Here is a 57671-nt window from a genome sequence, read left to right on the forward strand (position 1 = left end):
TTGTATATTCATTAAATAAATTGTAGCCGAAAAAACTCATTGCAAAAATAAAAACGGCTGCTGCAAAAATTGTGTAAATAACGATAAATCGATTTTTCATACTATATATTATAACTTACAATACTGTCTAAAGCAAGTTTAAGTAATTCACTGTAATTAAGAGTTGAAAAGTTTCCATTGTTTCTAAGCCAGGCAATATAAGGTAAAAGGAGAGGTTCTTTTTCTTCTAATGATGATGAATTAAACTTTTTCATAAAAGATTTAGGGGAAAGTGTTTTATTTGGATTTAAAAGATTTACATTTACTTTAGATGAAGTTTCGAGATAGTAAATATCATCTTTCTTTGAAAAAGTAACATTCTTACCTGCCAGATATTTTTCAAGAGAAACTCTATAGGCCTCAAGAATATCAGTTGTTTTTATATTTGCTGAGAGTTCTTTTAATTCAGTACGGAACATAAGCTTAGAAAAAGTCTGTTCTGTTTCAGTCAGTCTTGAAGAATTTTGATTATAAAGAGTATCCAGATAAGTACCTGAAGCATAAGCTCTTCCATTCTGATAAGAAAAATCAGCTCCGAGAATTATTATTTTATTAAATCCTGCTTGAAGTGCAAAATCTAAGGCTGTAATTGTTACTGTACCAGCACCTGAAAAGAGTTGAGGGAGAGGGGAGCCCGAACTTAAATTTATTGCAGATGATAATGGATGTCCCGAACAAAAGAAAAATAATTTATGCCCCGTCTCATAAAGATACCTTGCCGCAGACGCATTTGCACAAAGGTCAAAAGCATAAACAGTCTCATCATTTTTATTTTCAGCATTACTTATAAAATGATTATAAGACACCGCCTGGCCATCTATGGAAACAATAACTTCCGGCGAGATTCCTTTCTTTTTAAGAGTTTGGGCTGCTGTATCTGTTGAAAAAATAAAATATTTATCTCTTTTAGATTTATCCGTAAGTATTTCAATCGTGCGATTAAGGGAAGGTCCAGCTGCAACTACAACTGCTGTTTTATTTTTTATACAGTCTGCGGTAAATAGTGAAGATGGTGTATTTAATTTTTCAGCAAGAATACTATTGTTAATAATATTTGAGTTCCAGATTTTACCAAAATGAGCCTGAACAGAATAATCTGCAGAAATAATTCCAAGAGATTTTTTTAGAACCTGATTTATTTCATTTATATGTGCTGAGTTTTCATTTATCCAGGCTTTCTGTTCAATAATTTTTAGATTTCCATCTCTGGCTGGTAAATAGTTTTGTGAAAGAATCTGTTCTATATTCTCAAGACATGCAAAAATTATCTGCGGATTTTTATTGAGTGAAGTTATTTTTTCGCTGCTCTTTAGAAAATCAAAATCCTCGCTAGAAAGTTCAAAAGCAATTATTTTTGAAGACGGAAATTTCTGTGAAAGTAAACTTATAAAAATTCCACTTCCAGTACCAAGAACTAAAAAGATATTTGCCTGTTCTGTAATTGTATTTAAAAGGTTTTCGGAATCTCGTTCCGGATTATAACGTGATTCCATTGTTCTTCCGCTTTGAAAGACCGGGATTAGAGTACCATTTTTTGCTGGTTCAAAACTTTTATATATACTCATGAAAAGATTCTCTCAATGCGTTTTTGTAATTTTTGCCATTCAGTTTCAATTCTGTTTTCAATTTCTTTATTCAAAGGATCATGAATTGCCTGAACAAAATCAAGAGGGAAAAGCTGTTTCTTCCATTGGATATTTTTTTCAGAATCATATAAAAGTTTCAGACATTCGGATTTATCAAACTGAAAATCAGATTTTGGGAATTTAATTTCAGATGTTTCTGAATGCTTAGAAATTAAATCGATGAAATCTTTTGCTGTAATATCTTTTATCCAGCCAAGAGAATTTCTGCAATATTCTTTTTCCATAAGACGGAAAATCTTTCTTTCCTCTGTCTTAAGCGGATTATTGATAAACCAGTTTTTATAAATATCCAAACTACCGTTAGTTAATTCAGATTTTCCTAAACGAGTTTGTTTTGTACTGATTCTATTATCTTTGTATGAAGAATTTTTTTCGAGTTCATTAGGCTGAGTATGCTGAAATCCTTTTTGAGCTGACATATCGAGACCGCAAAGATAAATATTATTTGTACAATATTTATAGGCAAAGAGAAGGGCAGTGCCGCTTACAGTTCCATTTCGAGATGCCTGTATTGTCTGTATATTTTGAGTTTTTAATAATGCAGAGGAAATACCATCTCCATAATCGAGAGGCATAACTGTAAGTTTTCTCAAAAGCTTTTTAGGACAATATGCTTCAGATGGTATAGCAACTGGAATATCATTTTTATAGAGAGCTTTTAAATGTTCTCCGGCCCAATAACCGCCATCAGTTGTCATGCATAAATCTGGAGTAATTCCGTTCTTTATACAAACAGAAATTGCTGAAGATAAACAGATTATAAAAAACTTATCCTGATAATCTTTAATAATATTAATAAAAGGAATAAGACTTGGACCAGAAGAAATTATAAGGGCCGGCTTATTTATTGTGTTTTCAAAACTGATTGTCTTTGAGCAGTATTTCAAAAAATTACAGCTGTTATATAACCATTTTTTTTCAAAATATTGTCTGGTTATCAATAAGGTTTTTGCTCGGAGCATTGACTGTCTTATTGCATTCCATACAATCTTATCTGTTTCGTTGAAAAGCTGAGATGATGCCGGCCAGCTGATAAAATGAGTTGTCAGTAACTGTTCTTCTGTAAAGTTATTTTCTAAATATGTTTCAAAATCAGGATGTTCATAATAATTTATTACAAAATCAAATTTACTGTTGTATTTAGAAAAATCATTTATATATCGGATTACTCCAGTTTTTATTTCCGGAAATTTCTGTTTTAGAAAATCAGCGCAATAGGAGAGTGCGGGTTCTGTAATTATAATTGTTGTCGGAGTAAAAGGAAGTGAAAGATTATCAACAAATCGCTGAGCTTCTTTTACAGGTGCATAATTTGAGTGAAGAAAGTGCCCTTCTACAGAAGCTGTAATTTCTCCATTTTTTGCTTTTTGAATTGTTACCTTCAAAATTATTCCGCCTGTAAATAATCTTTTATTGCGTCGCAGGAAGTTGCTTTTCCTGAAAAAGAAATCTGAACTTCAGAGGCATAAGAATCAAAGACTTCCTGAAGATTCAATTTTATATGCTGAGTTATGAGTTCTACGGAATAAGCTTTATCTGTAATTATTACAGTTTTGATGCTATGATCAGAGTCTTTTATTGTTGTGTCTGAATTATTATATAAGCATGCAAATCTGTTATAAACTTCATTTATTATTGCTTTATTAAAACTTTCAAAATTGTGTTTTGTATTTGTACTCTGTGAATTATAAAATGCTTTTACTGCTTTTTCGATATCAATTTTATACAATAAAACGACAGTGTTTTCTTTTAATAATGGATTGATATTATTGTATTCATTTGTATGTTCTGAATTTGAGATTTTATTAAAATCCTGTGCAGCCTTATCTGAAAGTATTCCTTCGCATAAAAGGATTTGGTTTGAACTATTTTTATAGACAGAAAGCTCCTGAAGCTTTTCTTTAAGGTTAATTGAAAAAAGTTGTAAAAGAGGATTTTTGTCTGTTCCAGTAAAAGTATAGATTTTGTTAGAATTGCTGCAGATTCCATTCCAGAAATCAACAGTTGAATCAGCGCAAATTATAGATTCACAATCAAAACCAATACTATTATTTACGCAGTAATAACTGTTTTTTTGTTCGAGTAAAGTACATAATTTGATTGAATGTTTATTTATAAAATCAGAAAAAGCCAGCCCCTGAGTTGTTACTGGTGTATCCAGGGTACTGGCTCGTGAAAGAAGTCCCATATCAAGAAAGTCCTAATTCATTGAACAGTTTCTTATAAGTTACAAATTCATCTGATTTAGCAAATTCAACAATCTTTTCTTCAGGAAGGTTTTCAAGCAGCTGATCCATGTAAAGAAGAACTGACTTGATATCCTGTTTAAGGTCTGCATTTGCAATTGAATCTGAAACTCCGTCAGCGTTCTGCTTATCAAGGTAAGCAAGGTTGCTTTCTGAAAGATTGTTATCAAGATTATCAACTTCTGCAAATGAAGGAACTGAACTAACTTCTTCTTCTACAGGTTCATCACTCAAAAGCTTGTCTACTGTTGGAATGTCATCATCAATAACTTCTGTTTCATCAACTGCTTCTTCAACAGGTGTTTCTACTGTTTCTTCGATGACTGGTTCGTCAATTACAGGTTCTTCGGCAATTGTTTCCTCAACAGCTGATTCTTCCTCAATAACCGGTTCATCATCAATTACTGTTTCTTCTTCAATAACAGGTTCTTCTGTAATTTCTTCAGAAACTGTTTCTTCTTCAACCGGCTCTTCGATTGTGTCAGGAAGTTCAGAAGGGAGCTCTGAAGGAAGGTCTAATGTATCTTCTTCAATTGATTCTTCTGCAATAAACTCTGTTGCAGTTTCATCTTCTTCTGTAGTTTCTTTTACTGAATCCATAAAGTCTGATGAAGTTGATTCAACAAGAAGGTCGTCTTCCTTAGGAATTGAAATCTCATCTGGAAGTTCTTCATTTTCATAAAGTTCATCATTTCCGTCTGGAATAAACTCATCAATCTTTGGTTCTTCAAGTTTTTCATCTGAGAAGTCAAAGTCATCTGTCTGATTATCATCAAATGTGATGTCATCAAGTGATGTATCTGTTTCATCTGAAATAGCATTTTCAATTTCTGAATCTACAGAATCTGTAATTTCAGTTGGTTCTACTTCAGAAGAAATAATTGATTCTTCAATAACTGTATCATCAGCTTCAACTGGAACTTCTTCAATATCAAAGCTTTCTTCTGTTTCTGCAGCTTCTACAGAATCTGTATCAATATCAACTGAAGTTTCTTCGATTACCGGCTCTTCAGAAATTGTATCGTCTACTACAGGTTCTTCGATTGCAGGTTCTTCAACAACTGTTTCTTCAGCAGGAGCTTCTTCTTCTGATTCAGTTACAGCTTCAACAGTATCTCCAAACTCTGCTGTATTCATGATGTTATCAAGTTCATCGAATGAAAGGGCAATTGTGTCATCACCATCGTCTTCGCTGAAGAATCCACCTTTATCTTCTTCTGCAGTTTCTGGATTTACATCATCATTTGAAAGGGCAGCGACAGCAGCACCGGCTGCAATACCTGCGGCTCCGGCAGCAACAACTGCGGCTGGATTAACTGTATTTTCCTGAGTTTTGATTTCTGCAAGATTTGATTTGAGCTTATTCATTTCGTCTTTAAGACTTGAAAGCTCTGAAACAATCTGCTGTAAGAGTGAATTATCAACTGAAGTTGTATTTGCATTTTCAGCTGGCTTTTCTTCAACTGATTCAGCGATTTCTTCAGTTTCCTCAGTAGTATCAGATTTAATTTCATTTACAACAGGAGCAGTTGCTGTATTTTCATCACCAACAGAAAGATCATAATCTACAATCTTATCTTTATTCTTTGATTCTTCTACGTCCTGAACAATTGGAGTTTCTTCTGCATCTGCATCAATTCCAAAGTCAGAAAGATCGATATCTTCTGTACTGATATTTTCTGAAGAAGAACTTACTGATGGGGTAGTGGTTTCTTCAGCTGTAAAACTTGAACCAAAATCATCAAGTGAAACTTCTTCTGTTTCTACTTCTTCAGAATTATCTGTTTCATCGTCAATATCATCATCAATAATATCAAGAGATACATTGTCTTCTGTTTCTACTGTATCTGCAGAATCATCAAAACTGATATCCATATCAAGTGGAGCTTCGTCAACGATTGGATCTGCTTCTTTTACTTCTGCTGGAGCTGATTCAAATGAATCTCCGTCCATAAAGTCATCGAGAGACAATTCTTCAGTGTTAGAAGAAACGGCTGCAGGTTCTGCACCTGGTTCATAACCGTTATTTCCGGCTGCTACTGATTCATCGGAGAAGCCACCGTCCATAAAGTCATCAAGTGAGATTTCTTCGTCATCACCAAAAGAAACTTCTTCAGTTTCTGAAGTTGTATCATCTGTTTCAAAGTTTACTTCTTCAGGAACGGCTTCGCTTTCATCAACAGCAAGAGAATCATCAATATCAAAACTTACATCTTCTGTTTTAACCTCTGATTCTCCAAGATCAAAGTTCAAATCATCATCTGAAGTCTCTGCTGTTTCTTCAGTTTCAGTAATTTCTGTGTCAAAACTTAAATCATCAGTTGAATCTGTAAATTCTGTATCAAAACTAACTTCTTCACCAGCATCTTCTGCAGCATCTGTTACTTCTTCTGAAACTTCTTCAGTTGTTTCTGGAATGTCAAAATCGCCTAAATCAAGGTCATCAGTTTCGGCTGGAGCATCAACCTGTTCAACTTCAAAACCATCTGTTATATTAGCAAGCTCATCTGTGCTGAGTGTTGTATCGTCTTCACTTCCAAAATCATCAAGAGGATTAGAATCAACTCCTTCCGGTTCATCCTTAAACATGTCGGAAAAGTCGGAGTCATCAAAATCTGGTAAATCCAAGCCAACATCATCAAGATTCAGTTCGTCCGATGTGTCTGCTGGGGTCTCGGTATTTTCGCTGCCACCTGTTGAATTCTTTACCCAAACACCGTAGCTCTCAAGTTCATTTGTATTGTCATCAGATTTACTCATATAGCTCCTCTCAAACGGATAGTAATATACTTTTTATTTATCGGCAGGATGAGTCGAAAAAAACAGTTATATTTACTATATTCTTTTTTTTATTATAACACATATTTTCATTTCAGAAAATGAAAATTTTTGCCGATTATTAAATTATCTATGAATCGTGCAAAGTATTTGGCAGCTATATTTTTCGGTACCTTCGTTTATGTTCTTCTATCCATGACTTTTGGACAGAATAGTCTTCATTGTTATAATAAGATGGAGGAGCAGAAGAGGCTTATAAGCCGCCAGACTTCTGATATTCAGAATATTAACAGTGAGCTTTCTCTTGAGCTTGCGGCCCTTCAGAATGACCGTGCTGTAATTGCGTCTTATGCTCATAAGCTTGATTACGTGAGTGAAGGGGAGAAATTAGTAAAAATTACAGGTCTTAGACCGGCTCAGACAACTTTGTACGATACAGGTACTGTTTTGCGCCATGAAGAACCGGATTTTATTTCTGAAAGAATCTGTAAAATTGCTGGTCTTGCTTTTGCGCTGCTTTTTGCATTGGTTTTCTTTTTATACGATGTAAGCTGTGGAAATATTGTATTAGGAAAAAATAAGAAACCGATAGTTACCGGTATTCCTGTTTATGATATTCCCCAAATCTAATTAAATTATCTCAAACAACTAATTAAGTTTAGTCCAAACAACAGGAATTGTACCTTCTTTGTAATCGTCTCCATCCGGAAGAAGTGTGTTTTTTATTCCCTTAAGAGTATTAGTATCTGTTAAAGTGAGTGTCCATTTTATCGGGGCTGCAGAAACAGCAGCTGAAAGAGCTGCTGTTCGTTTTAGATCCGGATAGAATGAGGCGTTTGAATTACCTTTTTGAATTACGGTTACTGTTCTGTTTGATTCTGAACCCGAAAGTTCAACAGTAATATTCATTGAAGCGCCGTTATTAAAAATTACAAAGCCACGGCCACCACGCATTATTACAATTTTATTGATGCTGTCTTCCCCGCTCCAGGTACCGGAAAGTTCTTCTGTAGAAGCGATTTTAGCTGATTTCGGAGTGCTTGTTTCCTGAATAGAGGTACTTATACCTGTTGCAACGTTGTCGTTTTCAATTAACTGTTTGATAGTATCTTTTAATACATCTTTTGGTTCCATCAATAATTTATAGAAGGAATCATATATTTTGCGTTTTGAATGTTCTTCGTTTTTAGTTTTGTCTACTACATAGTAAGTAGTAATCCATTTATCTGCATTAGTATCTTTTGTGATTAAGGTGAAAAATGAAAGTTTGCCTTCTGTAAATTCGGATGCGTCAGGACGTTCTGAAAGGTTTGGAGTAGTTCTTTTATCTGAAACGGAAAAATTATTTATTTCAGAAAGCTGGGTAAAATAGAGGTCACTTGTCATTTTTGACATATTTGCATCTATTTCTGTAGAGACGATGCCATAATAGTCAATATTATAACTTTGAGCAGAAAGAACTGCTGTGAAAATGAGAAGAATTGCTGATAAAATTGATTTTTTTGAAACAATTCTTGTGTTCTTCAAATCAACCCCTTAGCTTTCCTGCAAATTCCCGCTGGATGTCTCTCTGAACATCGCGGTCTTTAATTGCTGCACGCTTATCATACTGCTTTTTACCTTTACAAACTCCCAGTGTAACTTTTACACGGCCGTCTTTAAGATAAAAATCCAAAGGGATAAGTGTACAGCCCTTTTCTTCAACACGGCGGGTAAGCCTTTTGATTTCCTCTGCATGGAGCAGAAGCTTTTTAGGCCTGTCCGGATCGTGATTAAATATAGAAGAGAAAGAATATTCAGAAATATGGAAGTTCTTTACCCATACCTCGCCATTTGTAATTTCCGCAAAGGCGTCAGGAAATGAGATATTTCCATTCTTTACAGATTTGACCTCTGTACCTTCCAGTACAATTCCGCATTCGTAAGTATCTTCAATGAAGTAGTCAAATCGTGCTTTTCTGTTTTCTGCAATAATCTTTCTGTCGGACATAATGATATATTATAAAGTATAGTCTTATGCCTTTCAAGTTACCAGAATTCTAAGCGTAACTGAATAAAATTCTGCTTGTTCTATATTATGATGCGTTTATACTTACGCACCTTAAATTAAAAACATAGTGAAGGGTATTCAGTTACTCAAAAAAAAACTGTGTTGTAATAAACTATACTTTATGATATTTTTTTATAAATAAGGAACAACATGAACCGCAATATAGAAGTTTTTTCATATCAGCTTAAAAAAGAACGTCAGAAACGTGCAATTTCAGTAATTCTTTTCTTTATCTGTCTTTATATATTTGTAAATCTTGCAATTACATATCTTGTTTATCCTGTAAATCAGAATTCATGTTCTATGATACCCGATGTTCCTGAGAACTCTGTTGTAATGGTTTCTCCATTGCTGAATACCTATGAACGTGGGGATATCGTACTCTTAAAGCCACGTAATTCTGTAGATGTTAACTTTTTTAAACGTCAGGCAGATATTTTTGTACGATTTTTCACAGCACAGAAGATTTCAATAATCGAAAAAACTGAACTCCCTGCATCTAAAGCACATTTGCGCCGTGTTGTTGGAATGCCTGGTGATACTATTTATATGAGAGATTATGTTCTCTATATCAAACCGGCTGGACAAAAGCATTTTCTTACAGAATTTGAAATTGTAGACAAACCCTATAATGTTACTTTCTTTGTTCCACCTTCAGACTGGGATACAGAAATTGGTATAAAAGGCTCTTTTGATGAATTTACACTGGGATATAACGAATACTTTGTACTTGCAGATAACAGGAAATCTTCTGACGATTCACGTCTCTGGGGAGCTGTAAATAAAGAAGATGTAAGTGCAAAAGTATTTATGTGTTATTTTCCGTTTAAGAGTTTCCGTTTATTCTGATAGCTTTTGATGATGGAAAGTTCCCTTTATATACATATTCCGTTTTGTATTTCAAAATGCGCCTATTGTGATTTTTTCAGTAAGCCATATGAAGCAGTTCCTGATTCTTATATAGATGCATTGTGTAATGAAATCGACTTCCGTATTTCAGAGAATAATATAAAAAAGCTTAAAACAATTTATATAGGTGGCGGAACTCCAAGCCTTCTGACTGAAAATCAGCTTAAAAAAATCTTTTCAAAAATAAAATCTTCAGTAGAACTTGCTTTTGATGTTGAAATTACTATTGAAGTTAATCCGGATGATGTAACTGAAACTCTGCTGCGAGCTCTTTTTGACTGTGGAGTTACACGTATTTCCTGCGGAATACAGAGCATGAATGATTCTGTGCTCAAAAAAGCCTGCCGGCGTGCTGATGTTCAGACAAATAAAAACGCAATGGAAATTATAAGTCAGAATTGGAAGGGTGAAGTTTCATATGATCTGATTTCGGGGCTTCCCGGAGAGTCTGAAGAGAGCCTTATTGCAGGGCTGAATGAACTTTGTTTGTATAAACCAGATCATATATCTTTGTATTCCCTTACCATCGAAGAAAATACGCCGTTTGGAAAACAACTTGCTGCTGGTAACCTGGATTATGATTTTGATTATGCAGATAAGTTATGGCTAGCTGGCAGAGACTTCCTCGAAGCACACGGCTATAAATGGTACGAGGTTTCAAATTTCTGCCTCCCTGGAAAAGAATGTCGTCATAATCTTGTTTACTGGAATCATGGAAATTATATCGGTTGTGGAAGTGGTGCCTGTGGTACAGTCTATAAACCGGATGGCTCAGGCTTCAGATGGACTAATAATTCTGATATAGATGAATATATAAAAGTACAGAATGGACAGCCTCCACAGAGTTCTGAAAATATTGAACTTGAGACTTCTCAATTTGAGTTTTTTATGATGGGGCTCAGAAAAACAATTGGTATATCAGAAAAAGAGTATAAAGAGATTTTTGCCTGTGGTTTACCTGAGAAATTTCTTTTACTTTTTAATGCATGGAAAGAAAAAGGTCTATGCACACTTACTCAAGACGGCCGTTATGCTATGAGCAGGGAAGGAATGCTTTTTTTGAACCGTTTTCTTGAAGATCTTTTTTAATCAGGTATACTCTTAGTAAGGGATAACAATTGTAAAACATGTTCCTTTCTTTTTCTGAGATGTAACAGAAATTTCCCAGCCATGGGTATCCATAATGCTCTTTACTACAGAAAGTCCTATGCCCATTCCTTCTTCCTTGCGGGAGTTTGTTCCCCGGTAAAAGGTTTCAAAAATATGATCAACGTCTTTTTTATCAATTCCTACACCAGAATCTTTTATCTGTAAGATGATTGATTTTGCTTTTTCAGTTTCATTTGTATAGGCAATAATCTCAATTAAATCATTATCTTTTGTATATCTGATAGCATTGCTGAACAGGTTTTCAAAAGAACGGTGCACCAGCTGGTTATTAAAAGGTATTCGGATATCTTTTGGTAACTGAATATCTGTACTTACATTACGTTTAAAAACTTTACCTGTGATTTCAACATATTTAGCAAAGTCTATAATCAGTTTTGTAATTGAGTTGGTTACAAGATTTTCTTTAATTTCTGTATTATTAAGCTTCATGAAGTTGATAAGGGTTTCAATCATACCTTCTAGCTGAGATGCTTTGTGTTCAATAAGGTCCATGGATCTTTTGATTTCTGCGTCTTCTGTAATTACATCATCTAAAATTGCTTCGGAATAACCTTTTATTACAGCAACAGGAGTTCTAAGATCATGACTGATACCTGTAATAAAGCGGTTTTTGCTAGTCTGCATTTCCAGTAATTCGCAGCGCATTTTTTCAAGGCTATGCATAATGCATGTAAATTCATTTTCCTTGCTGGAATTATTTTCTGTAGTAATAGGTTTGTCGAGTTTTCCTTCGGCAAGTTGTGTGCTGGAATGTTCTATCTTATTAAGTCCTTCAAAAATTGCCCTTGTTATAAAAAGAATTGTAATAAGACTAGAAAATGTAATAATGATAATAGCAAAAAGAATTTTAAGATAAGTACGGGTTTTCTTTTCATTGTTAATTCTTTTAAGTGAAAGTCTTGTAATTAAAAAGGTTTGTGAATCTATTGTTGGTAGTCGTGTAAACTGGTAAAAGTATTTATCTGAGGTTTGAGAGGCATATTCAAGAAGTTCCTCTCTGGACATATAAGTTCCTGCTTTAATATCTGGAATTGTTGAATAAATAATTTTTCTGTCAGTTGTACGGCATAAAACTGCTTCAACTTCCTGAGGCAGCATTTTTAATGAATTTGTAAGGTTAGCTAATTCCTTATCAGTCAGAAGAGGGAAGTCTTCTTTTTGGGGTGGAACTGTACCTTCAAGAAGATATCTGTTTGGAGAGTGAACGTAAGTATGAATAATAATAAAAACAGAGCAAAGAATAGGAACTGAAACAACTAAAAATGATAGAATCAAAAATTGTTTTCGTATCTTCATAAGGTTTTACTAACAGTTTTTAGTCATATATTCATCCGAAAAAATGTATCCGTTACCAAAATCTGTTTTAATGTATTTACAGTCCGAAGGATTGTCTTCGATTTTCTTGCGGAGACGCTGAATGTAAACGGCGACCGCTGTAATATCACCGTATTCAACTTTCCAGACATTCTGGTAGATTTTTTCAGGGGCAATTACCTGGCCTGCATTCTTTACAAGGAATTCAAGAACTTCATATTCTTTTGTCGAAAGAGAGATTTTCTGACCATTCTTTTTAAGTACGCAGCTTCCAAGTAATAGTGAATATGGGCCAAAGTTTATTGTTGCTTCCATTTTTTCAAGGAAGAAACTCTGACGGCGAAGGTTTGCTTTTATACGTGCAATCAGTACACCAGGAGAGAATGGTTTTGTAACAAAGTCATCTGCTCCATAGCCAAGGCCTTTTATGATGTCTTCATCTGTATCACGCGCTGAAAGAATCATTACAGAAGGCATGTCTTTACTGAATTGTTTCTGTAATTCTTCAAGAAATTCAAATCCGCTCATTCCAGGAAGGTTTAGGTCAAGAATGATGAGGTTTGGTTTATGTCCCTCCTTGAGTTCCTGTAATGCTGCTTCAGCGTTTAAAAAAGGTTTTGATTCAATTTGTTCTTTTGTCAGATAGAGCTGAATGAGTTTAGAAATAGATTCTTCATCTTCAATAATGTATATACAGGGTGTAGTTGCCATATATAATAATTCCTTAGTATAAATATAATAATATATCGTATGATGCATTTTGTCATACATTCTTATTTATATAATGAAAAATTATAAAAAAGTGGAAAAAATATCTAAAAAACTATCAAAAAAAGCCATATTTTTTGCATATAATGAAAATAATAATTGAAATATGAAAAAAAAAGATTATAATTAAAGTATATAATTATAAACATATGATTGATGTAATGCGGTTAGATGGGAAAAAATATTGGGTGAATCCGCACATGATTGAAAGTATGGAATCTACTCCTGACCTGACACTTACTATGTTGTCAGGGCGTAAAATCATTGTCAAAAATTCCCCCGATGAAATTATAGAAAAAATCATTAACTACCGAAGAAATATCGGAGTTGAGAGACAAGAGGTCTTGTAATGGATATAGCATCTTTACTGGGTATTGTCGGCGGTGCTGCCATGATCGTCATGTCAGTATTGACATCTGGTGGTACATTAGGCGGAATTATCGACATCCCGTCTGTTTTCATGACAATCGGTGGTTCTTACTTCGCCATGTTTATTGCGGCTCCTTTAAAGAAAGCCCTTGGTATGTTCAAAATTATGGGTAAGGCATTTAAGGTTCCGGATTTTGGTGAAAAGAATATTGTAATAAATATGCAGGCACTTTCTGAAAAAGCCCGCCGTGAAGGTATTCTTGCACTTGAAGATGGTCTTGATGATCTTGAAGATCCGTTTATGAAAATGGGACTTCGTCTCGTAGTTGATGGTACAGACGGTAACATTATTCGTGCAATCATGGAAAATGAAATGACTCAGGTTGAAAACCGCCATATGGAATGGATTGGCCTTATCAATGCCTGGGCTGGATTCGCACCGGGTTTCGGTATGATGGGTACCGTACTTGGTCTTATTGGTATGTTGAACAACCTCGAAGATAAATCTTCCCTCGGTCCTAACATGGCCGTTGCGTTGATTACAACACTTTACGGATCTATGATGGCCAACTGGTTGATCACTCCGTTCTCAACCAAACTTGCAAACCAGAATGCTGTTGAAATGCGTTCTAAAGAAATGATTATTGAAGGTGTACTTGCCATTCAGGCCGGTGAAAACCCGCGTATTATGGCACAGAAGCTTCTTACTTATCTTGATCCTGTAACAAGAAAAGCAATCGAAGCTGATGTTTTGAAAGACTAAGGATTATTAAATCGGGGATTAAATAGAAAAAATGGGAAAGAAAGCCAAACAGCCTGAAAAACCGTCGACCGCGTGGTTGGGTACTTATGGTGATATGATTACCCTCATGCTCTGCTTCTTCGTTATGCTTTATAACCCTTCGGAAGTAGATGTCACCCAGATGGCTACAATTACACAAAGTCTCCAGATGCAGGAAACCGATACAACATCGGGTGGTCTTTCTTTGTCTGCCGGTCAGCTTTCAGATCTTGGAAATAACATCAACTCGCTTCCTTCTCTCGAAAAAGGTAAGTCGCTTGGTATGGCAAAAAAGAAGGCTGTAAGTCTTTTTGCGCCTGATGTTAAATCAAATAAAATCACAATTACAAGTGATGAGCGTGGACTTATTATTACACTTCTTTCAGATAATTTTTTTGAAGAGGGAAGTGCTGATTTGAATATAAATGATACACGCGAAACCCTTCTTCGTCTTGCGGATTTTTTCCGTTCTGATGAACTGAAAGGAAGAAGATTCCGTATAGAAGGGCATACAGATAATACTCCGGTAGCAGAAAATTCAAAATTTCCTAGTAATTGGGAACTTTCTGCTGCAAGAGCTATTAATGTTCTGCATTATTTAGCCGATTATGGAGTAAGGGAAAATGATTTTTCTGTGGCCGGTTATTCCGACACCAGACCAAAGTTTTCTAACGATACGGCAGAGGGTCGTGCGTATAACAGACGCGTGGATATTATTATCCTAGACGAAGGACACTTTTAGTGGTAAATTATTTAATGTTATTGATTTGCTGGAGGGGAAATGGCAGACGATGATGAAATCAACCTCGATGAGGGTGGTGCAGGTTCAGCTCCTGAAAAAAAGCGTGGTATTGGCGGATTACTTTCCGGCCTTCTTAAATGGATTATTATTGGACTCGCTGCAATCATTGTTATTGTTGTAGTAGTTGTTGTAACTGTAAAGATTACAAGTAAAAACTCTACACAGGTTACTGCAATTCCGACATCAGAAGAATATGTTTCTGGCCAGCGTGAAATTTACGACTGGTATACATCTTTAGGAATAATCCAGACAACAACATGTGATGATCCTCCTGCAACTGTACGTGTAGACGTTGCTTTAGCCTATAAAAAGGATGATAAGGCTACTTCTACAGAAATTACACAGCGTACTGTAGAGCTTAAGGCTTTCCTGCGCCGCTATTTTAGTGGTAAAACTGCTGCAGAGCTTCGCAATACAAATAATGAAGATGCATTGGAAAACGAAATTAAAAACGGAATCAATGATAAGATTCTGAGCAGTTCACGAATTCGTGATGTTGTTTTCCAGCAGAAAGATGTAATAGAGCAAAATTAAATAAAGGTGGAGTTTCATGAACGAAGTTCTGTCACAGGACGAAATTGACCAGCTTCTTACAGCAATCAGCTCGGGTGATACCGAAGCAGATGACTTTAAGCCGGTCAATAGTGCCCGCAAAATAAAGATATATGACTTCAAGCGTCCTGATAAATTTTCAAAGGAACAGCTGCGTACGGTCTCAAACATGCATGAGACCTTTGCTCGTTTAACAACAACTTCGCTTTCTGCTCAGCTTCGTTCTCTTGTTCATGTACACGTTGCTTCAGTAGATCAGCTTACATACGAGGAATTTATTCGTTCTATTCCAACTCCTACAACTCTTGCTGTAATCAACATGGATCCACTTAAGGGTAATGCCGTTTTGGAAATTGACCCGGCAATTACCTTCTGTATGATTGACCGTCTATTTGGTGGACGTGGTGCTACAACAGGAAATAAAAACCGTGACCTTACAGATATCGAACAGGAAGTAATGGAAACGGTTATTGTCCGCATTCTTGCAAATATCCGTGAAGCATGGACACAGGTAATTGACCTTCGTCCACGTTTTGCTCAGATAGAAACTAACCCTCAGTTTGCTCAGATTGTACCTCCAACAGAAATGGTTGTGCTTGTTACTCTGGAAACTAAGGTTGGTGATGAGGAAGGAATGATGAACTTCTGTATTCCTTACCTCGTTCTTGAACCGATTATTTCAAAGCTGTCATCTCAGTTCTGGTTCTCTTCTGTAAGAAAGAGTTCTACTACACAGTACCTGGGAACTATTAAGCAGCAGCTTACTACTGTCGATATGGATGTAGTAGCAGAAATCGGTACAATCAATTTGTCTATTAGAGATGTACTTTCATTGCGTTGTGGTGATGTTGTACGTCTTTCAAGCGTAAAAGTTGGAGATCCTCTGACTCTTAGCGTAGGAAATAAGAAAAAGTTTTACTGTCAGCCAGGTGTTGTCGGTAAAAAAATGGCAGTTCAAATTACAGGAAAGATTGAAAACATTGAGTCAGACGAGTTTGAAGAGCTTTCTGTAGAAGGAGAAGATACTTATGAGTGATGGTGCTATCTCACAGGATGAAATTGATGCTTTGCTTTCAGGTGTTGCAATTGACGGATTGAATTCATCTGGACATGTAGGTAATGGTCCTACATATCATTTTGATATACCGACTCTTCAATCAATGGCTGATGCGCTTAAGCCTAAGCTGGAAGAAAATATCAATAAAACAACAAGCGTAACCTTTACTACAGAAAATCCTGTAGTTGAGCAGACTAACCGTGACCACGTGTTGTCAAAGCTGCCAGAGGTTGTAATCGGAATCAATGCAGACTATAACGCAGGTGTAAAAGGAAGCCATCTTTATCTTATGGCTCCAGAATTTGCACTTAAGATTTTCCAGCTTGTAAGTTCAGAAGAAGCAACAGAAGTTGATGATATGGTTCTTTCTGTTGTTTCTGAATTTATTGCAACTCATATCAGTGCAGAAATCCAGGAAGTAGAGAGCAAAGGAAATGCTTCTGGACTTGGTTATGGAACTCCAGAAACTCTTAATGAGTCAAAGGCTATGATCATGTTCCCTCAGGGTGACTTTGTTCTTGCAAGCTATCCGCTTACTTATGATGGAAATGCATATACTCTCTGGGAATGTATTGGTGGAGATGCTGCTGAAGGTCTTACAAAGGCTCTCGGTGGTGGAACAGATGATTCTGCAAGTCTTACTCCAATTGATCTCGGTGGAATGAATGCTGCTGCAGGCGGTCAGGCTATGGGCGGTGCTCCAATGGGCGGAATGCAGCAGATGGGCGGTGCAATGCCTAATATGGGAATGGGCATGGGAATGCAGCAGCCTATGGGCGGAATGCCAAATATGGGTATGGGTAACGGAATGGCCATGGGTGGTATGGGAATGGGAATGCCACAGAACATGGGTGTAAATATGGGAATGAATGTTCCTAACGTTCAACAGTTACAGTATCCAAATCTCCAGACAGGTCTTAATGCTGGTGAACAGGGCAATATCAGTCTTATCATGGACGTATTCATGGAAATGACTGTAGAGCTCGGTCGTACAAAGAAAACCATTAAAGATATTCTTGGAATGGGTGAAGGTACAATTATCGAGCTTGATAAACTTGCCGGTGAGCCTGTAGATATTCTTGTAAACCATAAGAAGATTGCAAAGGGAGAAGTTGTAGTCATCGATGAAAACTTCGGTGTTCGTGTAACTGAAATCCTTTCTCCTATGGAACGAGTATCAGAATTGAACTAAACAATATTACCAATTTTTAAAAGGGTGGGTTTAATAATTGGAAAAAACAAAAAAACTATTTGCGGCTGTAATTGTATTTATGGCCGCAGTTTTTGCATTATATTCTCAAACAACTGCAAATAATCAGACATCTAATCAAATCTCAGAAGAAACAATCATAATTTCAGATGATGCTGTTTCTGAAAATTCTACAACAGCACAAACATACAAAGGACCTTCAACAGTCGGTATGTTTGTAAGAATGATTGTAGTTCTTATTATTGTTGTCGGTTTAATTTATGGAGTTTTCTGGTTTATCAAAAAGAAAACTAATATTGTTAAGACTGATGATGAATACTTGCGAAGGGCAGCTTACATAAATATTGCCCCGGGAAAATCTGTTGAAGTAATCACTCTTATTGATAAAGCTTATCTGATTGGTGTTACAGAAGATAATATTACATTGCTCGGTGAGATTCATGATGAAGAATTGATTAAAGCAATGAATCTTACAGCAGATAAGAAAAATAATACAAAAAAGCCTGCAAGTTTTTCTGATGTTCTTGATATGTTCCTGATTAAAAAAGGCGGACAGAAAAATGTTTTTACAGATACTGAACAGCAGGTAGATAATCTGTTTAGTAATACCGGAAAAACCGGAATAGATGAGGAAAGTTAAAATGAAATCAAAAAAATCACTTAAAATAATTTTCCTCAGTTTTGCCCTGTTTATTTTTACACGGGGTAGTTTGCTTTATGCTCAGAACAATAATTTTCCTCAAGGTTCTACACAGGGAACAACACAGATGAATCCTAATGTACGGAATTCAGTTGTGCCAAATATTGCTGTACAGATTACTGAACCGCAGACAGGAAAAGAAGTTGCCTTTTCTATAAGACTCCTGCTTCTTCTTACAATTCTGACTCTTGCACCAAGTATCTTAATACTTGTAACCTGCTTCCTGCGTTTTTCTATCGTACTGGACTTTATAAAGCGTGCTTTGTCATTACAGCAGGTTCCGCCAACATCTGTACTTAACGGTATTGCATTTTTTATGACAATCTTTGTGATGTGGCCAACGTTCACAAAAGTTTATGATAATGCTTATAAGCCGCTTTCAAATAGTGAAATTACAATAGAGCAGGCATATCACGAAGCAGAAGCACCGCTCAGAATGTTTATGTACGAACAGATGGCCGGTGATACAAGCTATATCAAAATGTTTATGAACATGGCTAAACTTGAAAAGCCAAATACACTTGCTGATGTTCCTACTCATATTCTGGTGCCGGCTTATATTCTTCATGAACTTACAGTTGCATTTAAGATTGGTGTAATTTTGTATATACCATTTATCATTATAGATATGGTCGTCGCGAGTATCCTCATGGCGATGGGTATGATGATGCTTCCGCCTGTACAGATTTCCATGCCGTTCAAACTGATTCTGTTTGTTCTTGTAGACGGCTGGGGACTTTTGACACAGCAGTTGTTTAATTCTGTAATACACTAAACTAAAGAAAAGGGAGGTCTGAAAAATGTCAATTGGTGTTATCATTTCACTTATGCGTGGTGCAGTAACTGAAGTAATTTCTCTTGTTGCACCTGTTTTAGGACTCGCCCTTTTAGTTGGACTTATTGTAGCTATCTTTCAGGCAACAACTTCCATTCAGGAACAGACACTTACTTTTCTTCCAAAGTTGATTGTTATTCTTCTCGTAATAGCATTATTGGGTGGAACAATGTTTACATCTCTTGGTGAATATACAATAAGGTTGTTCAGTCGAATTCCGGATTTTGCAAAATAGGTAAGTTATGCTGGATAGTATTTTACTTAAAGCTCCAGTCTATCTCATAGTTTTTGTAAGGTGCTTTGCTTTAATTTTGACACTTCCTATGTTCTCCATGCGTTCTGCTTCAAGAGTTGCTAAAGTTGCAATTGCAGGTTATATGGCATTTTTTATTTATGGTGGAATAGATGCTTCTCTTTATCAGCCGTACATTGGAGATGACGGTGCTTTTTCAATGATTTATGTTCTTTTACTGATTGGTGAAGCTCTCATTGGAATCATAATGGGATTTTTTATTTCCATAATTTTTGCTGCTTTCAGTTCTGCAGGACAGTTTCTCGCTTTTCAGATGGGACTTTCTGCAGCCAGTTCATATGATGCCTTGTCACAGGTTGAAAACCCTTTGATGGGACAGTTTTTTAATCTCGTTGCAATGCTTGTATTTATGCAGACTCACTGGTTTCAGAAATTATTTTTAGGCGGACTTGTTTCAAGCTTCTCTTCATTGAGCGCTTTGAGTATAGCAACTTCAAATGAAAAACTTGCCCGCTTTATGATTTCCGGACTTACAGAACTTTTTTCTGATGCTCTTGTAATTGCATTGCCTGTCATGGGAACTCTGTTTTTAATTACTGTTTGTACAGGGCTTCTTACAAAGGCCGCACCTCAGATGAACCTTTTGTCTGAAGGTTTTCCTATTATGATTTTAGTGGCATTTACAATTATTGCTATTGCAATGCCTAGTATAATAGATTTCTTTGTACGTTCATTTAATAAAGGTTTTGCAGATTTAGAGAATTTGTTTACAACAATTTCGGGAGGTGTGTAGTCTATGGCAGCAGAAGATGAAGGCCGTACCGAACAACCTTCCGAATACAAACTTGAAAAAGCCCGCAAAGAAGGACGTGTAGCAAAAAGCCAGGAAATTAGTGGTGCACTGGTTTTACTGCTTTGTGTCGTTACAATCATTTTTCTTTCAAAATGGCTTTTTAATGAAATCGTAACAATATTCAAATTTTATTTTACACAATGCTCCACATATGATGTAAAAAATCCGACTTTTTTACCGGCGTTTTTTAATGTGTTTATAAAGTGTGTACTTCCTGTCGGTCTTATAAGTGCCGTATCGGCAGTAATGGCAAATATTGTACAAACCAGAGGTTTTATATTTTCGCTTAAACCGATAGAGCCAAAGTTTTCTAAAATTGTACCAAAGATTGGTGAATATCTTAAGAAAACAATCTTTTCAATGAAAGGACTTTTTAATGTTGCAAAGTCATTTCTGAAAGTTGGTATAATCATCTTTGTTGCATATTTATATATCAAAAAAGATCTGTTCGTTCTGATTGATATAATTGATAATGGTGATGTTGCTGGTGCGCTTGGACAGGTTGCAAGAATGGCTGCTCAGATTCTAATCACCGTTGCCGTATTATTTTTGATTCTTTCAATTCCAGATTACTTTGTACAGCGTCATGACTTCATGGAAGAAATGAAAATGACAAAGCAGGAAGTAAAGGAAGAATATAAAGAAATGGAAGGAGATCCTGAAGTTAAGAGTAAACTTCAGCAGATGCAGCGACAATTGCTTTCGCAGAATATACGTAAAGCAGTTAGTGAATCAGACGTTGTAATTGCAAACCCGACACACTTTGCAGTTGCATTAAAATTTGATCAGACAGTTGCAAATTCTCCAATGGTTAATGCAAAAGGTGAGGATGAAAACGCGCTTACAATCCGCCGTATTGCAGAACAGAACTCGGTTCCAGTTGTAGAAAATCGTCCTTTGGCACGAGAATTGTATACAAATCTGGAAGTTGGTGATATAATACCTGAAGAATATTTTAAAATTCTTGCAACAATTTATGCACATTTAGATAAGTATAAGAATTATAAATAGTAGATTGCTTGGGTGGGGACTTAATGGCAAACGAAAGTAGAGGGACAATTCTCAAATTTATATCCGGTAATATTGTACCGGTTGCAGTTGTTTTAGCTGTATTCCTCTTATTTGTTCCAATTCCAAAAATGATAATTGACCTCAGTATGATTTTAAATCTTATGCTGGCAATTGTTATTCTTCTTGTTGTCGTAAGAACACCTCGTCCTTCAGACTTTCAGACATTCCCTCGGGTAATTCTTTTTCAAACTCTGTTCAGTTTGGGAATAAATATTTCTTCTACAAGACTTATCCTTACTGGTAAAATGCAGGGAGGAACCCTTGCAAATCAGAGTGACATGGTAAAGTCTTTTGCCAGAATTGTTGCTGGAAACAATCTTGTAGTTGGATTTGTAATCTTTATCATTCTGATTGTTGTACAGATTCTTGTAGTTACTAAAGGTGCCGGACGCGTTTCAGAAGTTGCAGCCCGATTCTCTTTGGACTCAATGAATCAGAAACTTTTTGATATTGATAACCGTTTCAACCAGGGGGCTATCACAGAAGAGCAGGCCGAAGAACTTAAAGCTTCTGTTAGACGTGATATAGACTTCTATTCAAACATGGACGGTTCTTCTAAGTTCGTAAGTGGAAATGTTAAGGCCGGAGTATTCATCACAGTAATAAATCTGATTGGTGGATTCCTTGTCGGAATGATAATGAACCGTATGCCGTTGACAGATGCTTTGAATACTTATTCAACACTGACAATTGGTGATGGTCTTACTTCACAGCTTCCTTCATTGATTATTTCTTTTGCAACAGGTTTACTTGTTACTGGTACTAAGTCAGATGAGTCTCTGGATCAGCAGCTCAAAACAGAGTTCACCGGAGACGGACATATTTACGAAATTGTTGGTGCAGTTCTCATCGTTGCAGGTATTGCATTACGAGGTGGAACTCAGATGCTTCTTCTTCCTGTCGGAGCACTTTCAATTTTCATCGGTTACAGAATGACTCGTGATAAACAGAGACAGGAACTCGCACAGAAACAGGAAAAAGCACAGAAGGATTCAAAACAGACTGCATCAAAAGAAGAGCCTATTGTTATGCTTGATCCGCTTTCGCTCGAACTTGGTTATGCACTTATTCCTCTTGTTGATCAGGAAAAAGGTGCTGAACTTCTTGAACGAATTTCGCGTATTCGTGTAGAAGCGCGTCATGACATAGGTCTCGATATTCCTAAAATTCATATTCAGGATAACATGACACTTGAGCCAAACGATTACAGCTTTAAGATTGCCGGTATTGAAGCCGGACATTCTTCTGTACGCGTTGGTTATGTAATGTGTCTTGATACAGGTTCAGTTACTGAACCACTTGATGGAGAAAAGACAAAGGATCCGGCATTCGGTATGGATGCAATCTGGCTTCCGGAAGATAGAAGAGGCGAAGCAGAAAGTGCAGGTTATGTAATTGTTGACCCACCGACAATTATTTCTACACATATAACAGAGATTATCAGAAATCATGCTGCAGAGCTTCTTGACCGTCAGGCAGTTTCAGTTATTCTGGATACAGTTAAGAAGAATAATCCAGTTCTTGTTTCTGAAGTTCTGGACACTGCAAAGATTCCGTACGGCATAATAGAAAAAGTTCTGCAGAATCTTCTTGAAGAAAAAGTTTCTATCAGAAATTATGTGCGTATTCTTGAAACAATGGCAAACTATGCACAGGTTACACAGAATAATATCTGGGATTTAACACAGAAAGTTCGTGAAGCCTTAGGTTTGCAGATTTGTATGCAGTATGCAGATGACAATAAAAAACTGCATGTAATGAGACTGTCACAGGAACTGTCTGAGTTGATTGCTGAACATGCATATTATCCTTCTGATGGTTCTAAACCTTATGTTGCGCTGGATCCTGTAGATCGAAGGCGCTGGGTACAGGCAGTAAGTGATTCACTTGCAAAAGTAAGTCAGCTTGGATATCAGCCAATAATTATTTCTGTTGCTGCTGTCCGTCAGCTTGTGCGTTCTTCCCTTGAAAAAGAAATGCCTGGAATTGCAGTAATATCAGATATGGAAGTATATGCAGCTGGTACCGGAGTTTCTCTGGAAATTATTGATGAAATTGCTGATGACGAAAACGTGTAAAAAAGGAAAGAGATAGAAATGGCATATGAAGATGAAATTGAACAGAAAATAACCGGAAGTACCTTTGAGGAATGTAAGGAAAAACTGTTTAATTTATATGGTAAAAATTTCAGAATTACAAACAAGGTTGTAGATTTTAGACCTGGCGGATTTTTTTATCTGAAGAAAAAGCCAGTTACAATTGTAAGTTATGTAGTTCCTCATCAGAAATCTTTTAATGAATCTTATTCAGAAGAGGAACAGCTTGCCCGTAACCGCGAGGCAATTTTGCAGCAGGCAGGAAACGTAACAAATGTAATGGTTACCAGAACACTCGAAGAATTCAAAAATGACATCACAAGCCAGCTTAAGCAGATGCAGCAGATGTCAGCCGCTTCTCAAGATAAGCATGAATCGATAAAGAAAATTGAAGAAATGCTTGAGCAGAATGAATTCTCTCTTTCTTATATCAACATGATAGAAGAAAAAATCAGAAATGATTTCTCTCTTGAACAGCTTGATAATTTTGAACTCGTAGAAAGACGTGTCGTAGACTGGATTGGAGAATCAATTACAATTGCAAAAGAAACAGCTTTCCGTCCGCCACATGTATTTATAATTGTAGGACCAACTGGAGTTGGAAAAACAACAACTCTTGTAAAACTTGCTGCTCAGTTTGTAAAAGCCTTTGCCGCAGAACACAACGGACAGAGACCTGCAATCTGTTTTATTACAACAGATACAATGAGAGTTGGTGCTATGGAACAGCTTGAACGCTGGGGTAAACATATGGATTCCCACGTTTATAAAGCTGAGCACACAGAAGACTTAAAAACTCTTTATGATGATAACCGTGCAAATATGGATGCAATCTTTATTGATACTTCAGGATTCAGTCCGAATGATGCAACTCATATTGCACAGATGAAAATGTTGCTTGAAGTACCTGGAATGAATCCTGATATCTATCTTGCTTTAATGGCAGGAACAAAAACAAGGGATCTTCAGAATATAATGCAGAACTACGAACCGTTCGGATATAAATCTGTAATCGTTACAAAGTGTGATGAATCTGAACAGTTTGGAAATGTTATCAGTGTAATGTATGATAAGCATAAAGCTGTTTCATATATAACTCACGGGCAGGTTGCCTCAAGAGATATTACAAAAGCGAATGTTGTTGATTTTCTGACAAAACTTGAAAATTTCAAGATTGATAGAATACATATAGAAGATAAGTTTGGAGGACAGGCATAAATATGGAAGAACAGGCAGAAGGTTTAAGTGAATTATTTAATGATGGTAACTCAAATGCTTCAGATTCTGGAAAAGGCAGTGCTGCAAAAAGAGATCATAATACCCGAATAATTGCCATCACCAGTGGAAAGGGCGGAGTTGGAAAAACAAACTTTGCCGTTAATATGGCAATTGCCTATGCTCAGCTGGGTAAAAAGGTAATCCTTATTGATGGTGACCTTGGAATGGCAAACGTAAATGTTCTTCTGAACATAGTGCCTCAGTATAATCTTATGCATGTCATCAATAAAAAGAAGACAATGAAAGAGATTATCATGGATACTGAGTTCGGTATTAAGTTTATTGCCGGAGCCAACGGATTCTCAAAAATTGCTAACCTTAGTGTTGAAGAACTCGAGTACTTTGCAAATCAGTTTGCAACCCTTGGAAATGCAGATATCATCATCATAGATACAGGTGCGGGAATTGCAAATAACGTTCTTCAGTTTGTTGCTGCTGCTGATGAGGTTTTTGTAGTAACAACTCCGGAACCTACTGCAATTACAGATGCTTATGGAATCATCAAAATCATAACTACAGAAATTGTTGACCGTACTGTAAATATCAAGCTTATTGTAAACCGTGTTCACTCACCGGACGAAGGTAAACGTATTTCAGAACGAATCATTACAATCGTAGGTCAGTTCCTTGGTTATAAGATTGAGTATCTTGGCTGTATTCCTGAAGATCCTCTTGTACAGGCTTCGGTAATCAGACAAAAGCCATTTATTGTTGTAAATCCTACATCAAAACCGGCTGTATACTTAAAACATATTGTTGGACGAATTGAAAAAACTGAGCCGGAATTTAATGAGGGAGTTTCAAGCTTCCTTAAGAAGTTCCTTAGTAAAAAACGCTAATTTAAAAACGTTCAAAAATCGCTGTTAAAAAATTGGCAGCAATTTTTGACATATACACTCTAGTGGTGTATAATATTTATGGGTAATTGTAATTGGGAGGAAAAATGCGAGGCGCAAAATATATCGGACTGTTTGCAGGGTGCGGATTTATTTTGTCCTTCGTATCTGGTCTTTTTTCCCATTCTTCGATTTTATCCGTTTTATTAAAAGCACTGATTTTTGCCGTAATCTTCGGCCTGCTTGGATTGGGAATTTCCTTTATATATAGTAAGTTCCTTTCAGATGGTACAGATGGTGATTATCAGAGTGACTATTCTGCTGGTTCTTCATCAGTTCCTGTAGGCGGCTCTGCCTTGGGAAATAACGTTGATATAACGATTCAGGATGAAGAGTTAGCACCGAGTGAGAGCGATAATCATTTTGTTGTCGGTGATAATCATCAGATGCTTAATGATTCAGATGTTCGAAACTCAAACAGTGGGGATGCTGAAGATCAGAATTCTGCACAGGGGTTTGTTCCATTAAGGAATTTTGAAACTGTAAAGAATTTTTCAGGCAAAGAAGCTGTCATTCCGGCAGAAGCTGTTGCCGTTACAACTTCAGAAGAACCTGCGGCAGGCAGTGCTCCTGTTGAAAACTCGAGTCCTGCTCCTTCTTCAAACAGAAATAGTAATGAAGAGGGTGGAATAGATACCTTGCCAGATATGGAAAACTTTGTGTTTTCTGAAAGCTCCGGTTCTGCATCAGATGAAGATTCAGACTCTGATTCAGAATTTGTATCTTTGGGGTCATCAAAAAAAAATAGTGGTCCCGCAGAAGTTCAGGATGCAGCGCTTATGGCAAAGGCAATCAGCTCCGTGCTATCAGATGAAAATTCATAAAAAGAGGAAGAGTATAAATGCCAATTAATGATGAAAAAGAAGAAGATGATCTTTGGGAAGAATTCAAAAAGACCAAATCACCAGCTCTCAGAGACAAATTTATACGGCAGTATATGCCTCTTGTAAAATATGTTGCAGGTAAAGTTGCAGTTGGACTTCCTGCTTCGGTAGAGTTTGATGATCTTGTTGGTTACGGACAGTTCGGCCTTCTTGATGCAATAAATAAATATGATCCTGCTAAGGGAGTAAAGTTTAAGACTTACGCAGTTACACGTATCCGTGGTGCAATCTTTGATGAACTCCGTCAGATAGACTGGGTTCCTCGTTCAGTGCGTCAGAAGTCACGCGAAATTGAAGATGCTATTGTTTCTCTTGAATCTCGTCTTGGTCGTACAGCAACTGATTCTGAAATTGCCGGCTCTCTCAATATGAGTGAGGACGAATATCACAGAACAGTAATGAAGGTTTCTGGTACAAGTGTACTTTCGCTTAATGATGTATGGTATGCCGGAGACGACAATGACAATATGTCAATCGGAAACAATATTGAATCTCCTTCAAGCCTTAATCCGGATGTAATTGCTGAGCGTGAAGAAATCAAAAAGGTAATCGCACAGGCTATCAGTGAATTGCCGGAAAAAGAAAAAATGGTAATTGTATTGTACTACCATGAAGACCTTACCTTTAAAGAAATTGGTGAAGTTCTTGAAGTAAGTGAATCTCGAATTTCTCAGCTCCATACAAAAGCTAACTTAAGACTTCGTGCAAAACTTACAAACCTCAGAAAAGGAATTATTTAGGGATAAATTTAAAAATGGTAACGCTGGCTAAACTTCGTGAAGATATGAATACGCTTCTTCAGGTAGATAAAAATCTGCATTTCGTTGAAGTTAATGCAGATACTATCGATGAAGCACTTGCTGATGCAGTTGTCCAGCTGGATACCAAACTTTCCAATTTACATTACGAAGTTGTAGAAAAAGGCAGTGACGGTATTTTAGGTCTTGGAAAAAAGCCATGGAAAATTATGGTTTACCAGGATCCAGAAACCGTTAAAAAGCAGACACGTCTTGCTTCTGAAGGTCTGTTTGATCTTGATGAAGAAGGAGAAGAAGCAAAGGTTATTAATCGCGACGGGCTTTATTATATCCGTCATTTCAAATCAGATATCATGCTTAAAGTTCTTCTTCCTGTTGGAGAAGGACTTCCAATTGAACTCAAAGATGTTCTTGATGAAATCAAACGTCCAGACACAATCAGTTTTGATGAAGAGCTTGTAAAAAAGAGCGTTAAAAACGGAACTGATAATGATTACGTAATTGTCGGTGCATTTAAACATGTTCCTGCCGGTGACGTTGTAATTGGTGTTGAAGTTACTAAAGATGAAATGAAAGGCTCTATTGTTGTTTCACCTCCTTCAATGAGTGGAAGTGAAGCTTCATTTGATATGATTAAGAGAGCCATCCTTCAGCAGGGTGTTGTAGAAGCTTGTATTGAAGAAGACAAAATCCGCGAGTTCGTTGACAATCCTGTTTATAATAATCCTTATGAAGTCGCCGCTGCAATTGAACCTGTTGATGGTCATGACGCATACATTTCCTATAACTTTGAAACTGACCCTAAAAAACTTAAGGCTCAGGTTGATGAAGAAGGAAAGGTTGACTACAAGAAGCTTAACAATATTCAGAATGTTATTGCAGATCAGCCGCTTGCACAGAAGATTCCTGCAGAAAGAGGTAAGGGCGGTAAGACATTGTTCGGCCGCTACCTCGAAGCAAAGAATGGAAAAGATATTCAGATTCAGCTTGGCGCCAATGTTAAACTTGACCGCGACGGCGTAACAATTAAAGCCGAGATTGATGGTGAAGTTATGCTTGTAAACGGAAAGGTAACCGTAGAGCCTGTTAAATACCTCGACGCAGTTAATGTTAAAACCGGTGATGTTAAATTTGTCGGAACTGTTGTCATCAAAGGAAACGTACAGGAAGGCTACAAGGTTGAAGCTACCAATATTGAAGTTGGCGGAATCGTCGACAAATCTCGTCTTGAAGCTACTGGAAATATTATTGTCCGTCAGGGTGTATTTGGAAAAGGCGAAGGTTATATCAAAGCCGGTAAATCACTCTGGGCTAAGTTTATCAATGATACAACCGTTGAAGTTGAAGAGAATGTTATCGTAAATGACTCTATCGTAAACTCAAGCGTAACTGCCATGAAGAATATCGTACTTCGCGGAAAGAAGGCACAGATTATTGGTGGACATCTTATGGCTACCGAGGAAATCTGTGCGCGAAAGGTTGGTTCTCCTGGTGGTGGTACAGAAACAATTCTCGAAGTTGGTGTTGATCCACGCGCTAAAAAGCGTCTTGAAGAACTGCAGAATATGCAGGCTAAGGCTACAAAGGAATACGAAAACTGCGACCTCGATATACAGACTCTCGAACAGCAGAAGAAGCTTCGTAAAAAGCTTCCACAGGAAAAAGAAGAAAAACTCAAGACTCTCAAAGAACGCTGTGAACAGATAAGCGAAGAGCTTGAGAAGATGACAGATGAAATCAACAAGATTCAGGAACACCTTCGCGACCTTAAGGCTGTTGGAAAAGTTAAGGTTGAGGGCGATGTTTATGCCGGAGTTAAGATTTATATCCGTGATGTTCTTGATGAAGTTAAAATTGATACAAAGGGAGTTACCTTCTATTATGATAAGGCCTTCAGTAAACGAGGACCTTATGAGCCGCCATCATTAGCAGAGGAGCAGCCGGATGGGTATTCAGCCGATTGACCTTCAGACAATGTACACACAACTTTCTAATGTCTCAAAAACAATGGCGGGTGCACAGCAGGCTCAGTTAACGGAAGCTATGCAGCAGCAGGGAAATATTCAGAGAAGTATGGAAAATGCTGCAAAAGTTCAGCAGACTTCAAATGAAAAATCAGATACAAACAGTGTAAATCAAAATGGTTCAAATTCCTCTGGTGCTTACGGTGGTAAAAATCAGAAGAGAAAAAACTCTGATGAAATTGAACAGGATGATACTCAGGAAGTTCGCCCTCCAAAAAGCGACCGTTCATATCTTGGAACGATTATAGATATCACAAGGTAAAACGAGGAAATTATGGCCGCATATATAGCTCTTTTCATTGCATTAGTAAGTTTAATTCTGATGATTATTATTCTCGTAAGATTTAAAAAACTTTTTTCTACAGATGCAATTATTGATAAAACAAAAAATCAGATGAACCGTGTCATTATTGATGTAAACAATAATGCAAACAGAGACATTGAATTGATAAATGAATCTTCAAGAAGGCTCCGCGCACTTTTAAACGAAGCTGATAAAAAGATGGATAATTTCCGCGAGGCAACTCAGCTGCTCCGGAATGTAATAGCAGAGGCAGAAAAGATTTCTGGAAAAAGAAATGGAAAAACAGTCTTTGTTGAAAATGAAAGATTTTCAGAAATTACACCGGTTGGTCAGAAAGAAAAAAGAAATCAGTTTATTGATCCAGATGCTTCATTCCGCGTTACAGAAAAAGCACCTGTAAGACAAGGTTCTCTTTTTGATGAACCGGAAGAAAAATCAATCCTAAAAGATGAAACTGTTGTGACAAAAGATGGGGCTGCTTATAAAGAAGTGCCGCTTATAGTAACAAAGGTTTATGATGAAATGCCGGAGAGTGCTACAAAATCAAACCGTCCGTTAAAGGATAAGGTTGAGAAGCTGTTTCATCAGGGAATGCAGGTTGATGATATTGCAGAAGAATTATCTTGTCCTGCTTCAGAAGTTCAGTTTATAATAGATATGTTATAATAAAATTGTGATATACATAAGGAGTTTAAACCCGCAATGAAAGTAACTAAATCAAAATTCGGAATGCTTTGTGATGGAACAAAGGTAAATCTTTTTACAGTAAAAAACGGAAACATGTCTTTTTCGTGCACAGATTACGGCTGTACAATTACAAGCATTGTATTAAATGATGGTAATGGAAAAAAGACAGACGTTGTTCTGGGACATTCAACTCTCGAAGGATATATAAACGGAACAGTATTCTTTGGTGCAATTGTAGGACGTTTTGCTAACCGTATTGGTAAAGCTGAGTTTGCACTCGACGGAAAAAAATATTCACTTGATAAGAATGATGGTCCAAACTGTCTTCATGGCGGTTTCGACAGCTATAATAAAATGATGTGGAAGGGCAAAGTAATTGATGACGGAAAACTTTGCGGTGTTCGTTTTACACGTGAATCTCCAGATGGAGAGCAGGGGTTTCCAGGAAACTTAAAGCTTACAATTACTTATCTTCTTGATGAGCATAATAACCTTACATGTCTTTATAATGCAGAAACAGATAAGGCTACTCCAATCAATATTACTAACCATGCATATTTCAATCTTGCAGGTAACGGAAACATCGGTGATCATACAGTTCAGATGAATTCTGACAAGCGTCTTGAAGTTAATGCAAAACTTATTCCAACTGGAAAACTTCTGGATGTTAAGGGAACTCCTTTTGATTTTACAAAGGAAAAGAAGATTGGAAAGGATATTAAGAATGTTGGAGTAGGTTATGATCACTGCTATGTAACAGAACTTTACGATCCTGAAAATCCACACTGCGGACTTCCTCTTGATGACAAGGATCTTGTTGAATTCTGTACTGTAAAAGAACCAACAACAGGACATGAAATGACAGTATTTACTAATATGGAAGGCTGTCAGTTCTATACTGGAAATTACATAAAGGGAGTCATTGGAAAGAACGGTCGTGTTTATGACAGACATGATGCATTCTGTCTTGAAACACAGTGTTTCCCAGATACACCAAACCAGGCTTCATTCCCAAGCTGTATCCTTGAACCAGGCCAGAAGATGAAGGCTAAGACTATTTATTCCTTTACAATAAATAAATAATCTGATATATTGGTTTAAAGGTTTAATTTATTAAACATAAATTAATCTTCTCTACACAAAAATTCTACCCCAATACCACACTTTTTAATTGAAAAACGCGGTATATGGGGTATAATTATTATATTATTCTGGACATTGTTATAAGTGAGGTACTTTGATGGATGTACAATTGCAAGAACTGATTGATAAAATCAAGAAGGACGGCGTTGCTGCTGCAGAAAAGGATGCTGCAAAAATAATTGCAAATTCGGAGAAGAAGGCAGAAGCAATAATCGCAGACGCGCAGTCAAAAGCTGCTGAGATTATAAAAAGTGCACAATCAGAGACAAAAAAAATGGAGAAAGCAAGCGAAGAAGCTATCGTACAGGCTGGACGCAACATGCTTCTTTCATTTAAGGATGCTCTGATAGGCGAGCTTGACGGTCTTATTCAGACTGGTACAGAAAAAGCTCTTTCAAAAGATGTTCTGGGAAAACTTGTTCCAGAAACAGTTAAAGCCTGGGCAAAGAACTCAGACGCTTCAGAACTGTCAGTTCTTCTTAGCGAAAAAGATTTGAAGGCTCTTGAATCTTCTCTTAAAACAGCCCTCAAAGCAGAAATCAAAAAAGGACTTGAGATTAAGCCGGATAAGACACTTACCGCCGGATTCAGAATCGGTGTTAAGAATGGTGCAGCCTTCTATGACTATTCAGCAGAAAGCCTTGCCGAAATGTTTGCCGCTTACCTTAATCCAAAAGTTGCAGCTCTTATGAAGGTTGCTGCAGAGGACGCAGAGTAGTGGCTTATTATTATTTGGTTTCACAGTTACCAAATATCTCACCTTCTGAAGGAAAATCAGCACTGCCTATGAATACAGAGCAGTTCCGTGAAGTTGCTTCACGCTTTATTTCCGAAGAAGAAAAAGCCGTGCTTGAAGGCCTTTCTTTAGTTCCTCCAATGGAACTTACCTCCACAGGCTCTGCCTTTCTGGATGTTTGGTATGAAAAAGAAAGAAACCTGCGTTGTGCACTCGCTCAGATTCGTGCACAGAAACTCAAAAAAGACAGCGTACCGCTCCCACCTGGATGTACAGCAGATATTATTTCTGCAGCACGTACCGCAGTTGGAATGGACAGCCCTTTGAGTGCAGAGCAGTTTCTTTATGAGTACAGGTTACGTCTGCTCGATGATTTGCGTCCTCTGGATGCTTTTTCAATTGATGCGGTGTATGCCTACGGCCTCCGTCTTATGCTTATAGAGCGAATGCGCAAGTTCGAGGTTGAAAACGGAAAAACATCTTATCATAAGATATACGATACGATTTTGGATGGAGATAAATAATGGCAAATACTACTAAAGCAAAAGTAGTCGGCATCAATGGAAACATGGTCACGATTGAATTCGAAGGCTCTGTTTCTATGAATGAAGTAGGCTACGTTAATGTAGACGGAAAGAAGCTCCGAGGCGAAGTTATCCGTATCCGCGGTAACAAGGCTCAGATGCAGATTTTCGAAATGACACAGGGAATTAAAGCCGGTGATAAAGTAGACTTAATCGGCGACCTTCTTTGTGCAGAACTTGGCCCTGGATTGCTCGGTCAGACTTTTGATGGACTTCAGAACCCGCTTCCTCTGGTTGCAGAAAAAGCAGGCTTCTTCCTAGAGCGTGGTGTTTATGTAGATTCACTTCCACGTGATAAAAAATGGGAATGGACTCCAACTGTAAAACCTGGAGACAAGGTTCTTCGTGGAGATCCAATCGGTTCTGTTCCAGAAGGACCTTTTACACATAAGATTCTTGTTCCTTTTGATTTACTTGGCATGTACACAGTAAAGAAGGTTACAAAGCCTGGTCAGTACACAATTGAAGATGTAGTTGCCGTTGTAACTGACGAAAAGGGAAAAGACCATAAACTTAAGATGGCTTTCAAGTGGCCGGTAAAACGTGCCGTAGACTGCTATGCAGAACGTCTTGCTCCAAGCGAGCCAATGGTAACTCAGGTTCGTCTTATCGATACCTTCTATCCAGTATCTAAGGGTGGTACATATTGTATCCCTGGACCTTTCGGTGCAGGTAAAACTGTACTTCAGCATACAACCTCACGTAACGCCGACGTTGATATCGTAATCATCGCTGCCTGCGGTGAACGTGCCGGTGAAGTTGTAGAAACAATTAAAGAGTTCCCAGAACTTAAAGACCCTCGTACAGGCCGTTCTTTGATGGAACGAACAATCATCATCTGTAACACATCTTCTATGCCGGTTGCTTCCCGCGAAGCTTCGGTTTATACATCTGTTACACTTGCTGAATATTACCGCCAGATGGGCTTGCACGTATTGCTCCTTGCAGATTCAACCTCTCGCTGGGCACAGGCTCTCCGAGAAATGTCTGGTCGTCTGGAAGAGATTCCTGGAGAAGAGGCTTTCCCTGCTTACCTCGAATCTTACATTGCAGCCTTCTACGAGCGTGCAGGTATCGTACGCCTCCGCGACGGCAACATCGGATCTGTAACAATTGGTGGTACAGTTTCTCCTGCCGGTGGTAACTTTGAAGAGCCTGTAACTCAGGCAACTTTGAAAGTAGTAGGTGCCTTCCACGGACTTTCACGCGAACGTTCAGATGCACGTAAATATCCTGCAATTGACCCTATTATTTCCTGGTCAAAATATAAATCAGTTATCCGCGAAGACTGGGTTGCTTATGCACGCAAGGTATTCCTTAGCGGTGTAGAAGTAAACCAGATGATGAAGGTAGTAGGTGAGGAAGGTACAACAACCGAAGACTACATCGAATACCTCAAGAGCGAATTCCTTGATGCTGTTTATATGCAGCAGAACTCTTTCGATGAAATTGATGCTGCTGTAAGTGTTGAACGCCAGCAGTACACTTTCGCAAAGGTTCTCAAGGTTCTTGGTTCTGATTTCGAGCTTGCAGATAAGGATGCTGCTCGTAACTTCTTCAACCAGATGCGTCAGAAGTTTATCGACTGGAACTATTCTCTCTGGAAGAGTGATAAGTTCAAGAAGGCAGAAAAGGATGTGGATGCACACTTTGCTTCTGCCAACGGCAAGGTTCGCGACGAAGTTAAAGCAATGCTTAAGGATGGTGAATAATTATGAACAAAGTTTATAGTAAGATTGAATCCATCGTCGGAAGCGTTATCACTGTAAAGGCAGACAATGTTGCATACGGTGAGCTTGCCGAAATTGAAACACGCTTTGGTAAGTCTCTTGCCGAAGTTAATAAAATTGAAGGTGATGTAGTATCCCTCCAGGTATTTGCCGGCGGACGCGGTATTTCTACCGGAGACCACATCAAATTCCTTGGACATCAGATGGAGGTTTCTTTCTCTGATGATTTGCTTGGACGTATCTTTAACGGATCTGCCCAGCCACGTGATAACGGACCGGCTCTTACAGACTGCCTCGTAACAATCGGAGGACCTTCTGTAAACCCTTCAAAACGTATCATGGCTCGCCGTATGATTCGTACCGGTATTCCGATGATTGATATGTTCAATACACTGGTAGTTTCTCAGAAGCTTCCAATCTTCTCTATCTCTGGTGAACCTTACAACCAGCTGCTTGCACGCATTGCCATGCAGGCCGAAGTTGATGTAATCGTTCTCGGTGGTATGGGCTTGAAGTATGATGACTACCTTTACTTCAAAAAGACACTGGAAGACGGTGGCGCTTTGAGCAAGACAGTAATGTTCATGCATACAGCCGCTGACCCTACAGTAGAATGTCAGAAGATTCCTGATTTGTCGCTTGCAGTTGCAGAGCAGTTTGCTCTTAAGGGCAAGGACGTTCTGGTTCTTCTTACAGATATGACAAACTTTGCAGACTCAATGAAGGAAATTGCCATTACACAAGAGCAGGTTCCTTCTAACCGTGGTTATCCTGGAGACTTGTATTCACAGCTGGCTGCCCGCTACGAAAAAGCCGTAGACTTTGATAGTGCCGGTTCTGTAACAATTCTTGCAGTTACAACAATGCCTGGTGACGACGTTACTCACCCGGTTCCAGATAACACAGGATACATCACAGAAGGTCAGTACTACCTCAAGGGTGGACGTATCGAGCCGTTCGGTTCTCTTTCTCGTTTGAAGCAGAACGTAAATGGAAGTACTCGTTCAGACCACCGTGCTCTTATGGATGGTATGATTCGTCTTTATTCAAACTACAAAGATACACTCGAAAAGAAATCTATGGGTTTCAATATGAGTAAGTGGGATGAAAAACTTCTTACATATGGAAAGAAGTTCGAAGACGGTATGATGGATCTTTCAAAGAACATTTCTCTGGAAGATGCACTCGACCTCGGCTGGAAGATTCTGGCTGAATGCTTTGATCCGGAAGAAACCGGCTTGAAGTCATCATTGATTGACGAATACTGGCCTAAGAAATAGGGGTAGCGCATGGCAAAGATTAAGCTGACAAAAAATGAGCTCAAGGTCCAGAAAGACGCGCTTAAAATGTATAAGCGTTATCTTCCTACTTTGATTCTCAAAAAACAGCAGCTTCAGACAGAAATCCGCACAATAGATGCCAAGGCTAAAGAAGTCCGTGCCGCCCGCGTTGCCCTTGAAAAAGAGTTCGAACAGTGGATTTCCGTATTCGGTGAACGTGAAGCTTTCACTCCGGATATGGTAACTGTAAAGAACATCAAAAAGGGTGTTGGAAATATAGCCGGTGTAACAATTCCGGTATATGAAGGTGCAGACTTTGGAAGAGGCGACTATGACCTTTACAAGACACCGCTGTGGATTGACATGGCGGCAGACCGTATGGAAAAGGCGCTCTCACTTGACCTGGAAGCAGAGGTTCTGGACGAGCAGGTAAGACTGCTTAGTCAGGAATTACGTACTACAACTCAGCGCGTAAATCTTTTTGAAAAGGTTAAGATTCCTGAAACAAAGGCTAATATCAAGAAAATCACCGTATACCTTGGTGATGAACAGGTTGCGGCCGTTGTGCGCAGTAAGATTTCAAAGAAAAAGCTGCAGGCTAAAATTGATGAAGAGATGGAGGCTGCTAAATGATTGAACCGATGAAAAAAGTCTCTATTGTCCTTCTCAATAAGGAAAAAGAAGAGGCTCTTAAGGCTTTGAGAAGAATTGGTCTTGTTCACCTTGAAAAAATCGAGGGAGCAGGTGAAAAACTCACAGCCTTTAAAGAATATTCAAATAACGCAATGCTCACCGAGTCTATCCTCGGAGAAATTAAACTTCCTAAGCAGAAGAAAGGATCAGCACCTTCTCTTTCAAATGAAAAGGTAATTGAACTTTGTTCTGAGGTTGTTCAGAAAAGTGAACGCCGTAAGCAGCTTATGGAAGAGATTTCTGCTGATACTACTGAACTCGATCGATTTGCTCTTTGGGGAAGTGTATGTATTGAAGATTTAGACTTCCTTAAGGAAAAAGGCATTGCTCTTAAATTGTATGAAATCAACGCCGAAAAGTATAATCTTGTAGACCCTGATATTCAGACAATTCTCGTAAACAACGATAAAAAGACTGTACGTTTCCTTATCGTAAACGGTGGTGAAGGCAGACCTGAAAAACTCCTTCCAGAAGCATTTGAAGTTCCATATCCAAGAATTTCCACAAAACTTCTTGAAGAAGAAATTCGCCGCGATGAAAAAGAAATTGATGAGATACAGAAATTCTATGTTGAAAATGCTAAGTATGTTCCGGCAATCGCTGCGTTCAAAAAAGCTCTTGAAAGCGATATAGAATTCGAGAACGTCAATTGCGGTATGGGCTGCGAAAAGAATGGAACTGAAAATGATCTTGCATGGCTTAGCGGCTATGTACCATCTGCTGATCTTGAAGATTTCAAGCGCTGCTGTTCAGCTAATGGCTGGGCTGTTGCTTTTGCTGATCCTGAAGATGAAGATGTTGAGGTTCCAACAAAGCTTAAAAACAACAAGTTTGTAAGTTTGATTTATCCTCTTACAGACTTCCTTGGAACTGTTCCAGGCTATCATGAGTTTGATATTTCCGGCTGGTTCCTCCTGTTCTTTACAGTCTTCTTTGCAATGATTTTTGGAGACGGTGGATACGGTCTTCTTGTTGCTGCACTTACAATCATTCTAATGCTGAAAAACGCATTTACTGGAAAGAAAGTGCCTGCAGCTCTCGGACTGATTCTGCTTGTATCTTTAGCAACTGTTGTCTGGGGTGCCGTAACCTGTACATGGTTTGGAATCCCTACAGATATGCTTCCGGAATGGCTCAAAAAACTTTCTATTCCGTATATTTCTGGAGCCTATGAAGATACTAAATGGTATGTTCCTTGGAATTCAGATCCTTCTGTATATCTTACTAAAGATCAGAACCTGCAGATTTTCTGTTTCTCTCTGGCTTTAGTTCAGCTTTGCGTAGCACATATTAAAGCTGGTATAAGAAATCTTATAGATGGAAAAGGACTTAAGGTTTTGGGAGACCTCGGCTCTTTTATGCAGCTTGTAGGTATGTTCTGGATTGTTCTTGCAATGGTTGTAAATGGACAGGTATTCCCAATGCTCGGTAATATCGGTTCAATTCCGGTTGGTAAGATTGAAGTTACTTTGATTGCTGTAGGATTTGCAATGAGTTTTATCTTTGCAAATTACGAAGGCAGTATAGGAGCTTCTGTTCTTGAAAGTTGTAAGAATATCATTTCGGTACTCCTTGGAGTAGTAAACGTATTCAGTGATATTGTTTCATACATCCGTCTGTGGGCCGTTGGTCTTGCGGGTGCAGCAATTTCGAATACTGTAAATACTCTTGCTGGTCCTATTCTCGGACACGCAATCCTGTTCCTGGCAGCAATAGTTCTGCTTGGATTCGGACATGGTCTGAACATGATTTTGAATGTACTTTCAGTTATTGTTCACGGTGTACGTTTGAACACTCTCGAGTTCTGTACACATATTGGAATGAGCTGGAGTGGTGTAAAGTATCAGCCGTTTGCTGATTCAAAAAATTAGAAATAATCCGCTGTGTGCGGATAAATAATAAGGAGAATTAATTATGGATATTTTAGGTTACATCGGTGCTGCTGTTTGTATGGGTATTGCTGCTATCGGTTCAGCAATCGGAATCGGAATTGCCGGTCAGGGCGCAATTGGTGCTTGGAAACGCTGTTACATCAATAACAAGCCGGCTCCATTCATCCTTACTGTATTTGCAGGTGCTCCTCTTACACAGACAATTTACGGCTTCCTTCTTATGAATATTGCAATGAAACCAAAGGTAGCAAGTGGTGCTATGACTCCAGGTTTCGCACTTGGTCTTGGTATTGCTTCTGGTTTGGCTATGTGTTTCTCTGCTATTGCTCAGGGAAAAGCTGGTGCTGCAGCTTCTGATGCTCTTGGTGAAACTGGAAAAGGTTTTGCTCAGTACATCATGGTTGTTGGTCTTTGTGAGTCTGTTGCTTTGTTCGCTATGGTATTCTCGTTAATTGCTTAATTGACAGAGATCTTATCCTTAAACCAATAAAACTGCGGGTCCCAGCGACGGCAAAACTGAAAAAGCAATCTCCCAGGGTCCCATGCTTCTCGATTTTGCTACGCAAAATCTTGGCGCAACCCTGGGGCCCTCTTTTTCATTTTGCCTGCGTCCCACAGTTTTATTGGTTTAAGGCACATATCGTGAAATTAACTTATTACACCATATCTCACTTTTTGGGATATGGTTTTTTATTTAACTTATTGTTATAATTTATTATATGAAAACAAAAGAAGTTGCTTTGGGTGGTAAGGGCGTTACTAATAGAATAATAATCGGTGGGGATAATCCTGTTACTGTGCAGACTATGTGGAAGGAGGGGATTACAGACCTTTCTTCTGATAATGATAAATTGGAAAGAATACTTCGTGAGCTTAATGATCTTAAGCTGATGGGGTGTGATATTGTTCGGTTTGCGGTGCCTGATGTAGCGAGTGCTCAGGGGCTTTGTCTTATTGCTGAACGAACTCCTATGCCGCTGGTGGCTGATATACATTTTGATTATACACTGGCTCTGGAATGTCTTAAGGGGAACGTTGCTGCCATTCGTATAAATCCGGGAAACATCGGTTCTGTAGAAAATACCCGTAAAGTTGTAGAAGCCTGCCGTGAAAATGGAGCTGCTATTCGTATTGGAATTAACAGCGGAAGTCTTCCTCAGGATTTGCAGAAGCAGATTGCTGCAGGTGAGATTACACGTGCTCAGGGGCTTTGTGAAACTGCTGTACGCGAGGCTGCTGTATTTGAAGACCTTAAGTTTGATCAGTATGTTGTGAGCATGAAGTCTTCAGATGTTAACGAAACTATACAGTGTAATAAATTTTATGCAGAAAAATATAATAATCCGCTGCATCTGGGTGTAACAGAAGCGGGGCCTCTTATCGGCGGACTTGTAAAATCTTCAATTGCATTTTCGACTCTTTTAGCTCAGGGAATTGGTGATACAATCCGTGTAAGTCTTTCTTCTTCTGCAGAAAACGAAGTAATTGCCGGTGTAAATATTCTTAAAGAATGTGGAAAACGTGCAGGTGGAGTTACTCTTGTAAGTTGTCCGCGATGTGGCCGCATTGGTTTTGATGTTCATTCATTTGTAGACCGCTGGCAGAAAAAACTTATGGCTATGGATAAGGACATTACAGTTGCAGTTATGGGGTGTGTTGTAAATGGACCTGGAGAAGGCCGTCACGCAGATCTTGGAATTGCAGGAACAGCAGATAAAGCAATAATCTTCAAAAAAGGTAAAATAGTACGAACGATTGATGCAAAAGATGCCGATAAAGTATTTGAGGAAGAATTGAAATCTTTATGAAGAAAACTGTATTATTTTTTATTTTTTCTGCTTTGTGTTTTTCTCTTTTTGCTGCAGATAAAAAAGCAAAACTGGATGAAAGTGTAGAAGCATATAGAAATGCAATTGAGGCTATGGATGCACTCGATTATGGAAAAGCCTTAAAATATTCTGAAGATGCTATTTTATACAGAAAACAACGCATTGAAAAACAAATCAATACAGTAAAGAATTCTCTTTCTGCAAAACGTGTGCAGGCAGCAGGAGATCATTTTGATCCTGTTCTTACTGTCCTTGAAAACAGAAAAGAATACGAAACAGCCGACATTATAAAATACTATATCAAAAAGAAGGGAAAGGATTATTTTGATAATTCTGTAAATAATCTTTTGATATATCTTGAAAGCTCAAAAGCTTTCCCAGAAGCACACAAATTAATTGGAGATATTTATAAACTCGAAGGTGAATATAAATTCGCCGAAGACTATTATCTTATGGCTCTGGATAAAGCTGATGTTTTGGATATCCCAGATGAAAAGTATGAAATTCTGTACATGCTGGCAGAAATCAGTCGTCTTGAAGATGATACTGCTAAGATGGAATTAAGACTGATGAATATACTTGCAGAAGATAAAAATTATAAAGATGCTGCATTAAAGCGTTCCATGATAGGTACAATTTCTGCTAACAAGAATGATTCAATGACTAAGTTTTTTAATCTATATCGTGCAAATTCATATAATTGTATTGATGCATATAATCAGCTGGCAGAATATTATCATGAAGCAAACAGAAATGATAAAGCTTTGGAATTTGCAGCACTTGCAGCTATTACAAGTTTAACAAGAATAAATGAGATTCTTATTTCGCGTAATTCAATTTATGAATATGAGAATATTGAAGGCTTTATGCAGGAAGCTTCTTATTATCAGGATATTATTGAATGGGGAAACAAGAATTCAGCATGGAAGAGTTTTAATATTCTTGCAAGTTATTCAACAGAAGCAGGCTATAAAAACTTTTCAAAAGCTCTTTTAAGAGTTATTGCAAGATATACCCCAGAAACATACTGGCAGCGTGATGCTGTGCTTCAGCTTGAACACATGACAGATTAGTGTTTTTCGTATTTGATTAGAAATGATGGCCTAATCCAATACTGATTTCTTTATTATGAAGAAGTCCTTTTATCACATTTCTTTCTGAAATAGCACTCTTTACATCAAATCCAATACTTCCACGAATTGTAAAACTTGACCATTTATATGGATAAACAAGAACTTCCATACCACAGCAGATTAAAGAGTCTGTCTGTAATGGAAGAGCTCTGTCCCTATAGATTGCAATATCCATAAATGGAGAGAACTGCATATCAAAATTAATTAAATCATGCTTAAAATGTGTAGTAACAATATTAATTGGGAAATCAAAGTTCATAACAATTGCAGTTGATGTTGTATATGATGGAGATTTATTTCCAAAATATGTATCATCCGGTACACCGCGAATTCTACTTCCGATTTTTTCACCATATCCGCTTACTGAATTGTCATAAAGTTTTGAAGGTGTAAGATTAAAATATGTAAATGCATATAGGTCTATCGCAATTCCAACTGTATCTAAATAATCTCTATCTTCAAGTTTTATGAAATTAAAATATTGTCCTTCAATAGATACTGAAGGAGACCATTCGCTGCGATAGAAGTTATATGGCCAGGAATTTGAAATGCTCCATGAATATCCCTGTCTGTAATTTCCCTTCCAGTTGATATTTGAATTATAAAGTTTATGAGAGAATGAAATATCAGGACCTTTTAAGTCAGAGTTGTTTTCATCTATACCATTTACATCATAATTAATACCAAAATTAACAGATGGTGTATAAGTAAGATATGTATAGTTCTTGAACTTATATAATGATATAGGTGTTGAAAAGTTTATATTGTTCTTAAAATAGATCTCATCATCATAAATAATGTAATCATTTTCTCCAACACAAAATTGATATACTTCAAGATTTAAGGAAATTTTATCAAATGGAAGAATAGCTTTTAATCCTGTCTTAACATTCCATTCAGGATGAGAATCACCAAAGGTGAAGTCTATACTATGATCATTTACCCATGTTAAATCAAAAGGACCGGCCTTAAAAGGGTAGTCATAAGAAATATTGAATCCAGGCGAAAATGTCCAGAAGCCCTGAGATTTATCCTTCTTTATTTCAATATTGAAATCAGAGGTTAAAGGATTCATTGTACCAAGAAAGTTAGTATCCTTAGCTTTAATTTTTGGAATTATCTTTGTTACAGTTGAATCATCCTTAAAGTTTGCATAAGGAACAGCAAGGAAGTGATTTGAATCAACAACAGAAACAATAACATTGATTAAAATTAAACCGTCATCTGTACCGGCCTTTTCCCAGCTAACATCAATTTCTTCAAAAAAGCGTGAGTTTTTAAGTTGCTGATGATAATTCTCGAGATAAGCTTCAAGTTCTTCATTATTAAAAATTGTTTTTTTATCCAGTGGATAGTTTCTTTCAATGCTGCTGGCTTTTGTAGTAGTTAATTTAAAATTGCCTTTTGTATTATAAATACCTTTAGTAATTTTAAAATTTTCAGAGTAAATAAATGGCAATGTTAAAAGTAAACCAAGGATAATAGCAGTAAGTTTTTTCATTTTTTAATATGCACCTTTTCCAACTAATACGACCCATACAGTTTTGATAAGAATCCAGATATCAAGCCATATAGACCAGTTTTGAATATAATATGTATCAAAAGAAATACGCTCTTCATAACCTGTGTCTGAGCGGCCCGAAACCTGCCACATTCCAGTTAATCCTGGAGAAACAGAAAGAACATAATCTTTATAGTCTCCATATTTTATAAGTTCAGGTTCAGTAACAGGGCGAGGACCAACAAGACTCATTTGTCCAACCAGAATATTGAATAACTGAGGAAGCTCGTCTAGACTTGTTTTTCTAAGGAATTTTCCAAACTTAGTTACACGTGGGTCATCAAGAAATTTACGATCTTTATCCCATTCAGCGCGTCTTACAGGATCAGTAGCTAAAATCTGCTCAAGAATTTCCTGTGAATTTACACACATAGAACGGAATTTCCAGCATTTAATTTCTTTACCGTTTTTACCAATACGTTTATGACCATAAAAAATAGGCCCTTTTGATGTAAGCTTTGTAAGAATGCCAAGAATAATCATAACTGGTAAAACAATTGGCATGGTAATCAAGATTGCAAGTACATCAATACAGCGTTTAATGAAAAGGTTTCTCTTAAAAGTAAGGTTATGAATCGAAGAAAAACCAATGATTCCACCAATGTCTTTGAGCTGCTGTGTATTTGTAAAGAATGCCTGATGCTTTGAAACAGTAGTAGTATATCTGTAAGAAGACATGATGTATGACATATCGCCTTGATAATCACAAATAATTGCCTGTTTAATATTATGGGCCTTAATTTGTTTGTGTAAATCTTCTGAAGGAGGATAAACAGGAATTCCCTGATAATCAGAAGACTCTTTAGCACTGGAATCAATAATAATTGCCGGATGATATCCTAGATACTTTAATTTAATGAGTTTTTCAATAATAAAATTACCGCTTGATTTATCTGTATAAATGATTACAGGTACTCCCCACCAGCGGAAATGTGCAAATGTATGTTTAGCAATTTCGCGGAATGCTGGGAGTGCAATAGTACAGATTGGAAGAGAAACCATAAATGCACAAGCAACAGCCTTTCCTGTACTATCCTTAAAAATAGTTTCAAGGAATAGATAGTCATCATTTACATTTCCGAGATATACAGTAAGAATTATTGCAAGAAAACTGAAAAAGGTACAACCGAAATAATGTTTAATATCTTCTGTTGGAGAATTCATTATTCCAGGGTAAAGTCCGTTTGCTGCAAAAAGAATCAGAACAAAAGGAATGTAAACTGAGTAATTTACAAAAGACTTAAAATTTATATCAGAAGAATCAAATATATTTACAATAAAAAAGCCTGCACCAATACATAATAAAAGTATAATGGCGTCAACAATAAAAAGAGAAAAGCCAGAGATAAAAGAGCTTGTATGTGGATGATTTTTCTTAAAATACGCAGATACTTCCATATATAGTTTTTATATTATAACATTTTATTTCTGTTTTGTACAATAAAGTTAATCTTTTTGATGAACTCATTTTCAGAAAATTGCTGTACATGTTCTGTAAATGCTTTTCTGTCGTTGAAATCAGACTGTCTTTTTTCAAAAGAGTCCATACATTTGATAAGTGAATCAGTAGTCTGCTCATCAAAGAACATACCTGTAACATTTTCCTTAATTGAATCCAAAGCACCGCCTTTTTTATAGGCAAGAACAGGACAGCCGGCAGCATTTGCTTCAACAGGAATAATACCAAAATCTTCAATTCCAGGGAAAAGAAGTGCCCTTGCCTTTGAAAGATAATCTGCAATTGCCTGGTCACTTACGCGTCCTGTAAAAGTTACAAGACCTGATTTTGTATATTCAGCAGCTTTTTTTGATTTTCCGTCACCAATAACAACAATTTTGCGTCCAGATTTAATGCAGGCTTCAATAGCAAGATCTGCACGTTTATAACCGACGAGCTGACCAAAGAAAAGATAGAAATCTTCGGGATTACGTGGATTATCAATATATTTTTGGATTGCACAAGGAGGGTAAACAACTTCTGCATTTCGTTTGTAATAACGGTTGATTCTGGAAGCTACATAATGAGAGTTTGCTACAAAGTAATCTACGAGATTACTGGAACTAATATCCCAAAGACGTAATCCTGGTATCATCTTTTTCATAAAGAATTTTACAAGAGGATTTGATTTCTTGAAATATTCATGATACATATCCCATAGATATCGCATTGGAGTATGACAGTAGCAGATATGGAATGCATCTGGAGCCGGGCAGACCCCTTTTGCAGGACCGGATTCGCTGGAAATAATAAGATCATAACCTGTAAGGTCGAGTTCCATTAAAGCTTTTGGCATAAAAGGCATATATTTCTGATACAGTTTTCTTGCCATAGGGTAGTTGTTGATTTTTGTAGTATATACTTTGTGGCTTCTGATTATATCTGAAACAGCATCAGGATTATAAACATTTGTATAAATATCAGCCTCCGGAAACATTTTACAAAGAGTTTCCAGAACTTTTTCGCCGCCACGCATTGTAACAAGCCAGTAATGAACTAATGCAACTTTCATTTTATGCTCCTGAAGGTATTTATGATTATATTTGCTGTATTTTTGAAAGAATATTTCTGAGGAATAGCAGAAGCGACCGGGGCCGGTTTATTAAAGGCTTCCTGGATTTTTTCTGCTAAATCTTTGCTGTCTGCTGTCATAAAGAATGTAACAGGAAATCCTTCATAGATTTCTTTGAATACAGGAATATCAGACATAACAACGTTTGTGCCCAGATATAAAGCTTCCATTGGAGGCATTCCAAAGCCTTCGTATAAAGAGGGCTGAACAAGAAGCTTTGCTTTCTGATAATAGGTCTGAAGTTCGCTGTCTGAAATGCGGCCGGTAAAATTAATATCTTTTTCTGATGAGTTTGAAAGCCGCTGTGCAATTTCCGAATCACCGGAACGGAAATTATCTGCATTACCAACTATTACAAGTTTACAGTCCAGACCATTCTTCTTACAGATTTCAAAAGCTTCAAGCAGATAAGAAAGCCCTTTATGTTTTTTGATGTTTCCTACGTAAATGATTGAGTTGTCTTTTGTAATTTTACCTGTAGAAGGTTTGTCGTTATTAGCTGTAAAATGCTCAGGAACAGAATTATATGTGACAATCAAAGGCTTTTTTCTCAAACGGAGTTTTTCTTTGATCCGGTCTGCAGAAAACTGAGATACAGTAAATATCGATTTAGATTTATTGATAGCCCTCTGATAAAAAAACTTACGAACAATTGTACCTAAAGATGATGAAAGTCCCGGAACATCAAGAAAAACTATATCATGAATAGTTGAAAAAACAGGTATTTTGATGCCGTTAGGAATATTGCAGTAAGGACTGTAAAAAAAATCACACAGGTTAATAATATTTCGCAAACTTTTAGGAAAAAAGAACATTTCTTTTAAGGAAAAAGTCTGAATTTCAGTTTCTATAATATGTGTATTAGCCGGTAATTTAGGAAGACTGTTTTTCTGATTGTTATAAATCAAAAGGGTACAATCGTAGGCTTCCGTAAAATAGGGAAGCAGAGATTCAAGATAAGTACCAATTCCTCCGCTGTTAAGCATGCGGCAGTCAATAAAAAGTTTCATTGATTAAAGTATAATTGTTTATCTGGTTCTTAACAATAGATTGCTTTAAGAAGAAAAAAGTGTTATTTTTCTATATATATGAAGAAAATAGTTTTTATATTTTTAGTTTCATTGCTAACTTTTTCGTTATTTGCAAAATCAGGTAATTCAACTCAAATAATAAAATCTGGTCACTGGGTATATGATGATCTTGAAGCTCTGTGCATGGAATCTAAAACAGAGTTATTCTTTGAAACACAGCCAATGTCTATTGGTGAAATGAAATTTTATTTCAAAAGAATCCCATATGAAAAGCTTTCAGACAGCGGAAAAGTTTTGTATGAAAAGGTAAAAGCTTTTCTTAATAAGAATGATGATTTTTTTCCAGAACTTGAATTAAGACTTTTTGGAAATATAAAAGTTAATCCAGAGTTTTATTATAAATCTAATAAAGATGTAAACTGGAGTTTTAATTATTATTTTCGAGACTTTTTCATAACAATCCCGCTTATAATTGGCTTTTCAGATTATGTAACGATTGAACCGGATTTTATGATTGGTAAAAATCAACCCTCAATTGCTAAATCAGATAATTTTACAAATATCGTATATGCAGGGGATCAGTTTGAATTTACATTCCCACGTTTTGCTTATGGTTCTGCTGGTCATGCCTTTGATAAATGGGGTATAGATTTTTCAATTGCAAAAGAAGGACTTCAGATTTATAACACACAGCTAGGAAGTATTCTTTATAACAGAACTTTTGAAACAGATATGTATTGTTCTCTCAGACTGTATACAGAATACTTAAAATATACGCTTCATGTAGCAGAAGTTGATAACACAAAATTTTTATATCTTCATCAGGTTGATTTAAGGCCATTTAAATGGCTAAAGGTTAATGTTCTTGAAGGTTCTCTATTAAATGCTCCGTTTGAACTTCGTTATTTGAATCCTTTTATTTTGATGCACCAGTTTGGTTCTTGGGAACAGTATGGACATTTACTTACAGAAAACGAACATAAATATTATGGTGAAGGACATTTTTGTGCATATTTTGGTTTAATGTTTGAAATTATTCCATTCAAAAACTTTAAGATATATGGTATGTATGCACAGAATGAGATTCTGGATATGGGAGGCTCAAGATCTGATAGATCTTTGTCTGTTCCAGACAGCATTGGTGGTCAACTTGGTTTTCAGTATGATATAAATCTTCCTGAAAAAGGTATAATAAAAACACATCTCGAAGGTGTTTATACATCTCCATATCTTTATATTAAACAGAGTCCTGACTGGTCCCTTTATAGATTGCGGGATAATATGCAGACATCTGGAGATACCAGTTCATGGATAGGCTCTCCATTTGGACCAGATTGTTTTGCTGTAACATTAAATGCTGAATATGACAGTCAGGAAAAATGGAAAGCAGGAATTGGATATATCTTCTCAATTCATGGTGAGAATACGGCTGAATCTTTATTTAGTCAAAAAACAAATGTTGGAACTGTAGAAGAGCCAGAGGAAATTTATTCCTATTACCCATACGTTCAATATAAGCTTGCTGATGATGATGAAAACCGTATTAAAGCCCGTGACAAAGGCCGCTATATGTGGATGACTGGTGAAAAGACTTACAAGCATCAGATTAAGTTAAGTGGTTCTTATTCTTTCTTGGATAATCTGAGTGTATACGGACAAACTGTTTATACAATTCAGATTTTTAATAATGAAATTAATCATGCAATAGAAATTGCATGTGGATTAGAATATCAATTATTCAAATAAAGAGGCATAAAATGAAAAAGATTATTGTATTATTTGCAGGTATTGTTCTTTTCGGTTTCAACGCTTTTGCTCAGACAAATGCAACAGTTTCTGTAACAGATGAGATTTATGAATTACTCGATGTTGCACAGAAAAAAGGTTTATGCTCTCCGCTGAACAGTTATAAGCCATATACAAAGTCTCAGATTTTGGATACCCTTCGTCAGATTTATGATAATTCAGATAAAATGTCTGAACAGGAAACTAAAATTATTGAGCATTATTTGGCACTTTATGAACCATCAGAAAAAGAAGGTAAGAATAATTTCTTCAATGCAAGCATAAGAAATTCAAGTGAAACATTTCCGCTTTCATTTAATTATAAAAGCGAGTTTGAATTAGTATATTCAGGCGGTCTATATACAGACTCCGACTATAATAGCTGGGGTATGGATAATATGTACAAAATCAATTTTGACGGAGATATAGGTAAGGGCCTTTCTTATAGATTAAAGGGTGTACTCGATTTTTCTAAAATGCCGTTAATGGAGATTGGTAGTTATTTTATTGGTTATCCATGGTATGAAGATGATATTGAAGAATTTTTTGACGGAGACTTAAAGGATAATGGTGATCAATATGATGTATCTGATAAAGCACGCTATATTCGACGTTACTTAAATAATGCATATCTGCCATATACATATAAAAAGCCATGGAGTGGTCAGTTCTATTTTGCTAAGAATATGAGTGCTTCTGGACTTGAAGGTTGGGCAACAAGTTTTGGTATGGGCTTTTCAATTGATGGAGAAATCCGTGGCTCATTACTGAATAATCATATAATTCTTGGAGCAGGACGTTTCGACAGAGAAATTGCAGCAATGGATGAAGGCAGTTCTCTTGTATTAAATAAGCAGGCATATCCATTTATGGCTGTAGATGCACAGTTTAAACTTTTCGAGTTCCTTAAGTTCTATTCATTAACAGGTGTCCTTGAGTATCCTAATCAGGATTATATAAACGAATCAGCAATGCGAAAATTTGAAACTAAATCAGTCAGCCTTGATGATTCTTACTATTTCCAGAATGCATTCTCTCTTAATATGATCGAACTTGATCTTAAAAGGTTACATATGGATTTTGGTAGTTCAGTCGTATGGCCAAAACGCTTTGAACTTGGCTACATGTTCCCTCTTGCAAATTATGTAGAGTATCAGAACCATATTGGAGACTGTGATAATCTTGCTTTATTTGGTGATATAAAATATACAGTTGCAGGTCTTGGTTCTGTATGGGCATCATTCTATCTTGATGAAATAAACGGTTTAAATAATAATCCATTTATATTTACAAGAGCAATGTTTGCTTACCAGGGAGGTATAAAATATATCCTTCCAAAATTACCATTTGCTTCTTTAAGCTTCCGTTATACAAAGATAGAACCATATTGTTATACACACCATTCAATCGATTATGCTCCATGGTATGATCATTATATCTGTGAAAATTATTCAAACAACGGTGAATCACTTGGTTATTATCTTCCACCAAACTCAGACGAGTTTTTGCTTCAGTTTAAAATTAAACCTACTGCAAACTCAAACGCTGGTGCTTCATATCAGTTGATTCGTCATGGTGCAGATTACGGTAGCCAGCAGGTTCCAGGAAGTAATATTTATTCTGAATTAAGTAAATGGAATCGTAATGATTTGAAGAAGTATTTCCTTCATGATGGAGCTTATAATTGGATTCATATAGTAAGTGCTGGTGGTAGAGCTACTTTAAACACAAAATATCCGCTTTCATTCTATGGTAATCTTGGACTTATGTTTAGCTACTTTACTGTAATTGATGATGAAAACTATGATCGTTCTGTATATGGAAATAATGGTAACTGTAAAGATGTAGATTTTAGTACACCGTTTGACATTGCAGATACTGATGAGTATCCGACAATGTTCGGTGCAGTCTTAACAATTGGTTTCAGTATTAATTATTAGTGCTTTCGAAAGAAGACATTTTATTAATCATATAGTCAGCTGTTAATTTACCAGCTTCACCAATATGCTGCCATGCTTCTGATTTATAATGAGCTCTGAGCTTAGCAAGTTCAGGGCTGTCAGAAGCATTTTTTATTACTTCTGCAATATTTTCAAAGTCTTTTTCCTGAATTGGTATACCAATCTTCTGTAATGTTGTTACAGCCCAAGGTTCATGACCAGTATCATAAATATCATATGGAAGCAAATCCATTTCAGAGTTTGCATACATAACAGGCTTGTCACAAAGGAAGGTATAGTCATATACAATTCCTGAGAAGTCTGAAAGCATAATATCAGCTTTTTTCAAAGAGTAGATATTATCACGCTCGTTATCCCATTCAATGTTTTCGTAATCCTTATAGCGTTCATGAAGACGATCAAGCATATCTTTTTCAGAAATACGAGATTGTGGGTGAGGGCGGATAATAATTCTCATTCCGCTCTTTGCAAGTGGATCAAGAAGTTTTTCACCATAGAGTCCAAGAAGTGCACTTTTTCCCCATGATGGTGAAACAAGAACAGTAAATTTATGATTTTCTTCAGATGGAATAGATTCCATTTTTTCTTTAAGAACATCCAGATAGGTACAACCTACAGTTACTAATTCTTTAGCTGGTAAGTTTCTCTGACTTTCAAGAAGTCTGATATCATCAGCCTGGTAATCTCCAGTCATCAGAACGGAATCAAAGTAATCAAGACCAAAAAGACGGTACATTGTAGAGTCTGTGCAGGAATGGAAAATATGACTGTAATGTTTAACATTTTTACTGCGCTTAAGCTGATATACCTGAATACCAGGAGTTGTCATAAGAACAATACCTGCAGAAAGCATATTCAGTTTTGCATAAGCTACATTACCTGTACCAATATATTCTGCTTTTATGAATTCATAATTCTTATCGAATACAGCATCATCTTTAGAACCGGTATAATATGTAATCTCAATTTTACGTTTTTCAAACTCTTCAATTACTGGCTGGAAAACTGTCCAATAGCGTTTGTCTTCACAATAAATTACATATTTCTTATATGCTTTATCTTCCTGTACGCCTTTCTTACCTGCAAAAATTACTTTTAATTTAAGTAACATAGCTTTTGATAAGAAAAAGAGTGTAGCTGCTGCTCCAATAAGTATTGAAAACAGCATACTTCCTGTACCAGGGTCTATATATAGTGGCAGAATCATCATTTTGATACAAAGTCCTTAATTAGTTCTAAAACTTTATCCATATCTGGCTGTGGTGCAACAGTAATTCTCATGGAAAGATGGCTTCCTTCTGTCCAGAGACGTGTAAGGAATCCGTTAGAAGAAAGATAATCTTTAAGAGCTTGTACATCAATTTCTTTATCTTTTTCTCCAAGATTTTCATTAAATCGGATAAAGATAAAGTTTGCAGCAGATTTATAAGCTTTAATTCCCTTAATTTTATTGATTTCAGAAATAAAGTCATCCTTAAGTTTTATGATTGTTTTGGTAAGATTTGAATAATATTCTGTGTCTCGAAGGGCAGCAATACAAACCTTGCGTCCAATGTTAGAAACACGGAAAGGATTCAAGTCAAGCTTGAAAACCTGCTTAGCCATTGGAGTACACAAACCGTAACCCATACGAATACCTGCAAGACCATAAAGTTTAGAGAAGGTTCTGCAGAATACAACGTTGTTATATGAACTTAAAAGATATTTAGCATCATAAGTTACTGTAGAAAGTCCAAGATATGCTTCATCAACAATAATCAGTGAAGATGGATTTTCTTTAATAATCTTCTCAAGATCATTTCTAGAAATTACAGCTCCAGTTGGATTGTGAGGTGTTGTAATAACAATGATTCTTGGTTTTGTTTTCTTAGCTTCTGAAAGAAGATTCTTAATATCAAATTCGTAAGAATCTTTACCAGGAACAACATCATAATAAGCAGCCTTAGCATGGCGTAATTCACAAACTGATTTATAGTAATTCCATGCAGGATTTGAAATAAGTACTGTATCATCCTTATTCAAAACAATTGTCATGATTGTTTTTATAACATCAGAACTTCCTGAATGGATAAAAATAGAATCAGTAGGAATCTCTGTTACTTTTGAAACTTCAATTGCAAGTTCATCTTCACGGGTAAGATCGTATAAATACAAATCTTCCATTTTTGCATTATGAAGAACTTCAAGACACTTTGGACTAGGTCCAAAAAGGTTCTCGTTTACATGCATACGGCCTGTAAGTTGTTCTGTAGCAACAACAGAATACTGTTTAGTATCAGAATAATTTGAAAGATATGAAATACGCTGTGTTGAGTTAATCAGTTCATCTTCTTGAAAAAACTGATCGATAAATTCCTTGAAGTTAGGGTAGAACTGAAGAATATCATCAGTTGTATCAAATTCTTTACATTCAGAATCATCATAGCGTTTAATCTTCATTAAAAGTTCAGTAATATGCTTAATCTGGAAATCATCCCAAAGCATATACTTCATATCTGGATCGTAATATTCCTTTACCATGAGGTCTACAAATTTAGCACTGAAAGATTTTGAGAAGAATGCTTCGCCGATTGTATACCAGGCTTTTTCTCCACCTTTCTTTACTTCAGTCATATATCCACGATCATCAAGACCTTTTACACAATATTCATTACAGAACTCATCTGAATAAAGACATCCGTAATAAGAATCATAAACATAGTCACGATAAACGTTATGAGCAAACCAGTTATCTGAACAGCAGATATAACTTGCTTTGATATAATCCTTAGCAGCATAAAGGGAAGACATGTTGTTCTTTTCTTCCCATTCTGTGTTATCAATTACAATAAGCTCAGGATATTTTTTTGCCATCTCGTAGTATCGTTCTTTAAGATATCCAACTACAAGTACAATCTCTTTAATTCCAGCATCATGAAGCTGTTTAATCTGGCGTTCTACCATTGTATCGCCTTTAATTTCAAACAAACCTTTTGGAAGGTAGTTAGAAAGCGGCATACAACGGCGACTTCGGCCTGCAGCCATAATAATAGCATTGTCAACTTTATATGGAGCCAGAGCTTCTATACCGTCATTAGTAACTTTATTGTTTTTTACCCATCCGGCTTTTGTACAGCTTAAGATAGTATCTTTATTGAATCCTGTTGTATCTTCTTTACGGCGTACTGCCATGATGTAATCAAATTCTTGTTCTGTCATAAAAACTCCTTTTATAAAACAAACAATTACAATGAATTTTTGTTAAAATATTTTAATATCAATAACTAATTAATTCAATAAATCTGTCGCTTGTGTCCAATTTTCATCAACAAAAATATTATCTTTTACTTTATACCAAGATTCTGGTTTAACAGTAAAGGTATAAGAACTTTTGCTGTGATGTGGCATAAAAATGTTATCAATAGTGATTAGAACTCCATCTTTCTTTGCATCTGAGTTAATCTGTTTTCCAGTAAAAGGATTTATTGGATTATCAATAACACCTTCACATGCTATGGTTGGTGTATCTGCATTTGTCATAAAAGACATATCAGTTTTTATAGGACCTGTTGAATTAAAATCTTTTACAAGTAGTAATGGATTAAGATGATCTTTTCTATACTTACCGTCTACTCGTGGATTATTATAATTTTCATCTGAGGTATTTCCATATCCAATTCCGTGATCAGCAACTATAATAATTTTTGTGTTATCATAGGCATCATTTTCTTTTAGATAGTCTGCAAAATCTGCAATCTTAAATAAACATGCTGTATTAATATCATATGATGAATGAAAATGAATTGAGTGATCAATTTTTTTTGTAATATCCAGATAAGAAATATCTTCATTTGAATGAGTTGCTTCATTAGTAATTACAATTAAATTACCAGTATTTGAATTGAAATCAGTTATTTCTGGTAAGAAATATTCAGCACTGTACCAGTCAAGGAAAGAATCCATATCAACGGCACCTTCTGCTCCCCACCAGGAACCTTTATAATATACAACTGGTCGTAAAACTGCTGCCGATTCACGGAATAAACTTACCCAGAAGAGATTTCTGTTTGCACTTTGAATAAGCGAAAGTTGATTTGTCGTTTTTAATCGTTTTTTTAGTTCTCCAGTATATCGTCCATTTAGAGTATATGCTGAAATTTTAGGGTAATTCTCCATAAAACTTAAATCAGCTACATAACTATAATTACCCCATGACAAGTCAGAAACTGTAGCAGTATAGTTTTTTTGTTCTGTAAAAATCAATGGTAAAAGAAGAAGTGATTCATTATGTTTATTCTTTAATAATTCAGTATCTCGTTTATTCATTTCAAAAGGAGTATATTCATAACCACCATAAACTCCAGGGCTTCCCATGAAAGTATGTCCATTAAATGAAATTGTATTAGGATAGAAAGTAAAGCCACTGAGTTTTTCATTTAGTTCTGGAAAATCTTTTAATATATATGGGAAGAAAGAACTTTCTGCTCGATCCTGCATTATAATAATTACATTTTTTTCAGTTTTTGAGAGGTGGAATTTAGTTGCAAAATCAGATTCTTTTGTATTTGAATTTGCAATTCGTGCTGCTTCGAAGGCTTTATATTCTTTTTTTATTTTTGATATATTGATAATTCCAAAAAGCGAAAATGAAGCAAAAGTAATAAGTATTAAACTTGTAAAAATAGAATTCTTTTTACGAGAAAGAATAAAAGGAATAAGGGTAATAATAAGAATATTTACAAAAAGATTTAATATGATAAAAAACTTTGATTGAGCTTCAATTCCACCTATGAATTTTAAAGTAATATCCATTGAACCATAATTACCGGAGAATGCAAATGCATTAATTGAAAAGCCTACAAGCATAATTGAAAAAATGGTAGCAATTATAGTCTGGATTTTTTTATTAAATAGAAAATAAATACAAAGAGGCCATATAACAAAAAGTCCCATGCTCTGCCAGAAAGGGGCATGTAGGAAATTTGTTGGAGAAGTATAATTTTCGATATTTGAAAATTCCTGAACAGAAGAAGATATCAGGTTAGTTGGTAATACAAGACCAGTTAATACACAAAGTCCAAGTGCAGAAAATAAAAACAATCGGAAACGTTTAGTTTTTTCTTCTACAAGATTTGAAAGAGGTTTATTTAAAAGCCAGTTTATACCCTTTAAATAAACTGGAATACCAATTAAAAGCAGCATAGGTAGCGCTGCTGCCATGCGTTTTTTAGGTGAAGCTCCGCCATCATATATAAATAAAACAAAAATGACTACAAATAAACAGCCTGCAACCATCAAATAATAAAGAACTTTAATTGGATTTTTTAGTTTATAAAAAATATTCTTTATAAGACTGAAAATGTTATTCATTGTCCAGTAAAGAACCAGACCTGCTGGACTTGAATATAAGAGTATAAGGAAAATTAAAGCCATTCCATAAATCTGGAATTTTTCTTTAATAGGAAATCCTTTTGTATAAATTGCTCCGGCAATAATATTTATAATTGTCATTGCAATAGGAAGAATATTAACAGGGAATGAACCTATCTTAAAGATAGCATCTTGTTGTCCCATGTCACGGATAAAAAGAAATGACTGACCTTGTAAAGCTGGCATTTTGGAAAGACAAGAATATGCAGCCATAAAAAATGGAATTTGAATTAAAAGACCAAAACTGGAACGAAGTGCCATCATAGGGTGATAATGATTCTGCTTATAATAAGTTGAAAGAATCATGTATTGTTCATCACCTTTAAATGCTTTTTTGATTCGTTCAATTCCTGGTTTTAGTTTTGTCTGTGTATCACGTTCTATTTGCTGCCATTTTTCTGCAACAATATAAAGTGGAAGACAGAGCAGTGTAACTGTAAGACTAACTCCGAGAATAGCAATGCCAGTATTGTCAAAAAGTTTATCAAAAGTTTTATAAGAAATTTCGATTAATTGAACAATCGGGTAAAGAATAACAGTATATAAAATATTTGCAAGATTCATTATCTAAAACTCCTGAAGATTATTCTGTAAAATATTATACAGTTTTTGTGCAGCTTTGTCATAAGTATAATTATTTAACACTTCTGCAACCTTATAGTTATAATCTGATGGAAGATTTGTAAGCAGATTTTCCAGATTACAATTTGAATCATAAGGGTTTATATAAACAGCACTGTTTTTATAAATTTCTGGAAGACTTGCTGCGTTAGCAATTATAATTTTTGCACCTACAGAAAGTGCTTCCAGAGGAGGAATTCCAAAACCTTCATAATAGCTTGGAAAAATGAATGCTTTACAGTTTTTCATAAGCCATTTGACTTGAGAATCTGTAACATATCCTAAGAGTTTTACGTTTGGAAGATTCTTTAAAACTGCAATATCTCCACTAACAAAGCCAGAAACAGCCTTTCCGCTTATTGCAAATTTTTCTTCCGGATGATCGACTGCGTACTTTGCTATCCAACCAAGATTTTTACGTTTCTGAAGAGAACCAAGAGTAAAATAAAAAGTTCCGGGAGTTAAAAAGCCATCCGAATCTGCAAGAGATTCATATTTTACATCTCGAAAATGTTCCCAGCCATTCGGGATTACTTCTATATTTAGTTTTATTGTTTTATATATCTTTTGAATTTGTTCTTTTGAAAAATCTGAAACTGTAAGAACTTTTTTGGCATTATGAACAATGTTTCTGTAATTAAAACAACTGTATAAACGCACAAGTTTTTCTTTTATAGAACAAAAATCTTGTGGATATTGCTTTGCATATATATCGTGTATAAAACTGATTCCACAATTGCGCCCAAGTGGGGCAGTGTTACTAAAATTAATTCCAGTTGCCTGAAATCGTTTACACCAGCATGCAAATTGGAATAAATCCCAAAGTGGAAAACTTTTAAGTTGTTTATCAGATTTTATTATTTTTATATTTTGAAATTGAGGAACTGTTTTTGCGTTTGATGGAATAATAATTCCTATATAATCATTTGAAGTTAATAGTTTATCTAATCGTTTACATATTTCAAAAGCAAAGCGTTCAATTCCTGTTAGATTCCTACATAAGAAATTAGAATTAATAAGATATTTCATAAATAATTTTAGTCTCTACTATATAAATCTCTTGTATAAACTTTGTCTTTTACATCATTAAGTTCATCTGTAAGTCGATTAGCAAGAATTATATCGCATTTGTTTTTAAAAGAATTTAAATCTTTAATAATTTCTGAATTAAAGAAATTATCTCCTTTATAAGTTGGTTCATAAACAACGACATTTATTCCTTTTGCTTTGATTCGTTTCATAACACCCTGGATTGAACTCTGACGGAAGTTGTCACTGTTTGCTTTCATTGTAAGACGGTATACACCAACTGTTTCAGGTTTTTTTGCAATAATCTGGTCAGCAATAAAATCTTTGCGGGTAACGTTAGATTCAACAATAGCA

At 36.3% G+C, this 57671-nt stretch carries 52 protein-coding genes (2 of these 52 running past the window's edge); 34 read left to right on the forward strand and 18 right to left on the reverse strand.

The window, feature by feature from the left end; translation table 11 throughout:
• The 5 genes from AABJ44_RS06810 to AABJ44_RS06830 all read right to left on the reverse strand — a co-directional run.
• Window positions 1–100, reverse strand: partial view of a hypothetical protein gene (locus AABJ44_RS06810; RefSeq protein WP_338371135.1) — the beginning only. The gene continues 1253 nt to the left of window position 1, outside the view; only the first 100 of its 1353 coding nucleotides appear in the window; the start codon lies at window positions 98–100; its stop codon lies beyond the left edge, outside the window.
• 1 nt (window position 101) lies between these two features.
• A complete protein-coding gene (locus AABJ44_RS06815; protein ID WP_338371136.1) occupies window positions 102–1532 on the reverse strand; it encodes a motility associated factor glycosyltransferase family protein in 1431 nt (476 codons plus the stop codon).
• Between the two features lie 68 nt (window positions 1533–1600).
• Window positions 1601–3070, reverse strand: a complete 1470-nt coding sequence (locus AABJ44_RS06820; RefSeq protein WP_338371137.1) for a 6-hydroxymethylpterin diphosphokinase MptE-like protein — start codon at window positions 3068–3070, stop codon at window positions 1601–1603.
• Window positions 3071–3072: 2 nt separating this feature from the next.
• Entirely contained in the window at window positions 3073–3873 is an 801-nt protein-coding gene (locus tag AABJ44_RS06825) for a hypothetical protein (protein ID WP_338371138.1), read from the reverse strand.
• Between the two features lies 1 nt (window position 3874).
• Entirely contained in the window at window positions 3875–6691 is a 2817-nt protein-coding gene (locus AABJ44_RS06830; RefSeq protein ID WP_338371140.1) for a midas domain-containing protein, read from the reverse strand.
• A 150-nt stretch (window positions 6692–6841) separates the two neighbouring features.
• On the opposite strand from AABJ44_RS06830, the gene AABJ44_RS06835 reads away from it, so the two are divergent.
• Window positions 6842–7339 carry a septum formation initiator family protein gene (locus AABJ44_RS06835; protein WP_074645187.1) on the forward strand — a complete coding sequence of 166 codons (498 nt, stop codon included), beginning with the start codon at window positions 6842–6844 and terminating at the stop codon, window positions 7337–7339.
• 18 nt (window positions 7340–7357) lie between these two features.
• On the opposite strand, the gene AABJ44_RS06840 is transcribed toward AABJ44_RS06835, so the two are convergent.
• Both AABJ44_RS06840 and smpB read right to left on the reverse strand, forming a co-directional pair.
• Window positions 7358–8236: a TP0183 family DNA metabolism protein gene (locus AABJ44_RS06840; protein ID WP_338371141.1), complete on the reverse strand. Its 879-nt coding sequence runs from the start codon at window positions 8234–8236 to the stop codon at window positions 7358–7360.
• A gap of 1 nt (window position 8237) precedes the next feature.
• Complete coding sequence (smpB, locus tag AABJ44_RS06845) at window positions 8238–8699, reverse strand: SsrA-binding protein SmpB (RefSeq protein WP_338371142.1); 462 nt, start codon at window positions 8697–8699, stop codon at window positions 8238–8240.
• Between the two features lie 210 nt (window positions 8700–8909).
• On the opposite strand from smpB, the gene lepB reads away from it, so the two are divergent.
• Window positions 8910–9608 (forward strand): signal peptidase I, encoded by a 699-nt coding sequence (lepB, locus tag AABJ44_RS06850; protein ID WP_074645193.1) that lies wholly within the window; start codon window positions 8910–8912, stop codon window positions 9606–9608.
• Between the two features lie 9 nt (window positions 9609–9617).
• Window positions 9618–10757 carry a radical SAM family heme chaperone HemW gene (gene hemW, locus AABJ44_RS06855; RefSeq protein ID WP_338371143.1) on the forward strand — a complete coding sequence of 380 codons (1140 nt, stop codon included), beginning with the start codon at window positions 9618–9620 and terminating at the stop codon, window positions 10755–10757.
• Window positions 10758–10769: 12 nt separating this feature from the next.
• On the opposite strand, the gene AABJ44_RS06860 is transcribed toward hemW, so the two are convergent.
• A complete protein-coding gene (locus tag AABJ44_RS06860) occupies window positions 10770–12134 on the reverse strand; it encodes a sensor histidine kinase (RefSeq protein ID WP_083379881.1) in 1365 nt (454 codons plus the stop codon).
• Window positions 12135–12143: 9 nt separating this feature from the next.
• Window positions 12144–12863 carry a response regulator transcription factor gene (locus tag AABJ44_RS06865; protein WP_338371144.1) on the reverse strand — a complete coding sequence of 240 codons (720 nt, stop codon included), beginning with the start codon at window positions 12861–12863 and terminating at the stop codon, window positions 12144–12146.
• Between the two features lie 206 nt (window positions 12864–13069).
• Here AABJ44_RS06865 and AABJ44_RS06870 point away from each other — a divergent pair, with 206 nt between their 5' ends.
• The 29 genes from AABJ44_RS06870 (at window position 13070) to AABJ44_RS07010 (ending at window position 41290) form a co-directional block, all read left to right on the forward strand.
• On the forward strand, window positions 13070–13270 hold the full coding sequence (locus AABJ44_RS06870; protein WP_074645201.1) for a flagellar FlbD family protein: 201 nt from the start codon (window positions 13070–13072) through the stop codon (window positions 13268–13270).
• On the forward strand, window positions 13270–14052 hold the full coding sequence (locus AABJ44_RS06875) for a motility protein A (protein ID WP_338371145.1): 783 nt from the start codon (window positions 13270–13272) through the stop codon (window positions 14050–14052). Before AABJ44_RS06870 ends, AABJ44_RS06875 begins: the two co-directional genes overlap by 1 nt.
• A 31-nt stretch (window positions 14053–14083) precedes the next feature.
• Window positions 14084–14812, forward strand: coding sequence for a flagellar motor protein MotB (gene motB / locus AABJ44_RS06880; protein WP_338371146.1), 729 nt, complete (start codon window positions 14084–14086; stop codon window positions 14810–14812).
• Window positions 14813–14851: 39 nt separating this feature from the next.
• Window positions 14852–15406, forward strand: a complete 555-nt coding sequence (locus AABJ44_RS06885; protein WP_074645207.1) for a flagellar basal body-associated FliL family protein — start codon at window positions 14852–14854, stop codon at window positions 15404–15406.
• Between the two features lie 16 nt (window positions 15407–15422).
• Window positions 15423–16460, forward strand: a complete 1038-nt coding sequence (gene fliM / locus AABJ44_RS06890) for a flagellar motor switch protein FliM (RefSeq protein ID WP_338371147.1) — start codon at window positions 15423–15425, stop codon at window positions 16458–16460.
• Window positions 16453–17673, forward strand: coding sequence for a flagellar motor switch protein FliN (fliN, locus tag AABJ44_RS06895; protein WP_074645211.1), 1221 nt, complete (start codon window positions 16453–16455; stop codon window positions 17671–17673). The genes fliM and fliN overlap by 8 nt, the downstream gene beginning before the upstream one ends.
• A 37-nt stretch (window positions 17674–17710) precedes the next feature.
• Window positions 17711–18331, forward strand: coding sequence for a FliO/MopB family protein (locus tag AABJ44_RS06900; protein ID WP_074645212.1), 621 nt, complete (start codon window positions 17711–17713; stop codon window positions 18329–18331).
• A gap of 1 nt (window position 18332) precedes the next feature.
• Window positions 18333–19166: a flagellar type III secretion system pore protein FliP gene (gene fliP, locus AABJ44_RS06905; RefSeq protein WP_338371148.1), complete on the forward strand. Its 834-nt coding sequence runs from the start codon at window positions 18333–18335 to the stop codon at window positions 19164–19166.
• A gap of 25 nt (window positions 19167–19191) precedes the next feature.
• Window positions 19192–19461 carry a flagellar biosynthesis protein FliQ gene (gene fliQ, locus AABJ44_RS06910; protein WP_074645216.1) on the forward strand — a complete coding sequence of 90 codons (270 nt, stop codon included), beginning with the start codon at window positions 19192–19194 and terminating at the stop codon, window positions 19459–19461.
• 7 nt (window positions 19462–19468) lie between these two features.
• Complete coding sequence (fliR, locus tag AABJ44_RS06915) at window positions 19469–20272, forward strand: flagellar biosynthetic protein FliR (RefSeq protein WP_338371149.1); 804 nt, start codon at window positions 19469–19471, stop codon at window positions 20270–20272.
• A gap of 3 nt (window positions 20273–20275) precedes the next feature.
• The gene (gene flhB / locus AABJ44_RS06920) at window positions 20276–21343 is read left to right on the forward strand and encodes a flagellar biosynthesis protein FlhB (protein WP_338371150.1); all 1068 of its coding nucleotides are present in this window, start codon (window positions 20276–20278) and stop codon (window positions 21341–21343) included.
• Between the two features lie 23 nt (window positions 21344–21366).
• Window positions 21367–23481 carry a flagellar biosynthesis protein FlhA gene (locus tag AABJ44_RS06925; protein WP_338371151.1) on the forward strand — a complete coding sequence of 705 codons (2115 nt, stop codon included), beginning with the start codon at window positions 21367–21369 and terminating at the stop codon, window positions 23479–23481.
• Between the two features lie 18 nt (window positions 23482–23499).
• Complete coding sequence (locus AABJ44_RS06930; RefSeq protein WP_338371152.1) at window positions 23500–24717, forward strand: flagellar biosynthesis protein FlhF; 1218 nt, start codon at window positions 23500–23502, stop codon at window positions 24715–24717.
• Window positions 24718–24719: 2 nt separating this feature from the next.
• Window positions 24720–25616: a MinD/ParA family protein gene (locus AABJ44_RS06935; protein WP_074645224.1), complete on the forward strand. Its 897-nt coding sequence runs from the start codon at window positions 24720–24722 to the stop codon at window positions 25614–25616.
• Window positions 25617–25720: 104 nt separating this feature from the next.
• The gene (locus tag AABJ44_RS06940) at window positions 25721–26497 is read left to right on the forward strand and encodes a hypothetical protein (RefSeq protein WP_338371153.1); all 777 of its coding nucleotides are present in this window, start codon (window positions 25721–25723) and stop codon (window positions 26495–26497) included.
• Window positions 26498–26514: 17 nt separating this feature from the next.
• Window positions 26515–27297: an RNA polymerase sigma factor WhiG gene (whiG, locus tag AABJ44_RS06945; protein WP_074930550.1), complete on the forward strand. Its 783-nt coding sequence runs from the start codon at window positions 26515–26517 to the stop codon at window positions 27295–27297.
• A gap of 14 nt (window positions 27298–27311) precedes the next feature.
• Window positions 27312–29279 (forward strand): FapA family protein, encoded by a 1968-nt coding sequence (locus AABJ44_RS06950; protein ID WP_074645229.1) that lies wholly within the window; start codon window positions 27312–27314, stop codon window positions 29277–29279.
• Entirely contained in the window at window positions 29260–29601 is a 342-nt protein-coding gene (locus AABJ44_RS06955; protein ID WP_074645231.1) for a hypothetical protein, read from the forward strand. Before AABJ44_RS06950 ends, AABJ44_RS06955 begins: the two co-directional genes overlap by 20 nt.
• A 12-nt stretch (window positions 29602–29613) precedes the next feature.
• Window positions 29614–30309 carry a hypothetical protein gene (locus AABJ44_RS06960; protein WP_338371155.1) on the forward strand — a complete coding sequence of 232 codons (696 nt, stop codon included), beginning with the start codon at window positions 29614–29616 and terminating at the stop codon, window positions 30307–30309.
• 36 nt (window positions 30310–30345) lie between these two features.
• Window positions 30346–31413 (forward strand): aldose epimerase family protein, encoded by a 1068-nt coding sequence (locus tag AABJ44_RS06965; RefSeq protein ID WP_338371156.1) that lies wholly within the window; start codon window positions 30346–30348, stop codon window positions 31411–31413.
• A 157-nt stretch (window positions 31414–31570) separates the two neighbouring features.
• Window positions 31571–32191, forward strand: a complete 621-nt coding sequence (locus tag AABJ44_RS06970) for a V-type ATP synthase subunit E (protein WP_074645237.1) — start codon at window positions 31571–31573, stop codon at window positions 32189–32191.
• Entirely contained in the window at window positions 32191–32733 is a 543-nt protein-coding gene (locus AABJ44_RS06975; RefSeq protein ID WP_074645238.1) for a DUF2764 family protein, read from the forward strand. The genes AABJ44_RS06970 and AABJ44_RS06975 overlap by 1 nt, the downstream gene beginning before the upstream one ends.
• Window positions 32733–34505, forward strand: coding sequence for a V-type ATP synthase subunit A (locus AABJ44_RS06980; protein ID WP_338371157.1), 1773 nt, complete (start codon window positions 32733–32735; stop codon window positions 34503–34505). The genes AABJ44_RS06975 and AABJ44_RS06980 overlap by 1 nt, the downstream gene beginning before the upstream one ends.
• Before the next feature lie 2 nt (window positions 34506–34507).
• Window positions 34508–35803: a V-type ATP synthase subunit B gene (locus AABJ44_RS06985; protein WP_074645241.1), complete on the forward strand. Its 1296-nt coding sequence runs from the start codon at window positions 34508–34510 to the stop codon at window positions 35801–35803.
• A gap of 9 nt (window positions 35804–35812) precedes the next feature.
• Window positions 35813–36436: a V-type ATP synthase subunit D gene (locus AABJ44_RS06990; RefSeq protein WP_074645243.1), complete on the forward strand. Its 624-nt coding sequence runs from the start codon at window positions 35813–35815 to the stop codon at window positions 36434–36436.
• Entirely contained in the window at window positions 36433–38367 is a 1935-nt protein-coding gene (locus tag AABJ44_RS06995; protein ID WP_338371159.1) for a V-type ATP synthase subunit I, read from the forward strand. Before AABJ44_RS06990 ends, AABJ44_RS06995 begins: the two co-directional genes overlap by 4 nt.
• A gap of 43 nt (window positions 38368–38410) precedes the next feature.
• The gene (locus AABJ44_RS07000) at window positions 38411–38848 is read left to right on the forward strand and encodes a V-type ATP synthase subunit K (RefSeq protein WP_074645247.1); all 438 of its coding nucleotides are present in this window, start codon (window positions 38411–38413) and stop codon (window positions 38846–38848) included.
• Window positions 38849–39107: 259 nt separating this feature from the next.
• The gene (ispG, locus tag AABJ44_RS07005; RefSeq protein ID WP_338371162.1) at window positions 39108–40196 is read left to right on the forward strand and encodes a flavodoxin-dependent (E)-4-hydroxy-3-methylbut-2-enyl-diphosphate synthase; all 1089 of its coding nucleotides are present in this window, start codon (window positions 39108–39110) and stop codon (window positions 40194–40196) included.
• A complete protein-coding gene (locus AABJ44_RS07010; protein WP_338371164.1) occupies window positions 40193–41290 on the forward strand; it encodes a hypothetical protein in 1098 nt (365 codons plus the stop codon). Before ispG ends, AABJ44_RS07010 begins: the two co-directional genes overlap by 4 nt.
• A 16-nt stretch (window positions 41291–41306) precedes the next feature.
• Here the strand turns inward: AABJ44_RS07010 and AABJ44_RS07015 are convergent, their stop codons facing one another.
• Genes AABJ44_RS07015 through AABJ44_RS07030 form a run of 4 tightly spaced genes read right to left on the reverse strand, consistent with a single transcriptional unit; the run spans window position 41307 to window position 46491 of the window.
• On the reverse strand, window positions 41307–42851 hold the full coding sequence (locus tag AABJ44_RS07015) for a hypothetical protein (RefSeq protein WP_338371166.1): 1545 nt from the start codon (window positions 42849–42851) through the stop codon (window positions 41307–41309).
• Window positions 42852–42854: 3 nt separating this feature from the next.
• Window positions 42855–44309 carry an undecaprenyl-phosphate galactose phosphotransferase WbaP gene (wbaP, locus tag AABJ44_RS07020; RefSeq protein ID WP_338371167.1) on the reverse strand — a complete coding sequence of 485 codons (1455 nt, stop codon included), beginning with the start codon at window positions 44307–44309 and terminating at the stop codon, window positions 42855–42857.
• Window positions 44310–44323: 14 nt separating this feature from the next.
• Window positions 44324–45421 (reverse strand): glycosyltransferase, encoded by a 1098-nt coding sequence (locus AABJ44_RS07025; protein ID WP_338371169.1) that lies wholly within the window; start codon window positions 45419–45421, stop codon window positions 44324–44326.
• Window positions 45418–46491 carry a glycosyltransferase family 4 protein gene (locus AABJ44_RS07030; protein ID WP_338371171.1) on the reverse strand — a complete coding sequence of 358 codons (1074 nt, stop codon included), beginning with the start codon at window positions 46489–46491 and terminating at the stop codon, window positions 45418–45420. Before AABJ44_RS07030 ends, AABJ44_RS07025 begins: the two co-directional genes overlap by 4 nt.
• Window positions 46492–46569: 78 nt before the next feature.
• Between AABJ44_RS07030 and AABJ44_RS07035 the strand changes: the two genes are divergently transcribed.
• Both AABJ44_RS07035 and AABJ44_RS07040 read left to right on the forward strand, forming a co-directional pair.
• Window positions 46570–48258: a hypothetical protein gene (locus AABJ44_RS07035; protein WP_338371173.1), complete on the forward strand. Its 1689-nt coding sequence runs from the start codon at window positions 46570–46572 to the stop codon at window positions 48256–48258.
• 11 nt (window positions 48259–48269) lie between these two features.
• Window positions 48270–50237 carry a hypothetical protein gene (locus tag AABJ44_RS07040; protein ID WP_338371175.1) on the forward strand — a complete coding sequence of 656 codons (1968 nt, stop codon included), beginning with the start codon at window positions 48270–48272 and terminating at the stop codon, window positions 50235–50237.
• Here the strand turns inward: AABJ44_RS07040 and AABJ44_RS07045 are convergent.
• From AABJ44_RS07045 to AABJ44_RS07065, 5 genes are all read right to left on the reverse strand, one after another.
• Entirely contained in the window at window positions 50227–51465 is a 1239-nt protein-coding gene (locus AABJ44_RS07045) for a CDP-glycerol glycerophosphotransferase family protein (RefSeq protein WP_338371292.1), read from the reverse strand. The two genes, AABJ44_RS07040 and AABJ44_RS07045, sit on opposite strands and share 11 nt — an antisense overlap.
• The gene (locus tag AABJ44_RS07050) at window positions 51465–53456 is read right to left on the reverse strand and encodes an aminotransferase class I/II-fold pyridoxal phosphate-dependent enzyme (RefSeq protein ID WP_338371178.1); all 1992 of its coding nucleotides are present in this window, start codon (window positions 53454–53456) and stop codon (window positions 51465–51467) included. The genes AABJ44_RS07045 and AABJ44_RS07050 overlap by 1 nt, the downstream gene beginning before the upstream one ends.
• Window positions 53457–53525: 69 nt before the next feature.
• On the reverse strand, window positions 53526–56231 hold the full coding sequence (locus AABJ44_RS07055; RefSeq protein ID WP_338371179.1) for a YidC/Oxa1 family membrane protein insertase: 2706 nt from the start codon (window positions 56229–56231) through the stop codon (window positions 53526–53528).
• Between the two features lie 3 nt (window positions 56232–56234).
• A complete protein-coding gene (locus AABJ44_RS07060; protein WP_338371181.1) occupies window positions 56235–57317 on the reverse strand; it encodes a glycosyltransferase family 4 protein in 1083 nt (360 codons plus the stop codon).
• A gap of 8 nt (window positions 57318–57325) precedes the next feature.
• Window positions 57326–57671, reverse strand: the 3' end of a protein-coding gene (locus AABJ44_RS07065) for a nucleotide sugar dehydrogenase (RefSeq protein WP_338371182.1). Its footprint extends 845 nt past the window's final position; the window shows 346 of its 1191 coding nt (coding positions 846–1191); its start codon lies off the right edge, out of view — the gene reads right to left on this strand; its stop codon occupies window positions 57326–57328.

It is taken from the genome of Treponema bryantii, from assembly GCF_036492245.1.
Taxonomy (GTDB): domain Bacteria; phylum Spirochaetota; class Spirochaetia; order Treponematales; family Treponemataceae; genus Treponema_D; species Treponema_D bryantii_C.

What these genes read in the sequence shown, in the direction of transcription:
- AABJ44_RS07045 (WP_338371292.1), bottom strand. Translation starts at nt 51,465, where the DNA reads ATGATTCTGCCACTATATATAGACCCTGGTACAGGAAGTATGCTGTTT.
- lepB (WP_074645193.1), top strand. Translation starts at nt 8,910, where the DNA reads ATGAACCGCAATATAGAAGTTTTTTCATATCAGCTTAAAAAAGAACGT.
- AABJ44_RS06875 (WP_338371145.1), top strand. Translation starts at nt 13,270, where the DNA reads ATGGATATAGCATCTTTACTGGGTATTGTCGGCGGTGCTGCCATGATC.
- AABJ44_RS07025 (WP_338371169.1), bottom strand. Translation starts at nt 45,421, where the DNA reads ATGAAAGTTGCATTAGTTCATTACTGGCTTGTTACAATGCGTGGCGGC.
- AABJ44_RS06865 (WP_338371144.1), bottom strand. Translation starts at nt 12,863, where the DNA reads ATGGCAACTACACCCTGTATATACATTATTGAAGATGAAGAATCTATT.
- wbaP (WP_338371167.1), bottom strand. Translation starts at nt 44,309, where the DNA reads ATGGAAGTATCTGCGTATTTTAAGAAAAATCATCCACATACAAGCTCT.
- AABJ44_RS06990 (WP_074645243.1), top strand. Translation starts at nt 35,813, where the DNA reads ATGGCAAAGATTAAGCTGACAAAAAATGAGCTCAAGGTCCAGAAAGAC.
- AABJ44_RS07015 (WP_338371166.1), bottom strand. Translation starts at nt 42,851, where the DNA reads ATGAAAAAACTTACTGCTATTATCCTTGGTTTACTTTTAACATTGCCA.
- AABJ44_RS07050 (WP_338371178.1), bottom strand. Translation starts at nt 53,456, where the DNA reads ATGACAGAACAAGAATTTGATTACATCATGGCAGTACGCCGTAAAGAA.
- AABJ44_RS07010 (WP_338371164.1), top strand. Translation starts at nt 40,193, where the DNA reads ATGAAGAAAACTGTATTATTTTTTATTTTTTCTGCTTTGTGTTTTTCT.
- AABJ44_RS06825 (WP_338371138.1), bottom strand. Translation starts at nt 3,873, where the DNA reads ATGGGACTTCTTTCACGAGCCAGTACCCTGGATACACCAGTAACAACT.
- AABJ44_RS07040 (WP_338371175.1), top strand. Translation starts at nt 48,270, where the DNA reads ATGAAAAAGATTATTGTATTATTTGCAGGTATTGTTCTTTTCGGTTTC.
- ispG (WP_338371162.1), top strand. Translation starts at nt 39,108, where the DNA reads ATGAAAACAAAAGAAGTTGCTTTGGGTGGTAAGGGCGTTACTAATAGA.
- AABJ44_RS06955 (WP_074645231.1), top strand. Translation starts at nt 29,260, where the DNA reads ATGGGTATTCAGCCGATTGACCTTCAGACAATGTACACACAACTTTCT.
- AABJ44_RS07060 (WP_338371181.1), bottom strand. Translation starts at nt 57,317, where the DNA reads ATGAAATATCTTATTAATTCTAATTTCTTATGTAGGAATCTAACAGGA.
- AABJ44_RS06985 (WP_074645241.1), top strand. Translation starts at nt 34,508, where the DNA reads ATGAACAAAGTTTATAGTAAGATTGAATCCATCGTCGGAAGCGTTATC.
- AABJ44_RS06995 (WP_338371159.1), top strand. Translation starts at nt 36,433, where the DNA reads ATGATTGAACCGATGAAAAAAGTCTCTATTGTCCTTCTCAATAAGGAA.
- fliP (WP_338371148.1), top strand. Translation starts at nt 18,333, where the DNA reads ATGAAATCAAAAAAATCACTTAAAATAATTTTCCTCAGTTTTGCCCTG.
- AABJ44_RS06860 (WP_083379881.1), bottom strand. Translation starts at nt 12,134, where the DNA reads ATGAAGATACGAAAACAATTTTTGATTCTATCATTTTTAGTTGTTTCA.
- fliN (WP_074645211.1), top strand. Translation starts at nt 16,453, where the DNA reads ATGAGTGATGGTGCTATCTCACAGGATGAAATTGATGCTTTGCTTTCA.
- AABJ44_RS06965 (WP_338371156.1), top strand. Translation starts at nt 30,346, where the DNA reads ATGAAAGTAACTAAATCAAAATTCGGAATGCTTTGTGATGGAACAAAG.
- AABJ44_RS06925 (WP_338371151.1), top strand. Translation starts at nt 21,367, where the DNA reads ATGGCAAACGAAAGTAGAGGGACAATTCTCAAATTTATATCCGGTAAT.
- motB (WP_338371146.1), top strand. Translation starts at nt 14,084, where the DNA reads ATGGGAAAGAAAGCCAAACAGCCTGAAAAACCGTCGACCGCGTGGTTG.
- AABJ44_RS06980 (WP_338371157.1), top strand. Translation starts at nt 32,733, where the DNA reads ATGGCAAATACTACTAAAGCAAAAGTAGTCGGCATCAATGGAAACATG.
- AABJ44_RS07000 (WP_074645247.1), top strand. Translation starts at nt 38,411, where the DNA reads ATGGATATTTTAGGTTACATCGGTGCTGCTGTTTGTATGGGTATTGCT.
- AABJ44_RS06835 (WP_074645187.1), top strand. Translation starts at nt 6,842, where the DNA reads ATGAATCGTGCAAAGTATTTGGCAGCTATATTTTTCGGTACCTTCGTT.
- fliQ (WP_074645216.1), top strand. Translation starts at nt 19,192, where the DNA reads ATGTCAATTGGTGTTATCATTTCACTTATGCGTGGTGCAGTAACTGAA.
- AABJ44_RS07030 (WP_338371171.1), bottom strand. Translation starts at nt 46,491, where the DNA reads ATGAAACTTTTTATTGACTGCCGCATGCTTAACAGCGGAGGAATTGGT.
- AABJ44_RS06815 (WP_338371136.1), bottom strand. Translation starts at nt 1,532, where the DNA reads ATGGAATCACGTTATAATCCGGAACGAGATTCCGAAAACCTTTTAAAT.
- hemW (WP_338371143.1), top strand. Translation starts at nt 9,618, where the DNA reads ATGATGGAAAGTTCCCTTTATATACATATTCCGTTTTGTATTTCAAAA.
- AABJ44_RS06940 (WP_338371153.1), top strand. Translation starts at nt 25,721, where the DNA reads ATGCGAGGCGCAAAATATATCGGACTGTTTGCAGGGTGCGGATTTATT.
- AABJ44_RS07055 (WP_338371179.1), bottom strand. Translation starts at nt 56,231, where the DNA reads ATGAATCTTGCAAATATTTTATATACTGTTATTCTTTACCCGATTGTT.
- flhB (WP_338371150.1), top strand. Translation starts at nt 20,276, where the DNA reads ATGGCAGCAGAAGATGAAGGCCGTACCGAACAACCTTCCGAATACAAA.
- fliR (WP_338371149.1), top strand. Translation starts at nt 19,469, where the DNA reads ATGCTGGATAGTATTTTACTTAAAGCTCCAGTCTATCTCATAGTTTTT.
- fliM (WP_338371147.1), top strand. Translation starts at nt 15,423, where the DNA reads ATGAACGAAGTTCTGTCACAGGACGAAATTGACCAGCTTCTTACAGCA.
- AABJ44_RS06930 (WP_338371152.1), top strand. Translation starts at nt 23,500, where the DNA reads ATGGCATATGAAGATGAAATTGAACAGAAAATAACCGGAAGTACCTTT.
- AABJ44_RS07035 (WP_338371173.1), top strand. Translation starts at nt 46,570, where the DNA reads ATGAAGAAAATAGTTTTTATATTTTTAGTTTCATTGCTAACTTTTTCG.
- AABJ44_RS06960 (WP_338371155.1), top strand. Translation starts at nt 29,614, where the DNA reads ATGGCCGCATATATAGCTCTTTTCATTGCATTAGTAAGTTTAATTCTG.
- AABJ44_RS06870 (WP_074645201.1), top strand. Translation starts at nt 13,070, where the DNA reads ATGATTGATGTAATGCGGTTAGATGGGAAAAAATATTGGGTGAATCCG.
- smpB (WP_338371142.1), bottom strand. Translation starts at nt 8,699, where the DNA reads ATGTCCGACAGAAAGATTATTGCAGAAAACAGAAAAGCACGATTTGAC.
- AABJ44_RS06970 (WP_074645237.1), top strand. Translation starts at nt 31,571, where the DNA reads ATGGATGTACAATTGCAAGAACTGATTGATAAAATCAAGAAGGACGGC.
- AABJ44_RS06935 (WP_074645224.1), top strand. Translation starts at nt 24,720, where the DNA reads ATGGAAGAACAGGCAGAAGGTTTAAGTGAATTATTTAATGATGGTAAC.
- whiG (WP_074930550.1), top strand. Translation starts at nt 26,515, where the DNA reads ATGCCAATTAATGATGAAAAAGAAGAAGATGATCTTTGGGAAGAATTC.
- AABJ44_RS06830 (WP_338371140.1), bottom strand. Translation starts at nt 6,691, where the DNA reads ATGAGTAAATCTGATGACAATACAAATGAACTTGAGAGCTACGGTGTT.
- AABJ44_RS06885 (WP_074645207.1), top strand. Translation starts at nt 14,852, where the DNA reads ATGGCAGACGATGATGAAATCAACCTCGATGAGGGTGGTGCAGGTTCA.
- AABJ44_RS06950 (WP_074645229.1), top strand. Translation starts at nt 27,312, where the DNA reads ATGGTAACGCTGGCTAAACTTCGTGAAGATATGAATACGCTTCTTCAG.